At 44.4% G+C, this 57,671-nt stretch carries 47 protein-coding genes and 1 pseudogene (1 of these 48 running past the window's edge); 26 read left to right on the top strand and 22 right to left on the bottom strand.

Going from position 1 to position 57,671, the window contains the following annotated elements:
* Positions 1-860, bottom strand: the 5' portion of a protein-coding gene (locus tag G3570_RS04405) for a class I adenylate-forming enzyme family protein (RefSeq protein WP_165139671.1). It extends 808 nt beyond the left edge of the window; only the first 860 of its 1,668 coding nucleotides appear in the window; it begins with the start codon at positions 858-860; its stop codon lies beyond the left edge, outside the window.
* A 132-nt stretch (positions 861-992) separates the two neighbouring features.
* Between G3570_RS04405 and G3570_RS04400 the strand changes: the two genes are divergently transcribed.
* From G3570_RS04400 to G3570_RS16475, 3 genes are all read left to right on the top strand, one after another.
* Positions 993-1,802, top strand: a complete 810-nt coding sequence (locus G3570_RS04400) for a protein-L-isoaspartate(D-aspartate) O-methyltransferase (protein ID WP_249066705.1) — start codon at positions 993-995, stop codon at positions 1,800-1,802.
* A 219-nt stretch (positions 1,803-2,021) separates the two neighbouring features.
* Positions 2,022-2,846: a hypothetical protein gene (locus tag G3570_RS04395; protein WP_165139668.1), complete on the top strand. Its 825-nt coding sequence runs from the start codon at positions 2,022-2,024 to the stop codon at positions 2,844-2,846.
* A 285-nt stretch (positions 2,847-3,131) separates the two neighbouring features.
* A complete protein-coding gene (locus tag G3570_RS16475) occupies positions 3,132-4,556 on the top strand; it encodes a S8 family peptidase (protein ID WP_428841715.1) in 1,425 nt (474 codons plus the stop codon).
* Between the two features lie 59 nt (positions 4,557-4,615).
* Here G3570_RS16475 and G3570_RS04385 read toward each other — a convergent pair whose 3' ends face one another.
* The 4 genes from G3570_RS04385 to G3570_RS04370 all read right to left on the bottom strand — a co-directional run bounded on the left by G3570_RS04385 (position 4,616) and on the right by G3570_RS04370 (position 7,697).
* Positions 4,616-5,437, bottom strand: coding sequence for a class I SAM-dependent methyltransferase (locus tag G3570_RS04385; RefSeq protein ID WP_165139662.1), 822 nt, complete (start codon positions 5,435-5,437; stop codon positions 4,616-4,618).
* Positions 5,434-5,961 (bottom strand): OsmC family protein, encoded by a 528-nt coding sequence (locus G3570_RS04380; RefSeq protein ID WP_165139659.1) that lies wholly within the window; start codon positions 5,959-5,961, stop codon positions 5,434-5,436. Before G3570_RS04380 ends, G3570_RS04385 begins: the two co-directional genes overlap by 4 nt.
* Before the next feature lie 293 nt (positions 5,962-6,254).
* Positions 6,255-6,986, bottom strand: a complete 732-nt coding sequence (gene mddA / locus G3570_RS04375; protein WP_249066703.1) for a methanethiol S-methyltransferase — start codon at positions 6,984-6,986, stop codon at positions 6,255-6,257.
* Positions 6,987-7,025: 39 nt separating this feature from the next.
* On the bottom strand, positions 7,026-7,697 hold the full coding sequence (locus G3570_RS04370) for a class I SAM-dependent methyltransferase (protein ID WP_165139653.1): 672 nt from the start codon (positions 7,695-7,697) through the stop codon (positions 7,026-7,028).
* 295 nt (positions 7,698-7,992) lie between these two features.
* On the opposite strand from G3570_RS04370, the gene G3570_RS04365 reads away from it, so the two are divergent.
* Positions 7,993-8,562, top strand: a complete 570-nt coding sequence (locus G3570_RS04365) for a hypothetical protein (protein ID WP_165139650.1) — start codon at positions 7,993-7,995, stop codon at positions 8,560-8,562.
* Between the two features lie 443 nt (positions 8,563-9,005).
* Here G3570_RS04365 and G3570_RS04360 read toward each other — a convergent pair whose 3' ends face one another.
* Positions 9,006-10,745: a tetratricopeptide repeat protein gene (locus G3570_RS04360; RefSeq protein ID WP_165139647.1), complete on the bottom strand. Its 1,740-nt coding sequence runs from the start codon at positions 10,743-10,745 to the stop codon at positions 9,006-9,008.
* Positions 10,746-10,929: 184 nt separating this feature from the next.
* The gene (ppgK, locus tag G3570_RS04355) at positions 10,930-11,679 is read right to left on the bottom strand and encodes a polyphosphate--glucose phosphotransferase (RefSeq protein ID WP_165139644.1); all 750 of its coding nucleotides are present in this window, start codon (positions 11,677-11,679) and stop codon (positions 10,930-10,932) included.
* 317 nt (positions 11,680-11,996) lie between these two features.
* On the opposite strand from ppgK, the gene G3570_RS04350 reads away from it, so the two are divergent.
* The 8 genes from G3570_RS04350 to G3570_RS04315 all read left to right on the top strand — a co-directional run bounded on the left by G3570_RS04350 (position 11,997) and on the right by G3570_RS04315 (position 24,755).
* Positions 11,997-13,100: a nickel-binding protein gene (locus tag G3570_RS04350; RefSeq protein WP_165139641.1), complete on the top strand. Its 1,104-nt coding sequence runs from the start codon at positions 11,997-11,999 to the stop codon at positions 13,098-13,100.
* Positions 13,101-13,207: 107 nt separating this feature from the next.
* Positions 13,208-14,320, top strand: a complete 1,113-nt coding sequence (locus tag G3570_RS04345) for a nickel-binding protein (protein WP_165139638.1) — start codon at positions 13,208-13,210, stop codon at positions 14,318-14,320.
* Between the two features lie 169 nt (positions 14,321-14,489).
* Positions 14,490-14,990 (top strand): YybH family protein, encoded by a 501-nt coding sequence (locus G3570_RS04340; RefSeq protein WP_165139635.1) that lies wholly within the window; start codon positions 14,490-14,492, stop codon positions 14,988-14,990.
* A gap of 106 nt (positions 14,991-15,096) precedes the next feature.
* Complete coding sequence (locus tag G3570_RS04335) at positions 15,097-16,482, top strand: FAD-binding oxidoreductase (RefSeq protein ID WP_165139632.1); 1,386 nt, start codon at positions 15,097-15,099, stop codon at positions 16,480-16,482.
* A gap of 433 nt (positions 16,483-16,915) precedes the next feature.
* A complete protein-coding gene (locus G3570_RS04330) occupies positions 16,916-17,533 on the top strand; it encodes a hypothetical protein (protein ID WP_165139629.1) in 618 nt (205 codons plus the stop codon).
* 394 nt (positions 17,534-17,927) lie between these two features.
* A complete protein-coding gene (locus G3570_RS04325) occupies positions 17,928-19,070 on the top strand; it encodes a fasciclin domain-containing protein (RefSeq protein ID WP_165139626.1) in 1,143 nt (380 codons plus the stop codon).
* A gap of 409 nt (positions 19,071-19,479) precedes the next feature.
* The gene (locus tag G3570_RS04320) at positions 19,480-23,184 is read left to right on the top strand and encodes a sensor histidine kinase (RefSeq protein WP_165139623.1); all 3,705 of its coding nucleotides are present in this window, start codon (positions 19,480-19,482) and stop codon (positions 23,182-23,184) included.
* A 347-nt stretch (positions 23,185-23,531) separates the two neighbouring features.
* A complete protein-coding gene (locus G3570_RS04315; RefSeq protein WP_165139620.1) occupies positions 23,532-24,755 on the top strand; it encodes an acetate/propionate family kinase in 1,224 nt (407 codons plus the stop codon).
* A gap of 204 nt (positions 24,756-24,959) precedes the next feature.
* On the opposite strand, the gene G3570_RS04310 is transcribed toward G3570_RS04315, so the two are convergent.
* From G3570_RS04310 to G3570_RS04280, 8 genes and pseudogenes are all read right to left on the bottom strand, one after another.
* Positions 24,960-26,141 (bottom strand): homogentisate 1,2-dioxygenase, encoded by a 1,182-nt coding sequence (locus G3570_RS04310; protein ID WP_249066701.1) that lies wholly within the window; start codon positions 26,139-26,141, stop codon positions 24,960-24,962.
* A gap of 81 nt (positions 26,142-26,222) precedes the next feature.
* Positions 26,223-27,371, bottom strand: a complete 1,149-nt coding sequence (hppD, locus tag G3570_RS04305) for a 4-hydroxyphenylpyruvate dioxygenase (protein WP_165139617.1) — start codon at positions 27,369-27,371, stop codon at positions 26,223-26,225.
* 159 nt (positions 27,372-27,530) lie between these two features.
* Entirely contained in the window at positions 27,531-29,786 is a 2,256-nt protein-coding gene (locus G3570_RS04300) for a hypothetical protein (protein WP_249066700.1), read from the bottom strand.
* Between the two features lie 93 nt (positions 29,787-29,879).
* Positions 29,880-30,158, bottom strand: a pseudogene (locus tag G3570_RS16580) (carboxypeptidase-like regulatory domain-containing protein); the annotation flags it as partial.
* Between the two features lie 80 nt (positions 30,159-30,238).
* Positions 30,239-31,024 carry a GLPGLI family protein gene (locus G3570_RS04295; protein ID WP_165139611.1) on the bottom strand — a complete coding sequence of 262 codons (786 nt, stop codon included), beginning with the start codon at positions 31,022-31,024 and terminating at the stop codon, positions 30,239-30,241.
* A gap of 92 nt (positions 31,025-31,116) precedes the next feature.
* Positions 31,117-31,398, bottom strand: coding sequence for a hypothetical protein (locus G3570_RS04290; RefSeq protein WP_165139608.1), 282 nt, complete (start codon positions 31,396-31,398; stop codon positions 31,117-31,119).
* Positions 31,399-31,411: 13 nt separating this feature from the next.
* Positions 31,412-31,732, bottom strand: coding sequence for a hypothetical protein (locus G3570_RS04285; RefSeq protein WP_165139605.1), 321 nt, complete (start codon positions 31,730-31,732; stop codon positions 31,412-31,414).
* Positions 31,733-31,848: 116 nt separating this feature from the next.
* Positions 31,849-32,283 (bottom strand): helix-turn-helix domain-containing protein, encoded by a 435-nt coding sequence (locus G3570_RS04280; protein WP_165139602.1) that lies wholly within the window; start codon positions 32,281-32,283, stop codon positions 31,849-31,851.
* Positions 32,284-32,758: 475 nt separating this feature from the next.
* On the opposite strand from G3570_RS04280, the gene paaA reads away from it, so the two are divergent.
* The 12 genes from paaA (at position 32,759) to G3570_RS04220 (ending at position 43,916) form a co-directional block, all read left to right on the top strand.
* A complete protein-coding gene (gene paaA / locus G3570_RS04275) occupies positions 32,759-33,715 on the top strand; it encodes a 1,2-phenylacetyl-CoA epoxidase subunit PaaA (protein WP_165139599.1) in 957 nt (318 codons plus the stop codon).
* A gap of 82 nt (positions 33,716-33,797) precedes the next feature.
* The gene (gene paaB, locus G3570_RS04270) at positions 33,798-34,106 is read left to right on the top strand and encodes a 1,2-phenylacetyl-CoA epoxidase subunit PaaB (protein ID WP_165139597.1); all 309 of its coding nucleotides are present in this window, start codon (positions 33,798-33,800) and stop codon (positions 34,104-34,106) included.
* A 143-nt stretch (positions 34,107-34,249) separates the two neighbouring features.
* Positions 34,250-35,071, top strand: coding sequence for a 1,2-phenylacetyl-CoA epoxidase subunit PaaC (gene paaC / locus G3570_RS04265; protein WP_165139595.1), 822 nt, complete (start codon positions 34,250-34,252; stop codon positions 35,069-35,071).
* Between the two features lie 133 nt (positions 35,072-35,204).
* Positions 35,205-35,711, top strand: coding sequence for a 1,2-phenylacetyl-CoA epoxidase subunit PaaD (gene paaD, locus G3570_RS04260; RefSeq protein ID WP_165139592.1), 507 nt, complete (start codon positions 35,205-35,207; stop codon positions 35,709-35,711).
* A gap of 122 nt (positions 35,712-35,833) precedes the next feature.
* Positions 35,834-36,616, top strand: a complete 783-nt coding sequence (locus G3570_RS04255; protein ID WP_165139589.1) for an enoyl-CoA hydratase-related protein — start codon at positions 35,834-35,836, stop codon at positions 36,614-36,616.
* Between the two features lie 165 nt (positions 36,617-36,781).
* On the top strand, positions 36,782-37,948 hold the full coding sequence (locus G3570_RS04250; RefSeq protein WP_165139586.1) for a 3-hydroxyacyl-CoA dehydrogenase NAD-binding domain-containing protein: 1,167 nt from the start codon (positions 36,782-36,784) through the stop codon (positions 37,946-37,948).
* Between the two features lie 83 nt (positions 37,949-38,031).
* Positions 38,032-38,451, top strand: a complete 420-nt coding sequence (gene paaI / locus G3570_RS04245) for a hydroxyphenylacetyl-CoA thioesterase PaaI (RefSeq protein ID WP_165139583.1) — start codon at positions 38,032-38,034, stop codon at positions 38,449-38,451.
* 97 nt (positions 38,452-38,548) lie between these two features.
* On the top strand, positions 38,549-39,757 hold the full coding sequence (gene pcaF / locus G3570_RS04240; protein ID WP_165139581.1) for a 3-oxoadipyl-CoA thiolase: 1,209 nt from the start codon (positions 38,549-38,551) through the stop codon (positions 39,755-39,757).
* An 84-nt stretch (positions 39,758-39,841) separates the two neighbouring features.
* A complete protein-coding gene (locus tag G3570_RS04235; RefSeq protein ID WP_165139579.1) occupies positions 39,842-40,465 on the top strand; it encodes an acyltransferase in 624 nt (207 codons plus the stop codon).
* A gap of 73 nt (positions 40,466-40,538) precedes the next feature.
* Positions 40,539-42,593, top strand: coding sequence for a phenylacetic acid degradation bifunctional protein PaaZ (gene paaZ / locus G3570_RS04230; RefSeq protein ID WP_165141223.1), 2,055 nt, complete (start codon positions 40,539-40,541; stop codon positions 42,591-42,593).
* Between the two features lie 105 nt (positions 42,594-42,698).
* Positions 42,699-43,064, top strand: coding sequence for a four helix bundle protein (locus G3570_RS04225; RefSeq protein ID WP_165139577.1), 366 nt, complete (start codon positions 42,699-42,701; stop codon positions 43,062-43,064).
* 90 nt (positions 43,065-43,154) lie between these two features.
* On the top strand, positions 43,155-43,916 hold the full coding sequence (locus tag G3570_RS04220; RefSeq protein WP_165139575.1) for an enoyl-CoA hydratase/isomerase family protein: 762 nt from the start codon (positions 43,155-43,157) through the stop codon (positions 43,914-43,916).
* Positions 43,917-43,958: 42 nt separating this feature from the next.
* Here G3570_RS04220 and G3570_RS04215 read toward each other — a convergent pair whose 3' ends face one another.
* From G3570_RS04215 to hisC, 4 genes are all read right to left on the bottom strand, one after another.
* The gene (locus tag G3570_RS04215) at positions 43,959-46,991 is read right to left on the bottom strand and encodes a ligand-binding sensor domain-containing protein (protein ID WP_165139573.1); all 3,033 of its coding nucleotides are present in this window, start codon (positions 46,989-46,991) and stop codon (positions 43,959-43,961) included.
* Positions 46,992-47,161: 170 nt separating this feature from the next.
* Complete coding sequence (locus G3570_RS04210; protein ID WP_165139571.1) at positions 47,162-48,991, bottom strand: histidine kinase dimerization/phosphoacceptor domain -containing protein; 1,830 nt, start codon at positions 48,989-48,991, stop codon at positions 47,162-47,164.
* A gap of 323 nt (positions 48,992-49,314) precedes the next feature.
* Entirely contained in the window at positions 49,315-51,417 is a 2,103-nt protein-coding gene (locus G3570_RS04205) for an alpha-ketoacid dehydrogenase subunit alpha/beta (protein ID WP_165139568.1), read from the bottom strand.
* A 26-nt stretch (positions 51,418-51,443) separates the two neighbouring features.
* Entirely contained in the window at positions 51,444-52,556 is a 1,113-nt protein-coding gene (gene hisC / locus G3570_RS04200) for a histidinol-phosphate transaminase (RefSeq protein ID WP_165139566.1), read from the bottom strand.
* A gap of 197 nt (positions 52,557-52,753) precedes the next feature.
* Between hisC and G3570_RS04195 the strand changes: the two genes are divergently transcribed.
* Together G3570_RS04195 and G3570_RS04190 are read left to right on the top strand one after the other, a co-directional pair.
* A complete protein-coding gene (locus tag G3570_RS04195) occupies positions 52,754-53,449 on the top strand; it encodes an SDR family NAD(P)-dependent oxidoreductase (RefSeq protein ID WP_165139563.1) in 696 nt (231 codons plus the stop codon).
* 66 nt (positions 53,450-53,515) lie between these two features.
* Entirely contained in the window at positions 53,516-54,196 is a 681-nt protein-coding gene (locus G3570_RS04190) for a hypothetical protein (RefSeq protein ID WP_249066698.1), read from the top strand.
* Here the strand turns inward: G3570_RS04190 and G3570_RS04185 are convergent.
* From G3570_RS04185 to G3570_RS04175, 3 genes are read right to left on the bottom strand one after another with little or no spacing between them, the layout of a single operon-like run.
* A complete protein-coding gene (locus G3570_RS04185; RefSeq protein WP_165139561.1) occupies positions 54,193-55,110 on the bottom strand; it encodes an SGNH/GDSL hydrolase family protein in 918 nt (305 codons plus the stop codon). The two genes, G3570_RS04190 and G3570_RS04185, sit on opposite strands and share 4 nt — an antisense overlap.
* A gap of 38 nt (positions 55,111-55,148) precedes the next feature.
* Positions 55,149-55,847, bottom strand: a complete 699-nt coding sequence (locus tag G3570_RS04180; RefSeq protein WP_165139559.1) for an SIR2 family NAD-dependent protein deacylase — start codon at positions 55,845-55,847, stop codon at positions 55,149-55,151.
* A 39-nt stretch (positions 55,848-55,886) separates the two neighbouring features.
* The gene (locus tag G3570_RS04175) at positions 55,887-57,386 is read right to left on the bottom strand and encodes an acyl-CoA dehydrogenase family protein (protein ID WP_165139557.1); all 1,500 of its coding nucleotides are present in this window, start codon (positions 57,384-57,386) and stop codon (positions 55,887-55,889) included.
* Between the last annotated feature and the right edge of the window lie 285 nt (positions 57,387-57,671).

The following is a 57,671-nucleotide window of genomic DNA, read 5'->3' as shown; positions in this document are numbered from 1 at the left end:
CTGTTTAAATATTGCAGCAGAGTTGGTACCATACTTACAATATGCACCTCCTCTTGCCTGATGGTTGGGAAAAAAGCTTTTACCCGAAATCGCTGGTTGAGAACCGCAGATCCACCGGCCAGAAAAGGAGTCAGCAAGGTTACCACCGTCCCGTTCACATGGTGAATTGGCAGCACGCACATCATTCTTGTATCAGCATCAATATCATGCCATTCGGCAATAGAACGAGCATCTTCCAGGAGATTGCGTTGACTCAGCACCACTCCTTTCGGCGGACCGGTAGTTCCGGAAGTATATACGATGAGCGCTTCAGATTCGGCAAGGCTGCCGTCTTCCAGTTTAAGCTCACCCTCTTTATCCCAATAATTGTACACAGTCTCTTCGCACAAAATGGTCTCGACATTCTTCAGCGCATCGTTATCCCGGAATATATTGCTGATACGCCCGCGGTATTCCTTTCGTATAAACGCCAGTTCCACCTTGGCATTTTCCAGGATGTAGGCAATTCTTTCGTCATCCTCCCCCAGATTAACCGGAACAACCACCAGCCCCAATAGCCAGGATGCAAAATATTGTACAACCGTTTGCCAGTGATTATGGGAAATCGTAGCTACCCGGTCGCCCCGTCTCAGACCGTGTTTTTGAAGATGCCTGGCAACACCATACACTTTGTCACAAAATTGCCTGTAGGTAAATTCTCTGCGGTTGTCATTCTCATCGATATATACCAGGTACGATTCAGACTCCGTCATTCTCTTTTCCAACAGCTCCCTGAAATCAACATAGGGTAGCTCGGGTAGAGAATCGTGACTTAAACTACGGGCGTGATCAATTTTCTGCTGAAGTTCATTATAATCCATAAAAAAGCCTATTTCTTGAAACTGTTTTATGTTACTTCTTGCGCATCGAAAAGGCAAGCAAACCAATGAAACGTTGAACTAATAGATCCACCACTTTGTTTTTATGAGTACAAGATAAATCGGCTAATGGCTATGAATATTTATACCGGTATAATTACTATCGTTTCCGCAGTACTTGCTGTTTTTCTAAGTGCTATTCCCAACTTTCGACCTATAGAAGCAGCAAAACGATATAAACTGAATAACAAGGTGACTGCTGCAATGCAAGATACCATAGAATGGGAAAAACCACGATTTTCCGAGCGGCGTGAAGAACGTTACCAAATGGTAAAAAGAGCCATAAAAGGGCGAGGAGTAACCGATAAAGCCACTCTTGAAGCCATGAGGCAGGTCCCTCGACACTTGTTTGTCCCTGAAGACAGAAGGAGTAATGCCTACGAAAACAGGCCACTTCCCATTGGATATCAACAGACCATTTCCCAGCCCTATATTGTGGGCTATATGACCCAGCTGCTTGAGCTTGATGAAGGGGAAAAGGTGCTTGAAATCGGTACAGGCAGCGGTTACCAGGCAGCCATACTTTCGGAACTAACTCCCTATGTATTTACTATAGAAATCGTAGAAGAACTCGGCAAGCAGGCAAGAGAACGCTTTGAGTCCCTCGGATATCATACCATTGAAACTAAAATTGGAGACGGTTACAAAGGATGGCCCGAGCATGCTCCCTTTGATGCCATTATTCTGACAGCAGCGGCAGATGATATTCCCGAACCGCTGATTGAACAGCTTAAACCGGGCGGAGTCATGGTGCTCCCTGTTGGTGACTCAGGACTTACCCAGAGACTGCTGAGAGTTCGCAAAACAGAAGACGGGAAGATCGAAACAGAACGTAAATTACCGGTACGTTTTGTACCCATGACCGGTATAGATCAGAAAAACTAGCAATAACGGTTTCTCGTCAAACCTACAAGTTCAGAAGCCTGCAGGATTAGCTTAAATCAATACAATATACCTGACCTAATAGTACTTTATTTCTATGATAGTAAAATGATTCACTCATTAATCGCGTTACTTTAATCAATGTTAATTTTTTGTGTTTGTAGATAATGGTTAGATTTTGTGCCATAATAGAGAGATACACATAACCAAATAACGAATTAAATGAAGCTGCCTCATCGCACTGTTCTTTCAGTATGCCTATTATTTTTGATCCCCTTTTTATCCAGCGCCCAGTCATCAACGGATACAGCAAATTCAGCGCTACTGGATACACTTCTAAAGAAGATCCCATTTGAAAGCAGGCTACAACGTGCTCCTAAGGATATTGAAATGCAGTTTGCTCAAAATCCCTTAGGATTACCGGCTGAAAAAAACGAAAAAATGATAGCGCTTTTTGCGGAAGGCTTCGTAATCGATTCACTTATGTATGATGTGAAAAAGGTGTTTGAGGAGCGTTACCAAAATCCGTATTCCGATGAGTTCCAACAATGGCTGAGTCGTCCCTCCACTCAAAAAGTGCATGAGGCTGAAGAGGCTACCAATACTCTGCAGGGAGCACGTCGAAGGGTGGTGCGAATGTATGAGTTGGAACAGGAACCGCCATCTGAAGAACGGGAAGAGGTCATCCTATCCCTCATGAATTCCACCTCTACGGTTGACAATGCCATTCAGTCCCAAACTATTTTATTCCGTTCTATTGTATCTGCTTTCAGTATTCTCAGTGACCAGCGCACCTTCAGCGATTCACAGATAGATGGTATTGTAAGCAATTATCGCATGGAGATAGAAAATCAAATTCAGGATGACCTGAAGCAGCAATACCTGATTATGTATTTTGATTTGGATAGTGAGGCCTTAAGAGAATATACCTCCTTCTATGAAAGTGACGCCGGTTCGTGGCTCGATTCAACCGCAACGGAAGCAGTGACCACAGCCTATCAAAATGCTACAGATCGGTTCATTGAAGCTATTGAGAATATTCAATAAGACATTCCTACACCCTTACTCTGAAACCCTGAGTTTTAACTTATGATCAAGCGAATATTATTATCACTCATTCTTGCCGTTACAATTTACGGCTGTTCCACTACCGAACAGGCAATGCCAACCGAACAGAAGCCGCAGCCTAAAGAGGTAGATTTTTCTACACTGCTGGAACCGCCCAAAGACTGGCATCACCTTGATGAAGAGCAAACACAGTTCAGGGGAATCAGCAGCCGGCTCGCTTATGAAACCATCCTGCAAAATCGATCAAGTGAAAAAGAGATAATCGTGGCAGTGATCGACGGTGGGATTGATGCCGATCATGAGGACCTCATAGACAATATGTGGATAAATGAAGATGAAATTGCCGGTAATGGCCTTGATGATGATCAGAACGGTTATATCGATGATATCCACGGCTGGAATTTTATAGGCGGACCGGATGGAGAGAATGTCGATCATGACACTTTTGAGCTGACACGTATCTACCGGAAACTAGAACCGAAATATGCTGATATTGATACCACGCAATTAAGCCAAAAAGAACGGGAAGAATATGCCTACTTCAGGGAAATCCATTCGGATTATGAAGACCGGGTAATGGAACAAGTCACCCAGTATGAAAATATTCGATCGCTGGAAGAAAGTATGGCCCAGGCTAAGCAAATTTTAAGTGACTATTACAGTGACAGTACCTATACCTATGAGGATCTACAGGAATTGCAGCCCCAAAACCAGCAGCAACAGTTTGCACAGAATGTCATGCTGTATGTGATGGAAAATGACATCGACTCTACACTCATTGCCGAGCAAAAAAAGCAAGTCTATGAGTTTGCCAAATACGGTTACAATCCGGATTTCCATACAAGACAGATTGTTGGTGATAACTATGAGGATACATCCGAACGATTCTATGGCAACAATGATGTAGCAGGTCCTGATCCAACTCACGGAACGCATGTAGCAGGCATTATCGCAGCAGTCAGAAATAATGACATCGGAATAAACGGGGTCTCCAACAACACCAAAATTATGGGCATACGCGCCGTACCCAATGGTGATGAGCGAGACAAAGATGTTGCCAATGCCATTCGCTATGCTGTGGATAACGGGGCCCATGTTATTAATATGAGTTTTGGAAAGGGATATTCCCCGTATAAAGAAACCGTAGATGCTGCGGTAAAATACGCTGAAGAAAACGGGGTGTTGTTGGTCCACGGTGCCGGTAATGATGGAGCTGATACCGACACTAAACCGAGTTTCCCGACTGATAAATATGGAGACGGCTTTTCGGATGAAGGTGCTTCCGAGCTGTGGATCAGTGTCGGGGCCAGTTCATGGAAACCGAACGAAGATTTTGTAGCAAGTTTCAGCAATTACGGCGATGAATCCGTTGATATTTTTGCCCCGGGTGTTGACATCTATTCTACCATGCCGGATGATTCCTATGAATTTCAGGATGGAACCAGCATGGCCTCCCCGGTGGTTGCCGGTGTGGCTGCCCTGATTATGGCCTATTACCCCAACCTCAGTGCCCGGCAAGTGAAAGATGTGATTTTACAAAGCGCCGTGAAGTATACCGATCAACAGGTAGTACTGCCTAATCAGCAGAGTCCTGATGAGTCCATGGTACCTTTCGGGACCCTCTCAGTAAGCGGTGGCGTCGTAAATGTTGAGCGGGCACTGCAAGAGGCCCAAAGAATAAGCCAGTAATTAAAAACAGAAAGACATGCCAGGTTTTAGAAACTTGGCATGTCTTTTAGGATACGTTTCTAAATTTTTCTACCCGTAACGATGACAAACTCACCGGGGATATCAAAATGACCTTCCCCATCATGATAGGGTTCAATGGATTCCAGGTACTCTTCATGGGCTTCTCTCTTGGTAGACTCGTCGAACTTCCGGTAGGCCAAAGCAACAGCACCTCCCAGAAAAGCACCAATAATAGCTTCTTCGTCCGAATCGTAGTGAAGTGTTACATCAAAACGATCCGTCGTCACTTCACTGAATCCTGCTTTTTCAAATGACCTTTGCAGGTTTCCACCTGTACCTAACTGGAAAAACAAGGGGCATACATCTGTCTTAACGCGCCGGTCAACAATAGGAAATATCTCTGCCCAACCGCAGGCTTTTCTTCGGCCCCATACCAACGCTGCTGCTCTACCCCCGGCCCTCAGAACCCGAAACATTTCCAAATTCGCTGTGTCTGGATCGGGGTAATACATCAATCCCAGTGAATTGATAGCCAGATCAAAAGACTCATCCGCAAAGTCGAGCTCCTCAGCATCCATAGCTTGGAAATTAACACCGGTGATATTTCTCTCTTTGGCAATTTTTCCGGCTTTTTCAATCATGCCTTCCGAAAGATCTATAGCAGTGACAGAACCTTCAACACCTACCGTTTCGGCAATAGGAAAAGTCACCAGCCCCGTGCCACAGGAGATGTCCAGCACCTCTTCTCCTGAACATATATTAGCTGCCTCCAACAGACGTGCCTGTGCCGGCCAAAGCTGCCGCTGCCAGCCGGACTCATAATACGGCGAGGAATAATCCCAACCGTACTTTTGTACCCTTCGTTGTAATTCCGGTTTCATGTCCACTCCTTTATCGAAGATTTTATGGTAAGTTCTCTCTGTATGGGAATTGCTCTTTGAAAATCATCACGCACCGGACTGTACTTGTCAGCCTTTTCAACCAGCCTTTTGATTTCTTCTTCGGATGCCGGACTCTCAATCGTCACTGAATACCGGATCGATTTAAAGCCGGGGGGAATATCTGCAACTCCGAACTGTCCCCTTGCATCAAATTCGGTTTCTACATCCACCTTTATATCGTCGATTGGAATCTCCAGATACGCAGCCCAGGTAGCGTAGCCAATGGCAAGACAGCTTCCTAATGCTGCTCTCTCAAGTATACCCGGTCCGGGACCGGCATCATTTCCACCGGCATCCTTCCCCACATCAACGGTTAAGCGCTTTGATCCGCTTACGATTTCACAGGTAGTACCGTCGACAACATGAACATGGGTCAATGCAGTACTCTGACCTATAGAAGGCCGTAGTTTGAGCGCCTTTACATTTCTTTTGAATACATTCTTAATAGTATTTGGATCGGCCATAAGATAACCTCCATTCTCTTAGTTATTAATACCTGCAACTGGCTGAAGAGAATCGTTTCAATATTATCAGCACAGTGACGGAAGAGGCAGGTTCCATCAAAATAGTTCAGTCAGTTATTGAGTCATTTTCCCATCTAGAACCAGTAAGTTCAGTGAACAAAACTTTCTATCTCTGTTTGCTCTATCTTTCTAAATATTAGAGACTTAAATAAAATGTAGTAAGATTTATCTTTAAGAACTAGACGGATTTTTCAAACAGAGCATTTTTTAGCGTGAACCGGTGCTCAACCTTTTTATTTCAGACCCGGAAAAAATTTAGGCACGCGTTCCCTATAGTCCTCGTACTTCTCTCCGAACCGACGTAGCATTGCTTTCTCCTCAAAGTAGACACCTATAAATATATACGTCGTCATTCCTGCTGAGAAAATCAGTTGCCCTACAGTCATTCTCGGTACGGACCAGAAGGCTATCAAAAAGCCCAGCATTAGCGGATGGCGTACATACTTGTAAAAACCAGGTTCCATAAATTTCGGTGGCTGTAGCTCTTCCCCTTTCCAGTAGCTCCACGCTTGTCGAAGTCCAAAGAGTCTGAAGTGATCGATCATATACGTTGAGAGAAACAGCACCAACCAACCCAGCCAGAAACCCCAACTGAGTATCAGTGATACCCAGGTAGCATTCACTTCCCATACCGGTTCGTTTATCGGTTGCCACAACCAGAGAAGCAAAATAAGAGCAAAGGTTGAAAAGAGCACGTAGGTACTTCGCTCAACAGGCCATGCCACATATTGGGTCCACCACTTTTTGAATGACTTCCTTGCCATGATGGAGTGTTGCAAGCCGAAAAGAGCGATGAGCCCCAGATTAATCAGCACGGCAGGCATCAATGCTATCTCGTCCCCGCTGTTAACGGTTTTTGGTAGTAGTTCAGAGTAATTTCCCAGGAAAAGAATCATGTAAAGGAATGTGGCAAAAAATAACAGGTAAGCTATTACGGCATAAAGTAGAACTAAAAAACGTTTCATAGTGATCATTGTTTTTGGTATGACTTTATTTTTCAGGCTTCAACCATTCTTAGCAGCGACAATACAGTGCGATTCCAATTGCAGCGTATTGCCTTCAAAATCCAGTTCGGGATCTAAGGATACCTGTTCATTGGTAACGATGAATCCATTTTCGGATAGTATTTCTTTCCACTCTTCAGCTGCATAAAGGTTAAATCCAAACTCAACAAAAGGAAAAACCAGCATGCTCTCTCGGGAACGTATACCGGTATAGAATTTGCCGCCGGGTTTAAGCACCCGATGAACTTCTGATAGATGTTTTCCCGGTTGATCCCAGAAGTAAACGACCATATTGCAGTAGACTTTGTCGAATGTGGAATCAGAAAACGGCAAATCATCACTTTCTCCCCATTTCACATTTAGCAAGCCTTCATCAATAACCTTCTTATTATTTGATTGGGCTAATTTCACCATCTCCTCAGAGAAGTCAATTCCGCTCACCTTTAGATCATCGGCATACTTGAAAAGATCCTTGAAAAAGGCACCGGTGCCAAAACCAATCTCAAGCAGCCGTTCCGTACCCTGCAGCTGCATAGTTTCCACTGTCAGATCAAATAGCGGTTTGTTTACCCGGTTCATTTTCATACCAACTTCTTCGGCAAAATCGCCTGATGGTTTTTTAAGCTGGGCTGCGATGAATTCCGGATCAGTTTGATTGTTTTGCTCAGTCATAAGTATCTCAATTTTAAATTATACTTACTTCCATCTGATTTATAAGCTGAAACCAGCGGGCAAAAAGTATCCTTAAGTGACACACATGAACACCCAATGCGTCTGTTGAAAAGCTAATCTGCAATATAGGCAAAGGCAATGTGAATTAGGTCAACAATAGGTAAACAATAAAGCGGCATAGCTGTTTATGACCCCTGACACATTTAGTATTTCAATTTTAAAAGGTAATACCTACTATACTTGTGAGAACGGATCTTTCGGTAAGGCATACCCCCAATTCAATACGACATGACAGATGCTAAGAAGGCTACTCTTTCCCCTGGTGCTGATAGTATGTTTCGCTATTCCATTTCAAAGTTCTGCCCAAATCAGTTTTAAAGATTGGCTGGAACGACGCAAGGGAGGATATGTGCTAATTACGGGACTAGACATGCTTCCCGGCCAATCAACAGCTTCTCCCAGGCTTTGGGTGGTAAACGGTTTTCAATTTAACCGGAAGGTATCAGCCGGCCTGGGTGTGGGTTTCACCTATTATGATGACCCGTTGAGCCTGCTGCCCCTGTTTATCGATTTCAAGTATCAGTTTCAGGCGGATGATATCCGTCCCTTTTTCTTTCTCAAAAGCGGTTACAATATAAGCTTACTAACCGATAAAGAAGATACGGTGAATTCTCATTCGGGCGGACTTATGCTCAACCCGGGACTGGGTCTGCAGTTCGAAACTTCCGGGAAGTTGGCCTGGCATGTCAGCGTCGCGTTCAATCTCGATCGGGCTACCTATTTTGAGCCCGCTGATGCCTTCTCCTCCATCGAAAACAATCTAAGCTACGAGCGCTTTTCCCTGGGAGTTGGACTAAGCTTTTAAGTTGCATCCGGTTGGATTAATGTAGGATGAAGTTAATATTTAGTTACCCGTATTCTTATTATGTAGCAAAACAGCATCCTCATTCCACGACAGAGAAAACATTAGGCAACCTATTCATTCCGTAGCGAAGCGGCGGAATGAGAAAGAAATAACTTAGCATAGCTTAGGGGTTCTAAGTCATTTGCTTTCTCTTTTATAAAAGCAGTTCTTTTATTTCTTATTAAGACGGGGGTCCGGAGGTATTGCGGAAAAGTCATTATAAAATTTTGGGCGGCCAAAGAGCAAGGAATTTTGAATATCTATAGTTAGAACAACATCTCAATACACCCGGCGGCTTTTCCCATAGGGATGCCTTTGGCAAATATCCCATCAGATAATTACTCTACATAAAATGAATACTTACAGGGGAATAACCTTTTTGAGTATCAATGTATTAGAGAAATCTAGCCCACCTGCTCTTTCTCTACAGCCATCATAAAATCAGTCAGTTTCTCTTCGGTTTCCATCCCCAGCTTTTTGCGCAGGCGATAACGCGCCGTTTTAACACTATCGGGTCTGATGCCCAGTATGGTAGCGGTCTCTTTTATAGAGAGATTAAGTTTGGCCAGTGCTGAAAGGCGCAACTCGTTGGAAGTGAGGTCCGGATACTGTTCTTTCAGAGCCTCAAAAAAACCGGTGTGCACCTCTTCAAAATAGAGTTTGAACTCTTCCCAGTCTTCATCCAGGTTGAAACTATAGTCAACTTTATTTTGGAGTTTCTGTAGATCCCGACTGACTTCCCCGGCACTTTCTTCTTTCAGCAATTCGATCTCCTGTTTGAGTTCTCTCATGGCTTCATTCTTCTGAACCAGGTGCAGGGAGTGGGTAGTAAGTTGCCTATTCTTGAACTCCAGATCTTTTTCCAGCTGTTCTTCATGTAGACGTTTGTTTTCAAGCTCGGTTCTGTTCTTCTTGATTTTCAGACGCTGCCGGTTGTAGATCAGAAAACCAATTATTCCGATGAGAACAAGTCCTGCCAGAAATGCATTGCGCAACATGGCCTCCTGTTCCTTTTCTTGTTCCAATAGTGCTATCTCCTGCTCTTTTTGCCTGGTTTCGTATTTGGTCTGTAGCTCACTGATCTGCTTGCTTTTCTCTGCATTCAGAATACTGTCTTTTACGACCATAAGCTTGCGCTGGTTTTCAAAAGCACGCTTGTAATTACCCAACTTGAGATAAATATCCGTGAGCAATTCATAACCCACTTTTACTCCGAGTTTACTACCATATTCACGTGATAAGTCCAGCGTCTGCTCTCCATGCACTCGGGCTGAATCCAATTTACCCATCGAGATATAGGTCTTAGTCATATTTTCATGAATAATTGAGCTGAGATCTTTGTCTTTTCCGTCATTTACCTGAAGAGCTCGATTAAGATACTTCATGGCCTTGTCGTGTTCACCTTTCTGCATATAAACCCGACCGATATTGTTCAGACTGTTGGCTATACTCAGGGTGTACCCCAGTTCTTGCCTGATAACCAGAGCTTTGAAATGAAAATCCAATGCTTCCTCATACCTGCCCTGATCCCCATGCAATAGACCCAAATTATTATAATTTGTGGCGAGTGAGTTTTTATTCTCCAACCGCTGATTGATTTCAAGTGCCCGCTTGTAAAACTCCATCGCCTTTTCATCCCGGTCCAGCTCAAAGTAAGCAAGGCCGATATTTCCTAAATTTGAACTGATGCCCCGCTCGAGCCCGATAGCCTCACACAGCTCTAGTGATTCAAAATAGTGCTCCAGTGCCGTATTATATTCACTCATGCTGCTGTAGGTCGATCCAAGATCATTTAGCTGTGCTATTAGTCCCATCGTATCTCTCAAAGCACGCAACAGCCTAATCCCTTTATCAAAATGATCTATCGCCCGGTCAAACTCACCCTTTCTGTTGAAGGAATACCCCAGCTCTCCGTGTGCTTCTGCAATACCTTTTGAATAATTCAGGGATTCAGAAAGTCTTTTTGCCCTTTTTGCAAATTTTATGGCGGTATCGGGATCGGAAAAAGAATATTCAAAACTGGAATCGATCAGGGAATGAACCAGTGCGGTATCTGAAATATGGGGATCCTGTGGGATAGGCATCTGCGCATGGAGTTCATACGCAGCACAGAAAACAAAAAACAGTGCTGCCAGATACCTCATCGCTATCCCGTTTTTTACGAATGGCAGTTAATACTTCAAATAAGAGCGGAATTCAGAGCAAAATCAAGTGATTTTCCTTGATCAGAACAATAAATCCATTAAAGATTACTTTTATACTAAAATTTTATCAAAGATTTGATGTACCGGATATATCAGTTCTCTTTGGTCACGATCAATTGAAGTTTTATTCGAGACCTTTCTGCTTCGCTGAGGCAGCTATTGCTGCACCGATAATTCCTGCGTGATTACGATTTTCTGCAGGAACCACTTCTGTATCGAGGTCAAGGAAATCTTTGAACTCATTAAAATACTTACTTACCCCGCCACCGATGATAACTATATCTGGCCAAAAGAGAGCTTGTATGACCTGAAGGTATTCATTTACCCGGCCTCCCCACTCTTCCCAGCTCAGCTCCTGTTTTTCGCGGATCGAATTTGCGGCATAATCTTCAGCCGCCATACCATGCATGGGTATGTGTCCCAACTCTGTATTGGGTACCAACTGCTGGTTGTGAAAGACAGCGGTTCCGATTCCGGTACCGAAAGCAGCCATAAAGATGGTCCCATACCGATCTTTCCCGGCACCGAATCCCACCTCAGCATACCCTGCTGCATCAACATCATTGACGAGCCAGGTCGGGCACCCTGTTCCTTTTTCTATCTGGGCAGAAGCATTTACACCAATCCAGGAATCATCAATGTTTGAGGCTGTTTTTACAATTTCATGTTTAACAGCAGCCGGAAATCCGCACCCGACGACACCTTGCCAGTCGAAATGATCAATTATGGCCTCAATGGTATTAATCACTGAGGATGGCGTTGCCGGTTTGGGAGTTGGAATTCGGTATCGTTCCGTTTTGAGTTCCCCTACCCGGGTATCTACAATAGCCCCTTTTATTCCAGAACCGCCTACATCTATTCCTAGTATCTCCATATCCAATGATAATAAAGAAGTCGGTCAATGAGAAGTCAATGAGAAGTTCGGGAATTAGTGCATTACTGAATAGCAGCGTATACCCCTAAAAGTATTCAGACTTTTCCAGGTATGCAGGGTGTCAGCTAAAATGTCGACTGTATAGATAGCATTATTAAACTACTCAATGTAGCTACGGTCTTTAATCTACAATAAAGGAATTTATAGGGAAAAGGCTTCAAAATAGAACCCTACCTAAAGGTTTGAAAGAGCATAGAATTTGAATTCCCGCATTTTTTTCTAAATTGGTAATAAATTGATTAAAAACAACTATTAGCATGCCTCTATTCATGGATTATCATATCGTTTCTGATATAAGCATTGATGCGGTCAAGAAGGGGCATATGGCAGATAAATCTGTTCAGGACAAATACGGTGTCAGGTATGTTCAATTTTGGGTAAATGAAGATGCCGGAACCATTTTCTGCCTTATTGAAGCACCTGATAAGGAGTCTTGTGAAAGAGTGCACCAGGAAGCTCACGGTAATATCGCATGCAAAATTATTAAAGTTGAAAGTGGCTTTTATAAATTATTCATGGGGGAATCCCAACGACTGGATCATGGTATCGTTTTAGGTAAAGACGGAGAGTTAGATAAAGCCTACCGCTTTGTAATAGCAATTGATATTTGGGGAATCACTAAAGCGACGAACTCCGATGATTTAAGGCATTTAGTCATTCCTGACAAGCCCAAAAAACTGATCCGGCAAATTATTCCTTCGTATGATGGTAGAGAGATTAATAATGATGACTATGACGGCTTTATCTGCGTTTTTACAGAAGCCGACGAAGCGTTGGACTGTGCCATGGAAATCCAGAGGGAATTTTTAAAAAGGATGGAGAACCCCAAAGATGAATCCTGGAATATTACCTTCAAAATTGGAGTCGGCGGTGGGCAGCCGGTAACTATGAACGACCACTTATTTGAATCGACCATACGTTTGGCACAACGGCTCAGCTTGATTGCGGAAAGCGGCGAAATTGTAGCATCAAATATGGTCCGGAAATTGAGTGCTTTAGAGGAGAAACCAACCAGCAGTGCAGCATTGAAGTCGATTCAATTGGCAGAAGAAGAGTTTCTTGAACAACTGTTTGACATCACCGAGGAGAATATCTCAGACCAAGAGTTTAACGTCGAAAAACTTTGCCGCGATATTGGTATTAGCCGTACCCAGCTCTACAGAAAAGTTAAATCCACAACCGGGAATTCACCGGTTGCTTTTATTCGGGATATGCGTCTGAATAAAGCACTCACATTGATCAAAGAGAACAAATACAATATATCTGAGATCGCTATGGAAATCGGGTACAGTAATCCTTCCTATTTTTCGAAATGCTTCAAAGACAAATATGGAGTTAAAGCGTCAAAAGTAGCGGTATAGTTTTAACAGTTATCTGTAAAATTTCAGAGAGAATTTAAAAGCATTAATACATATTGCTGATTTTGAGAAATAGATTAAAAAAAACCACGTATTAAAATACATTTGCAATGCCTTTATACATGGATTGTCACGATGTCCCGGGAATAAAAATTCAGGAAGCAGAAAAAGCGCACCTCAAAGATTTGGCCGTTCAGGAAAAGTATGATGTTAAATACCTGGCCTATTGGGTAAACGAAGACAGCGGTAAAGTTTTCTGTTTGATGAAAGCCCCGAATAAAGATGCTATCCAAAAGACGCACCTTTTGGCAAATGGAGTAACCGCCTGTAACATCGTAGAAGTAGAAGGTGGACTGTACTCGGCCTTTATGGGAAATGACCTGAGAGACAAAGATGATTTAGTTGTCGATAAAAACGGAGATGTTGATAGAGGATACAGATTTATTCTAAATCTGGACATTATCGCTGTCACACGTTTGTCGCATTTTATTGATTTTGATCAGCTAAAATTGCCTCATAAGCCTATTAAATATGCCGAACAATTGATTCTCAAAAATAATGGCACAGTTGTTAACCAATTATCTTTTGATAGACTTATTGCTGTTTTTAATACCCCGGAAAGCTGTTTGCTTTGTGCCAAAGAGATACAGGAAGAATTTCTCTCCCATAAAGAGAAGTATGCTTCCAATGAATGGAATTTCAGGTTTACGATGGGTTTGTGTATTGGGGAACCGGTTACTAATACGGATGACCGGATTTTTCAAAAAGCACTGAATCAAAGTATGTGGTATGGTAAAATTGCTGAAAATGGGAAAATTGCACTGCCGGTTGAGTTCCAGGAGATAAGCGTTTTATGCCGAACAGAAATGGATGGAAAAGGCATCACGGTTATCGATAAATCCGACCAGGTATTTATTCAGCAGTTATTCGATCACATAAACATGAATATTTCAAAGGTTAACTTTACTATTGCCAAGCTAAGTAAAGAAATCGGATTGAGCCGGGCACAGTTGTATCGCAAACTAAATTCTATGTCAAACACCTCTCCGGTACAGTTTTTAAGGGATGTCAGACTCAGATACGCACTTAACCTCATTAAGGAAAGAGAGTTGACAATATCTGAAATCGCATATGAGCTGGGATTCTCGAACCCCTCCTATTTTGCCAAGTGTTTCAAAGAGAAATACGGTATCTCCCCTTCCAAAATAAAAGTAGAAGTGTAGTCAGCGCAGTAAACACCCGGCTAAAGTCACTTCTATCCCAACCCTGATCTTGTCTAGAACCCCATGCAACAAATGTTGCATTTTTTGGAACATATGAGGTGGAAGAGAAACGAAGTCGGCTGTATTTATAAACTGACACAAATATTTAACCACTCATAAAGAGATGATTATGAAAAAATTACTTAAAGTTTCTCTGGCATATATCCTCATTTTCGGTTGGGGATTTTCAACACTGTTAGCTCAAAACGGGAGTGGCCTTATGGCTGAATACCCGGAAGAAAAAGAAGAAATCAAGCAGACCATGAATGAAATTGTTGAGAGTGTCAAAGCCGGCAACATTGATAAATTGATCTCCTTCCACGCTTACGGGCCTAAGTTTACGGAGTTTAAGCAAGGTGCCCCCCGTAACGGTGGAGAGGAAAACGAAGCTTTTGAGAGAGAGGTGTTCGGAAGCGTCAAAGAAGCGGTTAAAATGGATGCCAAAGATATGAAAATTGCCGTCTACCACGGAAATGTAGCGGTGGTAACCTTCCATTCCGACTTTCACTTAAAGTTTGAAGAAAACGTGGCCGTTGTCAATGATCAGATCAGCCTGGTGTTTGCTAAGAATGGCAATGGGGAATGGAAAATCGTGCATGAACATCACTCACCCCTGAGCCTAGCTGAATAAACATATCTTTGCATTGAAATAGAACTGACAGAAGCTTTGAAGTCTCTCTGTCAGTTCTATTTCAATGAGCCGTATTAAACGTCAATATCTATCTTCCGGAGTCAATATGTATAGTATAAATTCAATAAAGAATCTGAGAGAAAATATACAGGGAGAAGTCATCCTTCCTAAAGATGAAAACTATGAAGAAGAGCGTACCATTTACAATGCCATGATCGATAAGCATCCTGCTTTAATTGTAAAATGCAGGGATGAACAAGATGTAAAAAAAGCTATTCAGTTTGCTAGAAAAGAAGAAATCGAAGTAGCCGTTCGCGGGGGCGGTCATAATGGTGCCGGACTCGCCTTGGTCGATGACGGTATGGTCGTCGATTTGTCTTTAATGAAGGACATCCAGATTGATCCGGCAAAGCAAACTGCCAGAGTACAGGCGGGTTGTCTGTTGAAAGAAGTGGATGAGGCTACCCATGAGCATGGCCTGGCACTGCCGAGTGGTATTGTCGGTACCACGGGGGTAAGCGGATTAACTCTGGGTGGCGGGATAGGTTATCTATCCCGAAAAGGGGGATTAACCATTGATCGCCTAAAGGAAGCTGAGGTAGTACTTGCGTCAGGTGACTTAGTCACGGTTAGTGAAACAAGTAATCCGGATCTGTTTTGGGCCATTCGCGGAGGGGGTGGTAATTTTGGTGTGGTTACTTCATTTACATTTAACCTTCTACCCATTAAGAATGTATATGCAGGACCGATGTTTTGGCCATTAGAACAGGCTCATGAAGCCATGAAGTTTTATGATGAAATAACTAAAAATGCTTCGAATGACCTGTATGGATTCTTTGCCTTCCTGATTGTACCGCCCGGGGACCCTTTTCCCGAACATTTACGTTCCAAGAATGTCTGTGGCATAGTTTGGTGTTATACCGGACCGATCGAAAAAGCCGAAGAGGTATTCAAACCAATCCGGGAGTTTGGCCCACCCATTCTCGATTTTGTGGATGAGATCCCGATGCCTGATTTGAATGGGATGTTCGATGACCTGTATCCTCCTGGAATGCATTGGTATTGGAGAGCCCATTTTGTTAATGAATTGACAGATGATGCCATTCGAGAGAATATAAAATATGGGTCTCAGATCCCGTCAGTGCATTCAACTACACACTTTTATCCAATAGACGGAGCCGTTCATGATACGGAAACAAACCAGACTGCCTGGGCTAAACGATCATCTCGTTGGTCTCAGGTAATCGTTGGCGTAGACCCGGATCCCGATAATGCAGAAGAGGTTACAGCCTGGTGCAAGAATTATTACGATGACATCGCCCCTTATGCCGACGGTGGTGCATACGTAAACTTTATGATGGAAGAAGGGGAAAGCAGGATTAAGGCTTCCTATGGAAATAACTATGAGCGACTGGCTGAAATAAAAGCTAAATACGATCCGGATAACTTTTTCCATATCAATCAGAATATTGAGCCTGCTGCTGTTACATAAAATGACACATGAGTAAGACTATCATCTAATAAGTCTTAAAAAAATAGTTATCCCCTTCGCCATCGTTCTGCGGTGACGTAGCCCTTCACTACTCTGCGGTAATGCTAAATTTGCCACTGAAAAAATCTTCTATGCCTATTGAACTGAACAAAATATTCAAGACGAAAAAAATGTTATAACCTCCTATTTTTTGTCAATTTTAAAAGTGATAATATTATAACCAGACGAAAATTCAATAGTGAACGCATGCTAGCCATTCCGGCTTCGTTCAAGATCAGATTTCCGATATAAAGACAACAAAAAGCAGAATTCAATTAACACCATCAATCTATTTAAGATTAGGGCTTTAACTAAGTCCTGTATCCGCAAGTCAATGGTTAGTTTATAATATCAATAAATCATCCGGTTGAACTTGAATACACCGATTATTTCAATGACCCGTAAGATTGTCCCGGTAGGTCCGGTTCTCTTGGGTATATGGTTTACTATTGCGCTTGTAATAAGTGCTTCAGGCTTACTTTATGAGGTTCCTGCTCCGGTCATGGGAGCAATAAACGGACTGCTAATTACAGTATCACTCCTAACCATCTATTTCGTGCAGCCCATTCGCAGCTGGGTCATGAATTTGGATCTTCGGTGGCTGATACTATATCATTTCGTTCGATTTGTAGGTATCGCCTTTCTTGTACTTCACGCCCAAGGAATAATCCCCTCGGAATTTGCCATTATTGCCGGCTGGGGTGACGTAGCCGTGGCCGTAACGGCAATTGCGACAGTAGGGTTTGCCTTACCAATTACCACGGTGCCACGTTGGTGGATGGTACTGCTATGGAACCTATTTGGATTAACGGATATCCTCTATGTTTTGAAAACGGGAATTGGTTTAGGATTAAATAATCCGGAACAGATGATATGGATTACAACATTTCCTTTTAGCCTGCTCCCTACCTTTATCGTACCTCTAATCATAGTTACACACATCCTGATATTTATACGCCTGTGGCAGCTGCGGTTACCACTAAGAACTCATGATTTGTTAGCATCGCAATAAGCCCATTTCATGCAATCTTTGTTAAACGTGGCATATCCTGCTCCTTTTTAAATCTTACCTAAACAGAGATCATAGTTTTAGTTTACATTTCAATTATATAAAACTCCCATCCTACAGCCCTAAACCTTCTTATTTGTCGATTCATTTAGACCCTTGGGGCAAATCCCATTTGATTCCGGTCACTAAACGGATTCTTTGCTAAAGTTTCTCTTGATAAAATGGAAACCCGGAACGGTTGGTAAGGTATATTTTTTATTGGATCAACTATTTAAAATCTGGATTGGGTAAATATTCGAGGTATAAAAATTTTTCGAAAGACTAGTCATTCCATGATTTTCTAGTGTACAAGACATGAGTTAGTTATTCCAAATACATAAATAAACCGAGGTATGCTATGAGAGTTATACATTCAATACTGCTATTTGCGGGCTTGTTATTTGCCATTTCAGCCTGTAACGACGTTACCAATACTGACGCTGTTGAAAACGACAGCTGGCTGCAGGAAACTAAAGCCAAGGGAAATGCCATGAGCGGTCCTAACAGTGAAGAGGATTCCATTCTGGAAATCGCTGCATCCAGTGAAGATTTTTCAACTCTGGCCGCTGCTGTAGAGTTTGCCGGTCTTCAGGACGCTTTGAACGGCAAGAGACAATTTACAGTTTTCGCACCGACCAACGAGGCATTTGATGCCTTATTAGCTGAACTGGACCTGACCGCTGAAGAGCTGCTGGTTGAAGAGAACAAGGAGCTGGTTACCAATATCCTGCTCTACCATGTGGCCCCCGGATCGAGGGATGCGGAAGATGTCACTGAGTCCGATCAGGTAAATACCCTGCTCAAGAAGTTTATCACCGTTCAGGAAGATGACGGTGCTTTCCTGGTTGGCAATGAAGAAAATGGTTTTGCCCAGATTATTGCTACGGACATCTTTGCTTCCAACGGCGTAGTCCATGCCATTGACAGCGTCATGCTTCCACCTACCGGAAAAAATGCCGGCGATGGAGAAGATGATGATGAGGGTGAAGATGAAGATCGTGAAGATCTGGATACCATCCTGGAAATCGCTTCCTCCAGTGAAGATTTTTCAACACTGGCGGCCGCTGTAGAATTTGCCGGTCTTAGTGAGGCTCTTGGCGGCAAGAGACAATATACAGTCTTTGCTCCCAACAACGAGGCTTTTGACGCCCTATTAGCTGAGCTGGGTCTGACGGCCGAAGAGCTGCTGGTTGAAGAAAATAAAGAGCTTGTGACCAATATCCTGCTCTATCACGTAGCTCCAGGTGCCAGAGATGCGGAAGACGTCACTGAGTCCGATCAGGTAAATACCTTACTTGAAAAATATATCTCCGTTCAGGAAGATGATGGTGCTTTCTTTGTCGGCAATGAGGAAAATGGTTTTGCACAAATCATTGCAACGGACATCTTTGCCTCCAATGGTGTAATCCATGCGATCGATAACGTAATGCTTCCTCCCTCAGATAAAAATGACGGTGACGAGGGGGATGACGACGATGAAGATGATGGAGACGACGATTAATTCAAGTTTATACCAAGCTCTCTGAGTTGGGTACACCCTGCATATAAAGGTTCCACTTTGTCTAAGTATAAGGTGGAACCTTTTTTGTTTCATTCTATAATTATTCCAAGCTCTTATATTTGTTACGAAGGCTTTCATCCCTCCTGTCAGCCAAGATGTGCAACACTATTCCAGGCAGGTATTAGTCCGGTATATATCTATCAACTTTACTTTTAAATCAAATATTTAAAATAAGATAGTTGTAAAATATCAATAAAAGGTATTATTTGTTTACAGAACCGGGATTCTTTACTGCCTATTTCAATCAACATCATTTATCTGAGCTGCAACTCTTTGGGGGAGTCAGAACGTACATATGGCAAGCCATGGAACCATACATCCGATTTTTTCCCTGACATTATCTGTCATAATGAGTTTATGGTTGATTGCTTCCTGTCAATCAGTAACAGATGAAAATTCAGAAGCAGTTCTAACCTCTGTCGACACAGTTTCAGCCCCTGAAATTATCACTGCAGGAAAATTTAAGGTCAATACTCTCGATACCCTTCCTTCACCTCACATTATAGCGCTCTCAGAACAAACGCCGCCTATAGAGACCACTGCCGATTTTTATGTAACCATGCAAAACTTTAATACGGATGAGGGTCTGGCTTTGAGCAGTATTAACGACAGTTATAAGGATAGAGCCGGTAATATCTGGTTTGGTACCTCAGGCAACGGGGTGAGCATGTATAATGGCAAGTCGTTCACCAATTACTCCTCCGCTCACGGATTGATTCATAATTTAATATCAACCATAGCAGAGGATTGCAATGGAAATATCTGGTTTGGCACATATGGAGGAGCTAGCAGATATAACGGAATTGTATTTGAAAACTTCACGACGGAACAGGGTCTGATAAATAATGATGTCCGTAAAATATTTATAGACAGCAAAGAAAATATTTGGCTGGCCACCGAAAGCGGGGTAAGCAGGTACAACCCTGCCGCGGAAGACAGCACAAATAGGTTGTTTATCAACTTCACAACCGAGGACGGCTTAATTGAAGGTTCCATATTTGATATTATCGAAGATAAAAATGGATTTCTCTGGTTTGGAGGGGCCGGCGGTGTAAGCATATATGATCCCAAAGCAGAGAATGAGGGCGAAAACCCGTTTGTGGACTTTTCGAAGCAAATAGGACTTCAGAACGAAGTTGTATATACCCTGTTGGAAGATAAAGAGGGAATTATTTGGTATGGCACCGATTATTTCCTGGGAAGGTATGATCCCACAATGGAAGAACTGCCTAAAAAAGCGTATACCCATTTTACTGTTTCAGACGGTCTTGCAGGTAATTTTGTCATCAGCAGTTTGGAAGACCGCGATGACAACCTGTGGTTTGGTACCAAAAGCGGTCTTTCTAAATATGATAAGTCTAATGGCTCCTTCCTGAACTTTACCACGGAGCAAGGCCTTGCAGATAATCAAATTGAAAGCATTACGGAAGATGATTCGGGAAGTCTCTGGTTTAGCACCTATGGAGGCGGGATCAATAAGTATGACGGAAGCAGTGTGGTTGAATATTCCAACGAGCAGGGCCTGCCGGGTAAAGCCATCTATGCAATCACCGAAGATAATAAGGGCACCCTCTGGTTTGCACCGCTGGATGGTGGATTAGTAGCTTACCGAAGAAACGACAAGGATAATTATAAAGGATCCTTCACAAACTATACTGCCGAACAAGGTTTCATCGAGAATACGGCATATACCTCTGTCACGGATCAAGACGGGAACCTGTGGTTTGGTACCGCTTCGGGTTTGTTTAAGTATGACGGAAACCGGTTTACCATCTACACCACAGAGCAGGGCTTACCGGACAATTATATCAATGCGTTACGTATTGACCGAAATGGTAATCTATGGATCGGTACGTTTGACGGAGGAGTTAGCAAATTTGACGGGAAATCATTCACAAACTTCTCGACAGACCAAGGCCTGGTTCATAAAACAGTATGGAATTTTCTTGAGGATAACAACGGGATTATCTGGATAGCAACCCGGGGCGGATTAAGCAGGTTTGACGGCCAGCAGTTCATGAATTTTACCACAGCCCAGGGCCTGCCGGATAATAAGCTCTCTACCATAATGCAAGACTCAAAGGGGAACATAATTACAGCCGGCTGGGGCGGTGGCGTATCTATTATAAAAAAACATAATGTTGAAAGACTGGCGCAGTCTGATGTCGATCAAATCACAACTAATATTTTCGAACACTTTTCTACGGCCGAAGGATTGGCAAACGATATAGTATATAATGTACTGGAAGATCCCGAAAAGAACCTCATAATCGGCACCAGTTACGGCTTTACCATCCTTAGGGAAGGTATAAGTAGTGATAGTGGAAAAATTGCTAAAAACAGTATTGAAATTTATAACGAGAAAACCGGCTACCCCATAAAAGATGTAAGTCATATATATAGTCTGTTTGAAGACAGCCGTGGAATTGTTTGGGCCGGTACCGGGAATAAACTGGTACGGTTCGATTATAGCGAGGTAAAAAGAAGTGATAAAGCGCCGCAGATGTTCATCCAGCGTGTAAAAATAAATAATGAATCTGTCAGCTGGCGCACTCTCGATCATTTAAGGATAAAAGATGAGGAGACCGGACTAACTGATAATGTAGTTCAGCCTTATGTCATTGACGAGCTGCTGACATTTGGACGCCAGCTAAATGTGAGTGAGCGCGACACCATGGTGAACCGGTTCAGTGCAGTTCAATTTGACGGTGTAAGCCCTTTTACCGGAATACCTCAAAACCTCGCGCTTCCTTACAGTAAAAACAATATCAGTTTCGATTTTATCGGTGTGGAAACGGCGAGACCTCACCTGGTGCGTTACCGCTATAGACTGGATAATGACGCAAAAGAATGGTCGCCGGTTACCGATAAGGCAACAGCGAGCTTTGGAAATATATTTGAAGGAAGCTATACCTTCCTAGTACAAGCAAGAAGTCCTGCCGGTGTCTGGAGCGAGCCCCTGCGTTACAGCTTTACCGTATTACCTCCATGGTACCGTTCCTTGTATGCCTATTTATTTTATGTCCTGGTCTTCATGGGGGGAGTTTACTCGGTGCACCGCGTGCAGAAGGCACGTACCATTCGCAATGAAAGAGAAAAAACACAACAACGTGAACTGCAGCAGGCCCGAAAAATTGAAAAAGCCTACCAAAAATTAAAAGCAGCTCGCAAAAAGGAGATGGCCCAGAGCAAGGAAATAGAAGTAGCATATCACAAAATGGAGGTCGCCCATAAAAATCTTCAATCCGCCCAGGAGCAATTGGTGCAACAGGAAAAACTGGCCTCACTCGGACAGCTTACAGCGGGGATTGCTCATGAAATAAAAAATCCGCTGAATTTTGTGAATAATTTTTCAGAAGTAAGTGTAGAGTTAATTGAAGAGGCAAAAGAAGAAATCAAGAATCGAAACTCAAATGGCAAAACAGAGAGTTTAGAGATCCTGAACCTGCTGGATACTATTAAATTGAATGTGAGTAAGATTTATGAACACGGTAGGCGCGCCGATTCCATCGTGAAATCCATGCTGGAACACAGCCGCGGGGGAAGCGGGAAAATGGAACCGACACCGTTAAACAGCCTGGTGAAGGAGTTTGTAAACCTGGCCTTCCATGGCATGCGAGCTCGCAAGAATTCCATTAAAGTTGATATCGAGCTCAATCTGGATGAATCTGTTGGAGAAGTACCGCTAATTGGTGAAGACTTTTCACGGGTGATTATCAATCTGTGTAATAACGCCTTCGATGCGATGAGAGAAAAAACAGGTGTCAGCAATAATGGAACCTGCAAGAAGGCAGAAGCATATTCGCCCAAACTCACGGTCCGTACCAAAAGAGATCCTCAGAATGTGATCATTGAGATCGAAGATAACGGGCCCGGAATTTCCGATGAGCTGAGAGATAAGATAATGCAGCCGTTTTTCACTACGAAGAAAGGTACCGAAGGAACAGGACTCGGATTGTCTATAACCTGTGATATCATAAAAGCGCATGGCGGCAGCATGAGCCTGGATTCTAAGCCCGGGAAAACCGTATTCAAAATCAATATCGCGAGATAATATTCTGCTGAAATGCTTTCGCTTCATCCAGAAAAGCACATCTAGCGGGATCATATTTGATTACAACAAAGTTAGCTGTCTTAGTGAAGCCTATTATCTAGAAGGATCGAGTTTACTGAATTCTTGGACGCAGTGACTTAAAACTTGTGTCCTTGCTACCCACCCCGTACACCAACTTGCGGACACCCCTCCCGGGGGGGGACTTTTTTGTCTTAGGTGTAGTCCATCCAACATCCAAATTCCAACCTCTAACTTCCAGCATCCTATCTCCCTTTATCAAAAATTCACTCACCTTCCCTATATTGGGGCTCATTCACATAACTATTAAGCCTGTAGATATAAAATTAATGCTTGTACTGGTCATCAACTGCGGCAGTTCATCTGTAAAATACAATCTTATTGAAACCTCTGATCAAAAAGAGATTTGCTCCGGTATGGTGGAGCGTATCGGTGCGGTCACCTCTATTGTTAAACATGAGCCCGCCGGATTCAAACCACATAAAGATACCCGCAAAATTGACGATCACGTTCAGGCATTAAAGGAAATTATGAATTTCCTGATGGATTCCGACAACACGGCCATCTCATCGACGGATGATATTGAGGCTGTCGGCCACCGGGTGGTTCACGGCGGTGAAATGTTCAAGGATTCGGTGCTTATTGACGAGGATGTGAAGGATGCCATCCGACAAGCCTTTGACCTGGCCCCTCTACACAATCCTCCAAATCTGAAAGGTATAGAAGCCGCTATGAAATACCTGCCCGATATACCACATGTGGCGGTATTTGATACGGCTTTCCACCACTCGCTCCCACCGGAAGCCTATCTCTACGGCATCCCGAACCGGCTGTATCGCCGGTACAAAATTCGTAAATACGGTTTCCACGGAACCTCACACTACTATGTGAGCCGTCAATATTACAAGCTTACCGACAAGCCCGTGGAAGAAACCAGGGTGATTACCTGTCACCTGGGAAATGGAGCTTCTGTTACGGCCATTGAAGGAGGCAAGTCGATCGATACCTCAATGGGCTTTACTCCCCTTTCGGGTATGGTCATGGGTACCCGTTCGGGTGACATTGACCCGTCGATTCTCTTTTACCTTGTTGAAAAAGAAGAATTGTCACTCAATAACCTGCACGCGCTGCTGAACAAGCACAGCGGCTTACTGGGCCTAAGCGGCTACGCCGCGGATATGAGAGAACTCATTGCCGAAGCCAAAAAGGGCGACCGTCGTTGCCAGCAGGCAATTGATGTATTCTGCTACGACTTGAAGAAATATATCGGTTCGTACATTGCCTCTTTAAACGGATGTGATGCTATTATCTTTACAGCAGGTATCGGGGAAAACTCAGCACTGGTGCGGCAACAATCTCTTGAGAACATGGAATCACTGGGCATCGAAGTGGATCCGGAGAAAAATGAAAATGCCGAAGCAGGAAAGAATCAGAAAATTAGCAGTGAGTCGTCGAAAACCGAGGTCTGGGTGATCCCTACCAACGAAGAACTTGTCATTGCTATCGACACGGCAAAAATTGCACAGGCCTCTGATCAGTCGCCATGGGTGTAGTTTCTTTTTTTCACCACCGATTGTTCCAAGCGTGGACGCTTGGAACAGCATTCTTTAATTGATGTGATGGACGCGGAGCGTCCAAAGCAACGTCAACCGCAGAGCGATAGAGGAATAAGCAACACTCCGAGGAGGGGACTTTACTCTAGAAATCTAGACCATCTAACTTCTAACTTCTAGCTTCTAACTTCCAATACCCCTGCCCTATTCCTCGGCCTCTACTTTCTTCTGCACATCTTCATTCCATGAGTAGGGATAGCTGTCGTCATCCAGCTTCTTGGCTTCGGTGGTAAGGTGCAGCGGGTAGAAGGTGTCGATCATTACCGCGTATTCGTCGGTGCCTTCCTTGCCGATGCTCTCCTCGTACTTGCCGGGATGCGGACCGTGCGGGATACCGCCCGGATGCTGGGTGATACTTCCCTCATCCACGCCCTTGCGGCTCATAAAGTCGCCTTCTACATAGTAGAGTACCTCGTCGGAGTCTACATTGCTATGCGCGTAGGGCGCCGGGATGGACTGCGGGTGGTAATCGTACTTTCGCGGGCAGAATGAGCAGACCACGTAATTGGGCGCCTTAAAAGTCTGGTGCACGGGCGGCGGCTGGTGAACGCGTCCGGTGATAGGCTCGAAGTCCTTGATGTTGAAGATCCACGGGTAGAGGTAGCCGTCCCAGCCGACCACATCAAAGGGATGGTGCTCGTACCAGTAGGAGGTGATCTGTCCCTGCTTCTTGATCTTCACTTCAAATTCGCCTTCCTCATCGTAGAAAAGCTGTCCTTCAGGACGGCGGATGTCACGCTCGCAGAAGGGACTATTCTCCAGGAATTGCCCTTTATCTGAGAGGTAGCGGTCCGGGATATCTATGGGTCCGGTAGAGTCGACGGTCAGAATTTTGTTCTTTTCGGTTTCGAACACCATTTGGTAGATGGTGCCGCGCGGGATGAACACATAATCCCCGTAATGAAAATCGAGGCGGCCGAACATGGTCTGCACGTAGCCCTCCCCTTCGTGGATAAAGATCAGCTCGTCGTGCTCGCCGTTTTTGTAAAAATAATCCATGGACTCGGTAGGCCGCGCCGCACCGATCTGCACGTCTTTATTGAACAGCAGGACCTTGCGTCCCATGACCGGGTCGCCTCCCTCCTCCATATTGGCGGTTCGCAGGTGGTGATGACGCAGCACGCCCTCCTCCCACTTTTCGATCTCAACCTTCGGTCCCTGCGCTACCTTGAAGGTACGCGTCGGCGGGTTATTGTGATAGAGCAGCGAAGATACCCCGTGAAACCCTTCGGCTCCGAACAGGTGCTCCTGGTAGAGCTCTCCATCAGGACGGCGAAATTGCGTGTGTCGCTTGTGAGGGACTTTCCCGAGTTGGTGATAAATCATAATGACCTCTTTGTTAGTCTTGAGTCGTGAGTCATGAGTCATGAGCGCTCAATACTCACAACTCAAGACTCATGACTGCTTTTATAAATTGCCTCTTAATTCCTGCTCGCGTTCAATAGCCTCGAACAGGGCTTTGAAATTGCCTTTCCCGAATCCGCGGGCGCCTTTGCGCTGGATGATCTCAAAAAAGAGCGTCGGACGGTCGACTACCGGCTTGGTGAATACCTGCAACAGGTAGCCTTCGTCATCGCGATCAACGAGAATACCCAGCTCTTCCAGCTTCTCTACCGGCTCATCGATGGTACCTACGCGCCCTTCCAGTTCCTCGTAATAGGTAGTGGGCACGTGCAGGAATTCCAATCCACGATCCTTCAGCTTGCTCACCGTTTTGATGATATCGCCGGTCAGCAGCGCCACGTGCTGCACGCCGGGACCTTCATAAAAATCGAGGTACTCTTCAATCTGCGACTTCCGCTTGCCCTGCGCCGGTTCGTTGATGGGAAACTTGATCATGCCCCGTCCCCCGGCCATCACCTTGCTCATCAGCGCCGAGTACTCTGTGGAAATATCTTTGTCGTCGAAGTGGATATACTGCGTGAAGCCCATCACGTCGCGGTAGAAGTCTACCCACTCGTTCATTTTGCCTTCTTCCACGTTGCCCACGCAGTGATCCACAAACTCGATGCCTACCGGGTCAATATCTTCCAGGGTGGATTCCTTCTCGATGAAACCCGGCATAAACACCCCGTCGTAATTCACGCGGCTCACCAGCGAGTGGATGGTGTCGCCGTAGGTGGCGATGGCCGCCTTGCGCAGGGTGCCGTGCTCGTCGCTCAGGTCATGCGGCTCCTCCACCGGTTTCGCCCCGCGCTTTACGGTCTCCTTGAAGGCCCGGTCCACATCCTCTACATGCATGGCGATGTCGCGGATGCCGTCGCCGTGTTTAGACACGTGCCGGGCCACGGCCGAATCGCTCTTCAGGCAGGAGGTCAGCACAAAGCGGATATTGTTCTGCTCCAGGTAGTAAGAGACCGTCTCCCGGTTGCCGGTTTCCAGTCCGCTGTAGGCCTTAAGCTCAAAGCCGAACACCGTCTGGTAAAAGTGGCAGGCCTGGCGGGCATTGCCCACGTAATGCTCAACGTAATCGACATCCTGCAGGCCCAGGTGATCGTCGAATTGCTCTTCTACGGGTCGATTCAGGGTGGCGGAATCTTTGGCGGCGGTACTCATAGTCTCAATCCTCGCTAATTTCTTGATTGGCTTCTTTTTAAAGGCAGTACGGTAATATAGTATTCCGCGCATAGGTACTCAAATAGTAAATGGTATAATGGAACGCTGATACACGCGGAGGTTACGGATTAAGGCGAAGATTATTGGTTAGTAATTGGTTTAGAGGCGATAATTTACGCTTAGTAGAAATGATCTGGGTATGAGATTGTATCGAGTGGAAGTAAACATAAGCCCGTTCAGAGAGTTTGATACGAAATACTTGTTATTCAGAAGGTTTCTGGCTTCGGCAGTAAGCTTCAGTTTGTTTGGTTTTACCTGCAAATGCATATAGGCATCCATGAGGTATGTAGTACTCTTAATGCCTTGTTGATTTGCTGCTTCTCTTTCAGCTACAAACTGAAATTTTAGAGTCCGACTAGGTTCAAAGTAGAGATCAGAATAAAGAGAGCCTTTTGTTCGAACTTCAGATGAGCTAATATTCAGGTTTTGGTGCAGCCAAGATGCTCCAAGAGTGTAATTGAAAAGTCCATCAAAGACAGACCGAAAACTGAGTCCATAAGCTTTAATTGAGGTACGAATAGTGTAGAACTCATTATTATATAGTGACTCAAAATTGGTCGATGTTATACTGCCAGATAGCTTAAGGTTATTTTTGAGACTTGGTAGTAATATATCAGCGGAAATGTTGGCCAGATAAAGCTCACGATCTGTATCTAATGTATTTTGTAATAAACTGTAGGTAGGGGTAACGGTCACATCATTGGTTATTACCCGGTTGTTCCTGTTATACAATAGGGTGGTGTGTACCATATTCCTGCGTAACCAGCCACCATATGTATAGTTAAACAGGGCATTATGTCCTCTAAAAAAGTGAAAATCCCCCAATCCCCTTTTAACAGTTCTACGATCATCAATATAAAAACCATCCAGTATCTCCCTGATTTCTGATAGTGAAGCATCGTATATATAGGAAAGTTGAAACTTGCTTTGTCCTATTGACCAATCCGAACCGATCTTTGGCTTAATTAAAAAAAACTCCGGGGTTGGCTTGGATTCAGGATTAACCTTATATGTAGGAATTAAATAAGATCCTTGAATCCCTGAAAATAAATTAAATATACCAAGCCGATATCGACCCAAAACCCCAAAACTATTATTTAAGATTGTCAGTCGATTGTTGTAGGAAAATATAAAATGTTCATTATTTAAAGCAGGTGATTCAAAGTCCAAATTACTCTTTATAACTGCATAGGATACACCAGTATCTATTTCTAAAAAACTTAGATTACCGGTTCTTATAAGCCACAAAGCCTTTAAAGACGAGGAGGTCATCTCAAATTCTTCTTCTTGCTGCCCTTCTAAAGTTCCTGTTGAAGAATCAAAAAAGTCGCCCAAAAACAGAGGGTCTGAAACATAGTTATCATTATGATGTTGACGACTGTACTTCGCATGGATTACCAAGGCCTGATTCTCGTCAATCCGGTTCGTGTAATTCAAATTATGAGTAGTCTCCCAAATTCCAGTGCTATAATTATCAAATAAATTCTCATTGTTTATTATCACTGTAGATGTAGCACTGCTTTTGGCTCGCTGCAGCAATCCTTGATATTCAAACCTACTTGATATATTCGGTTTTAGAACAGATTCAACTTTAATTAACCCTGCATCAATGCGATCGGTCAGATTTAGGGTTTCAAGATCCCTGGAAATTACCTCTTCCGTGAGGAACTTAGTTTCAATCTGACGTTTCAGCTCATCCTCATCATATCTTGCTAAACTAATTATCTTAAACTCAAAATCACTATTGGGTTTAAAAATAGAATTGTAAGATGCCAAGCCTGAGTTATTGAAACGCATTCGCCTTGGGCTCAAAGGCAGTAGTGATCTCGAAAAATAGTTACGCGGAGCCAATTCCAGATCAACCATATTTCCTTGTGAGAAAACTGAATTATCAGAGTCAGCTAATTCATTAAGTTCTCCGACCAGGTCTTTTCCCAAAGAATTACTATTAAGAAATATATACTGCTTGATTTTTTTATTGAGAGAGGTAAGTACCATTCGTGCTTCATGCCTCTCAAGAGTATTCATGCCCAGAGATACGTTACCAAATAGCTCAAAGCTGATTTCTTCTTTTAGACTTAAATTCAAGGCAATATCATCGCTCTTCTCCAACCCTCTCAGTTCTGCCAGTTCGGTATAATTTTGAAGCACTTCAACATCTTCAAGCACATTGGCATCCAAATTTTTTGTCACCATTCGATACCCTTTTCCAAAGAGATCAGATCCTTCTATCATAACTTTGGTAATCTGTTTACCTGCGAAACGAATAGTACCATCACCATCAACATCAAATCCCGGTAGCACTTTCAAGACGTCTTCAACAACCTCCTCATCCCCCCTTCGGAAATCATCCACCTTCATAGATATAGTATCCCCGCTTACCCGAATAGATCGTTCTGATTGCACTACTATTTCATCCAGAACCAAGGACAAAGGTTCAAGAGTAACATCCAAAACTTTTACACTGTCTTCGGACAGTATTTGAATCGGAATGCTTATCGGTTTGTGTGATAGAATATTAAAAGCCAAATTGTAAAAACCCGGCTCTATAGCAATTATGCTGTATTCCCCTACAGAGTCAGCCTGCGTGAAGTCAATAATTTTGGTGTTTGTGCTATCGTATAAAATGATCTGGACATGAGGGATAGCATTGCCGGCAGAATCTGTAACTGTTCCTGTAAGAAGTATACTCTGACCCTGAACATTCTTTATTTGAAATAAAGTCATTATGAGTAAAATCCACAGGACCACTTTACACATAGGTTTGCTCTCCCTGAGAAGACTGGAATCAATTATCTACATACTTTTTAATACTCTCTCTCGATTGATTTGACTAATTTTTTAACACTTATTTCAGGTTGGATACCTCTTGGTAATTTAGCTTTTAATGTTTTTACAAATTCTTCTGAAAAATTACTTTGATAGCTAGCATATTCTTCGATTTGTATATGCTTACCTTCATTTGGAGGCAAGATTTTTTCTTTTACATCGTATGGAATCTCAATTGAACTAAATAAAAATTGCACTCCCATTTCTTCATCTTTTACTTCCAAAATCAAGCCAGGCAAACCATGAAATTTCCATGGACCTATTGAAATTGGAATATCTGGTGTGAACCATACCTCATAATTTCTACCTCTAAACGAGGTAGTTGCTTTTTTAACATTAAATTTACCAATCTGTTTGAATTCATTTATGATGTTCCAATTAATTGTGCCAGAATTTTCAATGACAACGCAGGGATATGTTTTCCAGTTTTCAAAAATACTTGTTTGACTAATAATAGATTTATCTAGTTGATTATAATACACTTGGTATTTGAATGGGCTCTTAGGTGTAAAATCAAGTTGATAATCTATGCTTGATTCATCGACGAGTTGGATCTCATCTCCTGTATATTTATTCTCTAATCTACTTTTCATATCAACGAAGAAAAACGACTCAGCATCCTTAAAATAAAGAGTTGATTCTAACCCAATAAAATCTTCGTTTTCCAATATTGTAATGTAGCCAACTCTCCCACCAACTTGACCAAAAGAAAGAAATGGTGCTACTGATATTAATATTGTCAGTAATATTTTATTTTTTTTCATTTTTTCCCTCTTCAATTTTTGATCAGTCAAAATTGGTGAGACACAATTAGAAATAAAACTTCAAATCGTGACTCACCATTTTTCCGTTTATTTTAAAAAGTGTCTTGGAACCACTTTCCTATCTTTATTAAAGCACAGCGAAATCTTGTTACATCGTGAAATGTAACTTCCAATTCAACACCATCTGCAATTACTTTGATAGTACAATCAACTAGTCTACTATCTGTAGAGAATTGATTGTTATTATTTATGCTTGCCTTTTGTTGAATCTCAAAATTTTTAAGCGAATTATGTTCATTGAAATTCAATGGTCCGCTTACATTCAGAAAAAACAATAAGTAAATAGGTATAGTCATCCTTTTAATTCTGTTCATAGCATTCACCCTATTATTCTTTTTTCATTAACTCCTTAATTAATTCTGTACATGTCATACCCTCAATTACAATGATTAATTCAACTTCTTTACCATCATAGATTCCCTTTACGGTCAAAGTACATTTTTTTACCTCTGGATCTTTGTAGGTTTCAATTGCCTCAACTTTAAACCCCAAATCCTCCAAGGCATTGATTATCGCCTCTAAATCATATTGGCTTGTAGTTATAGAGTTAGAGACTGTAAGATCCAGGACATCTGCAATTGGTCTCGCTTCCACCGAATAAACAGAAATGAAACATGTGAAGAACAGGAATAAATATATCTTTTTCATAGCATTTACCTCTCTTTAAATTACTGTTTTTATTTTATTTATACTCATAAAAGAGCACAAATAAACATACTACTGAAAACCCTCTTTACAACTACCTGTTTATATCCTTTAGGTGTTTATCCTAGCCATTTTTTTATTGAATTATCCACTTCCTTTTGACTATTGAGTGATTGAAAGTGCTTAAGTAAAACATCATAACGGATTTCGGAATAGGTGGTATTGAAATGCCTTTTTAAAAATTTGAAGAGACCTTGTTCGTCATGCAGACCGGTAGAACGGGCAACCGAATAGCTGGTTGCATTCGGATCGCTTTCTATGATCTCACAAATTTTGATAAAACGAATCTCTTTAAGCAATTGCTTGGCATTCAATCCAAAATGGATTTTAATTAAGTCATTCAGAATAGGCTGACTACACCCTATTTTGTCAGCCCAATCTTTTACATAGCGTATACTTGCGATATCTTCCGCCAATACCTGCAAAGCCCGTTCCGCCTTCAATTTTTTAACCTCCTCTCTATTCTGTACCCAGTTGCCATTCGCTTTGTTCATGTTACCCCCCCCATAAGTGTTGTTTTTACTATATCTTATAAGACCCGTTCGGAGGCCATTCTTTACAAATTATTTTTACTTTTTTTCTCTTTACTTCTTTTCCACTTTATCAAGGAGAGAGGCATTTTAAATCACTACTGATATAATGTGTCTGATTCTTAGCGGATGAGATCCCTCGACAGGCTCGGGATGACATCACAGGAGGACATAGTTTGGAAATGTGGACGTTTAAAATGACACAACCTAAATATTTGTGCCTAGTATGAATCGGTTGGCAAATGCTCTCATCACAGTATGTAGTTACTGATTTCTATTACTATCTGCAGACAGGCTCCCGTCATGGAATGCACACCTTGTAAATTCGGTTGATTAATGCGATTTTGAAGGGCAGGCAGCCCAAACCCTGAATGCTGAAACAGCCCGGGGTGTTATGATAACAGCCTTGCAACAAACCTTTTAACAGACTTTACCTATTATGGCCGAGCAACAAGACGACCCCAAGAAACTGGAGGAATTTCAGGAGCGCATCGACAACGGCGAGACCATCGAGCCCAAAGACTGGATGCCCTCCCGCTACCGCAGCCAGCTGATCCGCATGATGAGCCAGCACGCCCACTCGGAGGTGGTCGGCATGCTGCCCGAAGGCAACTGGATCACCCGCGCCCCTTCCCTGCGCCGCAAATTGATCTTGCTGTCGAAGGTGCAGGACGAAGCCGGACACGGGCTCTACCTCTACAGTGCCACCGAAACCCTGGGCGCCAGCCGGGAGGAAGTGCTTCAGCAGCTGCTTGAGGGCAAGGCCAAGTATTCAAGTATTTTCAATTACCCTACCCTCTCCTGGGCCGACGTGATGGTGATCGGCTGGCTGGTCGACGGCGCCGCCATTATCAACCAGACCATGCTGGCGCGCAGCAGCTACGGTCCCTATTCACGTGCCATGGTGCGCATCTGCAAGGAAGAGAGTTTCCACAAGAAGCAGGGTTACGAAATGGTGGCAACCATGGCGCAGGGCACGCCCGAACAGCAGGAGATGGTGCAGGACGCCGTAAACCGCTGGTGGTGGCCTACAATGATGATGTTCGGTCCCCACGACGACGACTCTCCCAACAGCGCCGAGCTGATCAAATGGGGCGTGAAGTCGAAGACCAACGATGAGCTGCGGCAGAGCTTTGTAGACCGCCACGTGGAAGAGGCCAAAGCCGTGGGCATCGAAATTCCCGATCCCGAGCTGGAGTTCAACGAAGAGACCGGCCATTACGAGTTCGGAGAGATCGACTGGGACGAGTTCTGGAACGTGGTGAAAGGCAACGGACCGATGAACCGCGAGCGCATGAAAGCCAAGCAAGAAGCCCATGAGAATGGAAAGTGGGTCCGCGAAGCCGCCGAAGAGTATGCCCGGAAGAAAAGATTGCAAAAGGAAAAAGCATCATAATTAGTCGTGAGTAGTGAGTCTTGAGACGTGAGATAAATTCACTGCTCATGACTCATGACTCATGACTCAAGACTATAAACAAATGAGCAACAACGAAGACTCAAACGACACCCAATGGCCCCTGTGGGAGGTATTTACCCAGCCGCGGGACGGGAAGCCTCATGAGCATGCCGGCAGCCTGCACGCGCCGGACGCCGAGATGGCCCTCCAGAATGCACGGGACGTCTATGCGCGCCGCAATGAAGGGGTAAGCATCTGGGTAGTGCCCAGTAATCAAATCACCGCATCCACCCCGGAGGATATGGGTCCCTTTTTCGACCCGGCCAATGACAAGCCGTACCGGCACCCGAAATTTTACAGCGTACCCAGGGCGGTGAAGAAAAGATCTTAGGTATAGGTGATGAAGTGATTGGGTAATTAGGTGATTGGGTTAAATATGAACCCAAATTGAATCAACCATCACCTCATCACTTAATCACCTAATTACCTAATCACCCTTATTCTGATATTGACATTCAATTTGAAGCCAAAACCATGAGTCCCAAAAGCAAAACCGACATACCCGGCGCCGAACACAGTGCCACGCAGACCCTGACAGAGAAGGAGGCCTTTTTTGAATACCTGATTCGCCTCGCCGACGACCGGCTGATATTGGGACACCGCCTAAGTGAGTGGTGTGGACACGGGCCCATCCTCGAAGAAGACATTGCTCTGGCCAATGTGGCCCTTGATGATATCGGGCACTCCGCGGCCCTATATGAATATGCCGCCGAGGTGGAAGGCGAAGGGCGCCATCGCGACGACATTGTCTATTTTCGCGACGATGTGGACTACCGCAACGTGAAGATGGTGGAGCTGCCCAAAGGTGATTTCGGGTTTACTATTGCCCGGCAGCTGCTATTCAGTGCCTTCAGCTACTTTCTGTACGAGCGGCTGAAAGATGCCGAGGATGAGCAGTTTAGCGGGATGATCGACAAACACCTCAAAGAGATTAAGTACCACCTGCGCCACAGCCGCGAATGGACCCTGCGCCTTGGCGACGGCACCGAGGAGAGCCACGATCGCATTCAGGCTGCTTTTAACGAGCTATGGACCTACACTGATGCCCTGTTCTACATGGATGAAGTCGATGAACTACTCATAGAAAAAGGTATTGCCGTAGATTTAAATGATTTTAAAGATGAGTGGAAACAGCTGGTTACCGATGTGCTGGAAGAGGCTACTCTGGAGGTCCCCGACTTCGACCAGTTCATGCAGAGCGGGGGACGCAAAGGCCTGCATACCGAGCACCTGGGTCACCTGCTGGCCGAGATGCAGCACTTGCGAAGATCGTACCCGGACGCAACTTGGGAGTAGAAGGGATTGATTTACTGATTTATTGAGTTTTAGATTAAAGAGTAACGAGTGATGAGTGAGGAGTAATAGAATATGGGATTTACTCGTTACTCATTACTCTATACTCGTTGCTTGAAAACAGCGTGACAAAATATTGACTACAGCAACAACACATACCGAAGATGAAATCTGGTCCTGGCTGAAAGAAGTCACGGATCCGGAGATCCCTGTGCTCAACATCGTGGAGATGGGTATTGCGCGGAAGGTGGAGATCGATGGCGATAAGGTGCTGGTCAAGATTACCCCTACCTATTCCGGCTGTCCGGCGATGTCGGCCATTGAAAAGGAAGTGAAGCTTAAGCTGGCGGAGAAGGGAATCGAAAAATTTGAAGTGAAAAAAGACTTTTCCGAGACCTGGACTACCGACTGGATGACCGAGGATGCCAAGGCACGATTAAAAGACTACGGAATCGCCCCACCCGAAAAGACCACCGGCGACGATGATTTCCTAAAGAGCTTGAAAAGCACCAAGGTAGTCCCCTGCCCCTATTGCGACTCCTTGGATACCGAGCTACAAAGCGAGTTCGGCTCCACCGCCTGCAAGGCCCAATACTACTGCAAAGAGTGCGACGAGCCCTTCGAGCATTTTAAGTGTATATAGTTTGGGCCACGAATGTGCGCTGTTTTCTACTGTAATGTTTAGCCACAGGTCTCCACAGATTTTATATATTTATCCTCTCTTATAATTATATCCTTAACAGTGAAAATCAGTGGCTTTACAATATGGGATCTTTGATAACGAGCAAGCTGGAAGAGAACGTGCTAACCCTTACCCTCAACCGTCCTGAGAAGTACAACAGCTTTACCGAGCCGATGGCTGAAGAGCTGCAGGAGGCTTTGGATGATGCGGCCCAGAATGACAAGGTGCGCTGCGTAATGCTGACCGGAGAAGGCAAGGCTTTTTGCGCAGGACAGGATCTTCCCGAGGTTGTCGACAAGGGGGAGGATTATGAACTGGGCGTGACGGTCCGGGGAAGCTATAATCCTATCATCAAAGCCATCCGCAAACTTGAGAAACCGGTGGTATGTGCTGTCAACGGGACAGCCGCAGGCGCCGGAGCGAATATCGCTTTTGCCTGCGATATTGTATTGGCTTCTGTTCAGGCCGTATTTGTGCAGTCCTTCAGTAAAATTGGACTCATTCCGGACAGCGGCGGCACCTTTATGCTGCCTCGACTAGTGGGCCTTCAGCGAGCCAATATGATGTATATGCTGGACGAAAAAATCTCCCCGGAACAAGCGGTGGAAATGGGATTGATATATAAGGCTATTGAACACAATGATCTTATGAAAGAGGCCCGTGAAGTTTGCACTAAGCTCGCATCCATGCCCACCAAAGGTTTCGGACTCTACAAACGAGCCATCAACAAATCGCTCAACAACAGTTTGGATGAACAGCTTGAATTGGAAGCCGACCTGCAGACCGAGGCAGGTAATACCCACGATTATCATGAAGGTGTGCAATCATTCCTTGAAAAACGAAAACCCAACTTCAAAGGGAAATGATAGAACGCGGAATACACAGATACGGCGGGTTTACAAAAAATATTATTTATCTGTGCAAATCAGCTAAACCAGCGTCATCCGTGTTCCATGCCCGGTTGGTTTTGGCCTATTATTCATTATTTTCAGACACACGCTAAACGACAGAATATAAACAGTTTTTTGGTTATGGATCAGTCAGCCACGGTAGGAGTAATCGGAGCGGGAACCATGGGCACGGGCATTGCGCAGGTAGCCTCTACATACGGGCATGAAGTACTCGTCTATGATGCCTATGCCGAGCAGCTGGAATCTGCTGAAGAAGGATTGCGCAGCATCCTGCAGCGGCAGGTGGAGAAAGAGCGCATGACACAGGAGGAAGTGGACGGCATCCTCGATCGTATCTCTTTTGTGGAAGATATTACCGGCTTCGGGGAGTGCGGACTGGTCATTGAGGCCGTCGTGGAAGACCTGGAAATTAAGAAAGATGTCTTCCAGCGTCTTGAGGGGATCGTATCTAGAGACTGCATTATTGCCACCAACACCTCCTCCCTTTCTATTGCTTCCATATCATCAGCTTTCAAGCGACCAGGACGTTTCCTGGGCATCCACTTTTTCAATCCCGCGCCACTGATGCCATTGGTTGAAATTGTCCCCGGTATTCCAACCAAAGAGGATACGGTCAAAACAGCCCGAAAGCTTATTGATGACTGGGGAAAAACCACCGTATTGGCAAAAGACACCCCCGGCTTTATTGTAAACCGGGTAGCCCGCCCCTTTTACAGCGAAGCCATCCGTTTGTATGAAGAAGGTTATGCTGATGTACCGACCATTGACTGGGCGATGAAAGAGATCGGGGGATTCCGGATGGGTCCATTTGAGCTGATGGATTTTATCGGCCATGATGTCAACTATAAAGTGACGGAAACCGTTTTTGAGGAGTTTTTCTACGACCCGCGTTTCAAGCCCTCTTTCACCCAGAAACGAATGGTGGAAGCCGGTTACCTGGGAAAGAAATCAGGCAAAGGTTTTTATGAATACGGAGATCATGCCGATAACGCGGAACCGACTAAAGACGAGGAACTGGGCCAAAAGATTGTGAATCGTATTTTGACCATGCTTATCAACGAGGCCTGTGATGCCGTCTTTATGAATGTGGCAACGATTGAAGATGTAGACCTCGCCATGACCGAGGGGGTAAACTATCCCAAAGGTCTGCTAAAATGGGCAGACGAAATCGGCCTGCAGGAAGTGCTGGATCGAATCTCCAGGCTCCAGACGGAATACCGTGAGGATAGGTATCGGCCGAATCCTTTACTGAAAAAGATGGTTAGGGAGAATAAGACGTTTTATTAAAAGCAAGGAACTCAGAATTCAGGAGTCAGAATTCAGAATAAACCCTTCTGGCTTCTGAGTTCTGACTCCTGAATTCTCTAAAAATGGATAAACAAGAACTAGCTAAAAAAGTCGTCCAAAAAATGCTGGAGGAAGATGCCTTCAGCCGATGGCTGGGTATTGAAGTTCTGGAGGTGAAACCCGGCTTTGCAAAGATACAAATGACCGTACGACCCGAAATGAATAACGGTTTTAGCATCACTCATGGCGGGATCACCTACTCGCTGGCCGACAGCGCTTTTGCCTTTGCATCCAACAGTCACGGACGGGTTGCAGTGGCTATGGAAACGAATATATCATATTTGAAAAAAGTAACCACCGGCAATGTGCTCACAGCCACAGCTGAAGAGCTGAGCCTGGGCAATACCGTCGGCGTGTATAATGTTGATATATTGAACCAAAATGACGAAAAAGTGGCCCGGTTTAGAGGCACCGTTTTTCGTACTAAGGAATCACATTTTTAATTTAGTCATGAGTCTTGAGTTTTGAGTAGTGAGAGATTTAATTCATTCACTATGTACTAAACTCAAGACTCATGACTCAAAACTCAAGACTAAACACATGTCAGAAGCTTATATCATTGACGCCATTCGAACGCCCATCGGTAAGCTGCGGGGAGCACTCTCGCCAATTCGGGCCGATGACCTGGCAGCCCTACCTATTAAAGAGCTCTTAAAACGTAACGAACAGATAGATCCCGAACGCATTGAGGATGTCATCTTGGGCTGTGCCAACCAGGCCGGTGAGGACAACCGGAATGTGGCTCGCATGGCTTCTTTGCTGGCAGGTCTACCGATTTCGGTACCTGGCGAAACCATCAACCGCTTATGCGCATCAGGTATGAGTAGCGCTGTCAATGCCTACCGGGCTATTAAAGTGGGTGAAGGCGACTTATTTATTACCGGCGGTATCGAACACATGACCCGCGGACCCATGGTTCTTGGCAAAGGATCCCGACCCTATTCCGGAACCAACGAAATGTATGATACCACCTTCGGATGGCGGTTTGTAAATCCGAAAATGGACAAGCAGTTCGGATCAGAAGCTATGGGAGAAACGGCAGAGAATATTGTGGAACAGTATAAGGTAAGCCGAGAGGACCAGGATCGCTTCGCTGCACAATCCCAACAGAAGGCTGCCAAGGCAACCGAAAACGGACGTTTTGCAAAAGAGATCATGCCGGTGGAAATCCCGCAGCGAAAGAGTGATCCCATCATTTTTAAGAAGGATGAATTTATTCGTCCCGATACAACGGTAGAGGTTTTAAGCAAACTGCCGGCAGTATTCCGGGAAAACGGAACGGTTACCCCGGGTAACGCCAGCGGACTCAATGACGGGGCCGCGGCGATGCTCATTGCCGGCGACTCGGCTATTCAGGATTTTGACCTAAAGCCCAAGGCACGCATCGTTGCCTCCGCCGTGGTTGGTGTGGAACCGCGCATTATGGGGATGGGTCCGGTAGATGCTACAAAAAAAGTTTTCGAACGAACCCCGCTTTCCCTGGATGATATGGATATCATTGAACTGAACGAGGCCTTCGCTGCTCAAAGCCTCGCCGTTCTTCGCGAGTTAGGCATTGATGACGATGACGAGAGAGTCAATCCAAATGGTGGAGCCATTGCCCTCGGACACCCGCTGGGCATGACCGGTGCTCGTTTGCTGCAAACCGCTACCGTAGAACTGCATGAACGGGAAAACGCCAATTATGCCCTCTGTACCCTCTGCGTAGGTGTCGGGCAAGGCATGGCAGTAATTTTAGAAAAAATCTAATAGAACACGGATTACACAGATTGAACAAATAAATGTAATTTGTTCCGTGAAGATCTGTTTAAACCGTGTCATCAGCGTTCTATTATGGCAATTTACGAGTTTGACGGATACAAACCGGTAGTCGACGAAAGCGCCTATGTGCACCCGCAGGCAGCCGTGACCGGTAATGTCGTTATCGGCAAGGATGTGTACATCGCACCAGGCGCTGCCATCCGTGGAGACTGGGGCAAGATTGTCATCAAAGACGGTTGCAATGTGCAAGAGAACTGTACCATTCATATGTTCCCGGGTGTCACCGTAGTGCTCGAAGAGAGTGCACATATCGGTCACGGGGCCATCATTCACGGCGCCCACATAGGTAGGAATTGCCTGGTTGGGATGAATGCCGTTATCATGGACCGCGTAGAACTCGGAGAAGAGTGTATAGTTGGTGCCCTGGCTTTTGTGCCGGAAGGAATGGAAATTGGCCGAAGAAAGCTGGTAGTAGGTGACCCGGCTAAAATCGTTAAGGATGTCAGCGACGAAATGATTGATTGGAAGACCAAAGGTACCAAGCTTTATCAGCAGTTACCCGGTCAGCTGCACAACACCCTGAAAGAGTGTGAACCACTCAGAGAAGAACCGGAAGGAAGGCAGAGTCAGTCAATTAACTATGAAACTTGGGGTAAAACTAAGAATACAGAATCCAGAACTCAGGACTCAGAATGATTCTCTTCTTAATTTTGACTCCTGAGTTCTGAATTCCTCTCAAACCATGGCAAAACATTTTAATTCGAAAATCATGAAAGTACTCAGTTATACCGAAGGCCAATGGCATAAAGAAGGTAAAGAGACCGACCTCGTCAGCGCTGTGACCGGTGACCCGGTTGCTCAAATGGTGGAAGCCGATCTTGATTACAAAGCCGCTTGCGAATATGCCCGTCAGACTGGAGGCCCGGTTCTCCGTGAGATGTCCATCCACGAACGGGCTTTCAAGATCAAGTTTATGGGGCAGTACTTGATGGAGCGCAAAAAGAAATATTATGAGCTTTCCACCCACACCGGTGCCACCAAAAAGGATTCCTGGATTGATATTGACGGCGGTATCATTACCGCTTTTCTGATCTCCAGTAAATCCCGGAGAAACCTAACCGATCGCCCCTACCATGTAGAAGGAGATCACGAACGCATGTCACGTAAGGGTACTTTTGTAGGTCAGCATGTTTGTGTTCCGCGACATGGAGTAGCCGTACATATCAATGCTTTCAATTTCCCGGTCTGGGGTATGCTCGAGAAGATGGCCCCGGCAATCATCGCCGGAATGCCGGTCATCGTGAAGCCTTCGCCGACAGGATCTTTCCTGGCTTATGAGGTATTCAAAGATATTATAGAATCGGGTTTACTACCGGAAGGCTCCGTTCAATTTATTGCAGCCGATAAACCGGGAGACCTGCTCGATCACCTGATTAGCCAGGATGTGGTAGCCTTTACGGGTTCAGCAACTACCGGAAAAAAACTGAAAGCCCATCCCAATATCATTGCCAATAATGTTCGCTTCAACCTGGAAGCCGATTCTCTTAACGCCTCTATACTCGGATCTGATGTCACTCCCGTTATGCCCGAATTCGACCTGTTTATCGATGAAGTAGCCGAAGAAATGACGGTAAAAACAGGTCAGAAATGTACGGCTATCCGGCGAACCATCGTCCCTAAGGAACTCACGGAGGAAGTAATTGAAGCATTAAAACAAAGGCTGGAAAAGACTTCGGTAGGTGATCCTTCTAAGAAAGAGACTCAAATGGGTCCGCTGGCCAGCTCTCTTCAGGCTGAGCGCTTTAACGAACAGCTACAGCAGCTTACCGAAGTAACCGATACCGCCTATGCACCGACCAACGGACACGGCGATGCCTTTTCAGCACCTCGCCTCTTGGTCTGCCATAAACCGATGCAAGTAGATGAAGTTCATAAACTGGAAGCATTCGGACCCATGACCACGGTCATGCCTTATGAGTCAACGAAAGAGGCCATTGCACTGGCTAATAAGGCTGACGGTTCCCTTGTCGGATCCCTATTTACTGCCGACGATAGTCTGGCGAGAGAAATCACCATGGGATGCGCGCCCTATCACGGCCGCTTCATGGTGATCAATCGTAATAGTGCTGAAGAATCAACAGGCCACGGGTCTCCTATCGGCTCGCTGGTTCACGGCGGTCCGGGTCATGCAGGCGGAGGCGAAGAGCTGGGAGGTGCCCGGGCCGTGCTTCACAATATGCAACGTGTGGCACTACAAGGATCCCCTACCACCCTGACCAATATTACAAAACAGTATATTAAAGGAGCCGAAACCAGAGAATCGGAAAAACACCCCTTCCAAAAATATTTTGAAGACCTGGAACCGGGGGAATCGCTAACAACTGATAAGCGTACAGTTAACGAACAGGATATTGAAGACTTCGCAGAGCTGAGCGGTGACCATTTCTACGCCCATACCGATCCGAAAGCTGCGGCACGTTCGCTCTTCGGTAAGATAGTAGCACATGGTTATTTTGTGCTTTCGGCAACGGCCGGACTTTTTGTTCATCCGGATGAAGGACCGGTTATGCTAAATTACGGATTAGAGAATTTGCGTTTTCTTGCACCCGTAGCTCCCGGTGATACCATCCAGGCCAAGCTGATTGTGAAGAGGAAGAATGTCCGCCAGAAAAAGGCCGACGATAAGTTTCCTTTTGGAGTGGTTTACTGGGATGTAGAAGTCACTAATCAAAACGAAGAGATGGTAGCTGAGTATACCATTCTAACTCTGGTAAAAAGACGAAACAGACTCGATATCGATATATTTGAGGAGGAAGAGAACTAAGCTATAACAAGTTTGTAAGTTTTATGCTTTCTAGTGGTCTTACTGATAATGGGCTTTTGAATACAGAATTCAGGAGTCAGAATTCAGAATAAAACCACCAGGATAATGAGGAAACCGGCAACAACTTTTCAAGATCTTATAGTATGGCAAAGAGCACATGAATTTGTTCTTGATGTATATTTATTTACAAATTCTTTTCCAAAATCAGAATTATATGGATTGACCTCACAATTTAGAAGAGCAGCAATTTCAATTGCGGCAAATATTGCTGAAGGGTTTAAAAAAACAGGCAAGAAAGACAAAGTAAGATTTCTAAATATTTCACAAGGTTCATTAGAGGAATGCCGGTATTATATAATACTATCAAAGGATCTTAGCTACGGAGTAGAAAAAGAACTAGATAAAAAACTGCAGGAAGTCAGCAAGCTATTAGATGCTTATTCAAAGGCTATTCTGAGTTCTGAATTCTGACTCCTGAATTCTTAATTCCTATTTGTAAAAGCTGAGCACTAGAATTAATCAAAGATCATATAAAACTTAAATCACGGATACCAAATAACAATGTCAGAAAACGGAGCTATTACGGTTGAAATAAAGAACAACATCGGAACCATTGAATTTCATCATCCCAAAGGCAATTCGCTGCCGAGTGACCTGCTAAGAGAACTGGCGAATAAAATTACCGAGGTAGGAAACAATGCCAACGCTCATGTTATCGTATTGAGAAGCAAGGGCGACGGGGCTTTCTGCGGGGGGGCTTCCTTCGATGAGCTGGTGGCCATTGATAATGCCGATGAAGGAAAGCGATTCTTCATGGGCTTTGCCCTCGTCCTCAACGCCATGCGAAACTGCCCCAAGCTTATCATCGTACGAGTGCAAGGCAAAGCAGTTGGCGGCGCTGTTGGCGTAGCGGCTGCCGGGGATTATACCATTGCCCATGAGTCCTCTTCAGTAAAACTCAGCGAACTGGCACTGGGCATCGGTCCTTTTGTTGTAGGTCCTGCCGTACAGAGAAAAATCGGATCTTCAGCCTTCAGTACACTCTCCATAGATGCCAGCAACTGGTATAGTGCGGAGTGGGCACGTGAAAAAGGTCTCTATGCTAAAGTGTTGAATACGCAAGAAGAACTGGATCGTTCGGTAGATGAACTGGCCCATAATCTGGCCAACAGCAGTCCCACAGCCATGAAAGAGTTGAAAACTGTTTTATGGAAAAGCACCGACCACTGGGACTCACAGCTGGAACAGCGAGCTGAAATAAGCGGTAAGCTGGTACTATCCGATTACACCAAAAACTTTATAGCAGAGTTCAAAAACAAATAAATCTATACAGGTAGCCGATAACCGGTTTGGCAAAGTGTAGGATCAGACCGGTAATTTCTCATAGGGTTTCTCTTGCTCGAAGATGATGGTAAAAATTGTACCCTCTCCATTACTTTGAATGTCAAGATCTCCATGCAGCTGTAGAGTCAGTGTTTCCACAAGGGTGATTCCCAGTGAATCCTTTTTCTTTTCATCAATATCATCCGGTAAACCGCATCCATCATCAGCTACGCTGAAGAATATCTTTGGTCCCGCTTTCTTAAACTCTACAAGTATATCTCCCTCTTTGCGCCCGTTAAATGCGTGCTCAAAAGCATTGGATACCAGTTCATTAAGAATGAGTCCGCATGGAATAGATTGATCGATCGTCAGATTGATATCATCAATATTCTTGCTGATATCAATTTTTTTATTTTGGATGTTGAATGAGTAGCTCAGAATTTCCAGCAATTCTTCCACATATTTCCGGAAGTCAATTTCCGAAAGGCGATCGTTCTGATAGAGTTTTTCATGAATCATGGCGATCGACTGTACCCTTCGCTGACTCTCTTTCAAAGTACGCGTGGAATACTCATCCTCGCTGTACTCCATCTGCAATTCCAACAATCCGGTGATGACAGCCAGATTATTCTTTACACGATGGTGAATCTCAGAAAGCAATGTTTCTTTTTCCTTTAAAGCAATCTGCAAATCTTCCGTCTGTTCATCTACCAGCTGCTTTAGTTTGCTCTTTTCGAGAGACTGAAGTCGGAACCTGGTATAGAAGTATCCTGCTCCCAATACCGTCGCGGTCACCAGCAGGTAAAACCAGTAGCTTTGCCAATAGGGATAATCTATGGAAAAGCTATAACCGGCTTCACGAGTGCTCCACTGTCCGTTACCGGTCCCGGCTTCCACTTTGAATGTATAATCACCGGGTGGAATATTAGTGTAGGTAGCGGTTCGTGCTTCAGTAGCCGGCATCCACTCCTCTTCAAATCCTTCCAGTTTATAGCGATATTCCAAATCTTTGGTGTGTCCAAAACTGAGACCGCTATACGCGAAGGTAAGAGACTGATTGCTATAGGGAAAAGTAACTTTAGGAAATTTTGGCACTCCAAGTTCAAAGGATAAAGTGTCTGCGTGATCGCCCCAATCAACCAGTTTTGAGTTCTCCAAAATGTTAGTCAAGTATACATCAGGAGCTTTTTCATTTTTGACCAGTGCCCTTGGATCAAAATCAAGAAGCCCGTTCATAGTACCCATATACGCTTTTCCATCTTCACCGGGCAATATCGCCTTGTGGTTAGTCTCTACGCCAATTCCTTCATTGACCAAAGCATAATGTGTTATGGCCATTTCACCGCCTTGGAGGTAGGCTGACACATTAAGCAGCTGGAGACCTGCATTGGTACCCTGCCAGAGATCTCCGCTCTCATCAAACCAGAGAAATTGGGTATCAAACAGTTTCATACCATCCTCACGGCCGAAATTGACAATGTGTGCCTCCTCACCGATCTCTCCGTCCTGTAAGAGCGTTACACCTCCCCCCGTTCCCAGCCAGACGTTTCCTGCATTATCTTCCGTGATATAGTTAATTTCGCTATGAGATAGTCCGTCGCCAAGTCTTAAGTTCCGGAATTCATTCCCATCATAAACACTCAGGCCGTTATAGGTAGCTATCCAAAGATTACCGTCAGAACCCTTATGCATGCTTCGAATTACATTCGATACCAATCCATCTGCAGGTTTGTAATGCCTGTAACCGCTATCCAATACTTCAATAAGTCCCTCATCGGTACCGATCCACAAATGGTTATTATATACGAATAGATCAAAAGTGTACCACGTTTCAAGCCGCATTCTTTTTGTGTAGCTGCTGAAGGTGGTACCGTCAAATTCGTAAATGGCGTTATCGGGCATCAAAAAAAGCAGATGTCCATTAGGTAGCTCTGCAATATCCCAAATCTCTGGTGATTCACTATATTCATCAAATGACCCGTGCCTCCTGAATCTTTTCCCATCGTAGGAAAATATTCCCTCGTAGGTACCCAGCCAGAGTGTATTATCGGATGCCCTGTGCAAGCTTAACACCTCTTCTGATTCGAGCCCACTCTCTTTGCCATAAAACCGGTATGAGTCACCCTGAAATATATTCACCCCATTTTCGTCGGTTGCCACCCATATATTCCCATCCCTGTCTTCAAATATGGAATAAATGTGGTCGCTGCTCAGTCCGTATTGTTTGGTGATGTGCCGGTAATTCCCGTTATCGTGAATAAAGACCCCTTCATGCTCCGTGCCTATCCACATCCTACCGTCAGATGATTTTTTAATGTAGTATACAAAGTTCAGGTCCACATCCTGAATAGTATGTACGGTATCAAAAGAACTGCCATCCCAAATGGTTATACCGTCGCTGGTTGCCAGCCAGAACTTACCCTCATCATCCTCTTCAATTCTAAAAACTCTTTCACCGCTCAATCCATCAGATTGCCGGTAATTTGTAAACCGTTCACCGTCGTAAACTGATAGCCCATCGTGTGTGGCAATCAGAATAGTACCGTCTTCTCTTTCCCACATATCCCAAACGGTCTGATGAGGCAAGCCGTCATCGACACTAAGCCTTCGTAGCTTATCTCCATCGTAAATCCATATTCCCGATCGGTAGGTGGCAAACCATAGATCTCCATTCGACAATTCTTTGATATTCAGTACTACGGTATTTTGAAGGGAATCGCCCGGAAAGGCCTCCACAAAGCGGTTGCCTTCGAATCTGAACAGACCGCCCGCTTCGGTTGAAGCCCACAATCGCTGCCTTGAATCCTGGTGTACTACTTCAACTAGATCACTGTTGAGCCCGTCTTTAACGGAGTAGGTTACAAAATTGGTCCCGTCAAACCTGGATAAGCCGCCTCCCAGTGTAGCCAGCCATATAAAGCCGTCATGCGTCTGTTCGATATCATGAACCTGCCCGTGAGGAAGGCCGTTATTGACCGAATAGACCTTAAAGTTAAATTTTTGTGCTATGATTGTGCCTGCAAAACAGGGTGCCAGGCTAAGCAATACAATAGCGAAAGCCGTTTTTAATCTCATATGGATAGATGATACCTGTTCATCTTACATCATAGATACTTAGTATCTTATGCCTGGAAAATTAATCCCTAAATAACCACTGTTATTTATTGAATTCAATTAGAATTTAGAAACCCGACAACCAATTTTTATGTAGCAGTAGATTACTTCATTACCCACTTCAAACGGGGTTACACCACTTCCTCGACTTCAAAATTGACCTCAAAAATTGCCCCATTCTCATTCTTCATATTTATCTCACCGTTTAGCTGCTGGGTCAATGTATTGATCAGAGTCATACCGAGGGAATTAGCCTCCTCCAGATCAAAATCCTCAGGCAACCCAATACCGTTATCTTTAACATAGAGATGAATGGTATCATCGTTTTTGCGTGTCTTCACATAAATATTCCCGCCGACTCCTGTATCAAAAGCGTGTTTATAGGCGTTGACAATAAGTTCATTCAAGAGCAGGGAGCAGGGTATCGCCTGGTTGATATTCAGTATAATATCTTCCAGTTCTGTTTCAATATTAACTGATAAGTGGGTATCCACGTAGGTACTGCTGATGGCCTGAAGCAGGTCTCTTATGTAGTAATCAAACTGAATGTAGGACAGGTTTTCAGATTGATATAGTTTTTCATGCACCAGGGCGATGGACTGTACCCGCAGCTGACTGTCTTTTAGAGCGGTTTCTGCTGCATGGTCATCTGTTTCCCAGATCTGCATCTGTAAAAGTCCCGAGATAACGGCCAGGTTATTCTTTACCCTGTGATGAATCTCTGAAAGCAGTATCTCTTTCTCTTTCAGTGATTTTGTGATCTGCTCTTCTGCCTCTTTTCGCTTTGTAATATCACTGGCCACACTTACAATGCCCTGTTTATTCCCTTCAGCATCGTGAATAGTACCCAGTGAGAGGCTGATAGGAATTATGCCCCCATCCTTTTTAATATATTTCGTCTCGCTATTTTCAACCTGGTTAGAAGAATCCAAATAACGAGATATCAGGTTGTTATCTGAAAACAGATTGGAAAGCGGCTGACCTTTCAGTTCTTCTTCCTCATAGCCCAGCATCTCAAGTGTTGACGAGTTGACCCGCTGAATGGTACCTGATTCATTGGTCACGACCAGTGAATCAGCCATGGATTCAATAATATCATCCATGAAGTTGCGTGATACCGTAGTTTTACTCAGATTTTCAGCCATTCGGTTAAACTCTTCGGCAAGTTTTCCGAGCTCATCTCTGCTTTTTACTTCGATGCGTTCATCCAGGTTACCGGAGCCGATATTTTTAGCAGCCAATGCTAAGTCCTTAAGAGGATAGGCAACGGAAGAGTATAGAAAGTATGCCAAAAAGATAGATCCCAGAAAGGCAACTGCGGTGGCCAAAAATAGAAAGGTACTGGAATTGCTAAGTTGAGCATTCAGCTTGTCGATCTCCTGATCGAGGTTGTTCTGGGTCTGAACCCTCAAATTATCGACAAGCGGTAACAAAGTGCCTCTGAAATAGGGCTCGATAGTTACGGTGAAGAATTCCTTGCCGTCATCATAGTCCTTTCTAGTTAGCACCAGCAATTCCTTGACAAGGGAGCTATAGATCGAAAATTTCTGCTTCAAATTGTTAACAGCATCAACAGTAGCCTGCCTGGTCTTCGCATCACCTTGCGAGGGCTTATCATTAGAATGCAGAACCTGCTCAAATCGATCTATATCATCCTGAAAATTTCCAAGAGCACCTTCCACCCTCTTCTGCGCTCTCTGGGTATTCAGATCGACTTCTTCCGTATTTTCGTTAATGCTTTTTCTATATCGATCTTCGAGGAAATATTGGGTATTGATAAGGCTCTTATACAAGTCGAAGCCCATGTTTCCGGATAGCTGCAGCTCTTGAATGGCTTCCTGACTCTCCTGTACAACCTGATTGCGAACCTGGTTATTCAGGTATTGCGACGTAAAACCAATGGCCAGCAGCAAAAGGGTAGCCCCAGTGAAACTTACTATTATTTTAGTGCTAAATTTCATTTAGGTCTTCGGTAAAGCCGGTGATGTCTGTAGATGTCTCTTAAAATACTACTTAATAGTATGTTATGTCGAAGCTTAGGGAAAATCTAAAATTCATTACCAAAAATTAATATTGTACCCGAATATTAAAATGTGGACATCCCTAAACCCTAAAAAAATCTGTAGATGTATTTCTGATAAAGGCTTGATCAAATATCGAAAAGTACCTTTAAAGCCTCTTAGACTAATTATCTTACATTAGGCTATACGCTATTATACAAGCTATCCTGCATATTACAAATAAATTGTGGCTCTAACCTATAATATTTGAATTAATTCGAAATTTAGAATCTAACCAGCTTTTGCATCGCATCTGCAATATCATCTGTGCCCGGTAGGACGGAATTCATCAATCCTACATTATATGGGACAGGTATATCCGGCATGGTAAGTCTCTCAATGGGAGCGTCTAGATATCGAAAGGCTTCTTCGGAAAGTACGGCACTAATTTCAGCGCCGAAACCGGCAGTCCGTGAATCTTCATGAACAATCAGGCAACGGTTGGTTTTCTTGATAGATTCCAAAACAGCACCTTTGTCCCAGGGCATCAGTGTTCGAAGATCAATGATATCTGCAGAGATACCTGTTTGCTCTGCTGCTTCTTCGGATCGTTCACACATGGCACCCCAGGTGACAAGGGATATCTGATCTCCTTCCTGCAATTTCTTTGCTTTTCCAAAGGGTACCACAAACTCATCTCCCGGGTAAGGCTTCCTGGCATATTTGGCATCAAGCAGGTTGCGATGCTCAAAGAAAATGGTGGGATTGTTGCTTCGCATGGCAGATCTTAGGAGACCGACCGCGTCCTCAGCATTGCTGGGAAATGCCAGCTGCCAGCCAATGGCATGGGTGAAGAACACTTCATTGCACATGCTGTGCCATGGATCACCGCATTTCGCAAACCCGCCCGGCATGCGAACTACTATAGGCGCTGCAAACTTGTTGGCGGTTCGCCAGCGTATGGTACCGCAATTATTTAGCTGTTCAGTCGCCGGATCGGCATATTTTCTGAATTGTATTTCGGCTACAGGTACCAGGCCGGTGTAGGCCAGGCCTACAGATCTTCCGATGATGCCTTCTTCCGAAAGGCTCGTATCAAAAACCCGTTGATCTCCGAATGAGGTCTGAAGCCCCATGGTGGCAGCATGAACCCCACCCTTGGCACCTACATCTTCGCCGAAGACCATCAATTTTTTATTTGTCTCCAGCTCATATTCCAGTGTTCTTCTCACCGCTTCTACAATATTGATGCGGTGCTTTTCAGGCTTGGGATCCATAGAAGATTCAGGAAATTCATGACCTTCAGGTGCAACACCACCAATCATCTGGAGATCGGGCGATCCATCTTCCTTCATCTCTTCGAAGGCATATCGTTCTGTTTTTGAGACATCAGGCTCAGGTCGGTCTAAGGCGGCCTGTGCAACTTCTTCAATCTCTTCCCGGGCATCCTTTTCCATATCATCCCAGGATGCATCGTCCATGTAATCCGGAACCAGAAATGATTTGAGATGCTTTAAGGGATCTTTCTTCTTCTCTTTTTCAAGCAGCTCCTGTTCTTTATACGACTGATTGTCCTGGTATGAGTGCCCGTTAAGACGCGGCACTGTTAAATGAATCAGCGCTGGCCCTTTTCTATCTCTCACATAATTAACTGAATCATGCAGAAGTTCAGCGGCTTCCAGCGGTTGGGTACCGTCACCGTCAAATATGCGGAGATTCTTAAATGAGTAAAGATTCTTGGCGATATTTCCGCCGGGCGTCTGGAATTCGGACGGGACCGATATTCCGTATTCGTTATCCTCGATATAGAACAACACGGGCAGGTTTTGAGTGGTGGCTATGGTCAATGCCGACCAGAAGCCGTTGGTGGCAACTGAGCCGTCTCCTCCCAGTATGACTGAAATAGCCTTTTCATATTCTTCTTCACCGAGCACATTTTTCCGATACTCAATCCCCTGCGCCCATCCTATGGCAGGTGTATACTGAGAACCGACATCTCCTGCCATGGGTAACACGGTTGGTCCGTCCACTCCGGGACGGTTGCAAACTACCCCGATGTCTCGACCGTCACTGTATCCACCCGACTTGCCCATCGGTCCGGCCATAGCATCCTCAAGACTCAAGCCCAGTGATAGCAACAGCGGTCTGGATCGGTAATAGGCACTGGCGGCATCATGCTTGTGGTTAAGCAGTGATCCAAGAATAACCTGTCCCAATTCATGACCTCTTGCTGAAAACTGGTAAAGCACCTCTTTAGCGGGAACAAGATCATTCTCTTCCTTATCATCCATTGCCCGCGATTGCAGTATGATACTTGCCAGTTTTTTCCAGTCAAAGAGTTCTGCTACGGTATCTGCTTCTTGTTCCTTCTGTTTCGTGGATGGCATATCTGATTGAATGACTTTAACTACGTTTAAAGGTTTAAAACTTCCCCGGCGCTGGTTGTGAAATGATCCATTTCCTGTTCAGTACCTATGGTAATGCGAATACAGTGAGGCAATCCAAATGCATGGATCCGTCGCAAGATAACCCCACGCTCCAGCATGGATTGGGTGAAATCAATGGCCTCATCTTCGGTATCCATAATCATCATGACTGAGTTAGAAATGGATGGCGCATACCGGATATCATGATCTTCAAAAAATTCATACAGCCGCTCTTTCTGCTTGTTTACCATAGTAACACTGCGTTTGAGAAAATCCTCATCCTGAAGAGCTGTTTCTGCTGCAACCTGGGCCAGTGTGGTAGGCTCGAAAGTAAGCTTAGTCTTCATCATGTTGCTGATCAGGTCTTTGTGGGCTATACCATATCCTATACGGAATCCCGCCAATCCATATGCTTTTGAAAAGGTCCTTAGGGTGATGACGTTGTCAAACTTATAGTCCAGCGAATCCGGATAGTCATCAACTTCACTGGCATATTCATAATAGGCTTCATCCATAATTACCAGCACATCATCCGGTACCCTGCTCATGAACTCTTCGAATTCCGTCTTAGTGATATAGGTACCGGTAGGATTATTCGGATTGGCGATGTAGATCATCTTGGTGTTCTCATCAATAACATCAGCCATAGCATCCAGGTCAAAACGGTATGCTTCAGACGGATCTATTTTCTTAAGAGAAATTCCCCGCACGTTGGCCTGAACAAAAAATCCCACAAATGTTGCCGAACAAGTGATAGCTTCTTCGTGATCCAGAAAAAAGGTTCTGCAAAGGTTTGCAATGACGCTTTCAGAGCCGGCGGCAACTATGATATTCTCTGTGGATACCCCATACTTATCCGCCAGCATAGTTCTGAGCTTTAGGGAGGCAGGATCAGGATAATCCTGAATTTCGTCCATAGCCTCTTTAACAGCATTCAATACATGAGGGCTGCAACCCAACCTGTTTTCATTGGAAGCTAATTTTGAAATTCGGTCGGGATGATAGGCTTCCTCAACTTCAGCGATTGTTTTGCCCGCAACATAGGGACTCATTTCTCTGATATTTTCGGGAACGAGTATCCGTTCTGAACGTTTAAACATAGCGCAGCACGTATTTAGAAAATGATGATTTCACAAAAAATAAACCGTGAATTTGAATACCGATATGTGATCCGATTAGCGGTTTAATATGGGTAAATTAAGACTTTTAAACAAAGCAAAGACCGTAAAACTTTAAGCCTCAAGTACCTGTTGGGAAAGGGCAATCATGTTGTTACCTTCAATCAAAAATCAGTTATATGAACAAAACGGCAATAGTAACAGGTGCAAGTCGAGGGATAGGCTACCAAACTTCTTTGGCACTTGCTGAAAAGGGTCATAATGTAATCGCCTCAGCAAGATCCAAAGAAGACCTGGTGCAACTTGCGGAACATTACCCTGACCTTATCAGGGCTTTTCCTGCCGACCTCACTTCAGAAGAGGATATTGAGCAGCTTACCGAAGCGGTTACCAACACTTATGGTAGTGTTGACATCCTTGTTAATAACGCCGGTGCCCTCATTAATAAATCCTTTGAAAAACTCACGAAGGATGATTGGTTGAAAATGATCAATGTAAATCTTCTTACGGCGGTAGATCTTACCCGTAGCTTGCTCTCCTGTTTCAATGAACATGCCCATATCGTAAATATTAGCAGTATGGGCGGCTATCAAGGAAGTGACAAGTTTCCCGGTCTTTCTGCTTATAGTGCTGCCAAGGGTGCCTTAAGTATTTTAAGTGAATGCCTGAGTGTTGAGTTAAATGATAGGAATATCAGATCTAACACCTTGTGCCTTGGAGCAGTACAAACAGAAATGCTGGAAGACGCTTTTCCCGGTTTTAATGCCCCTGTGTCTGCAGAAGAGATGGGGACCTATATTGCCGATTTCGCTCTTGCCGGTTCCAAATTTTATAATGGACAAGTACTGCCTGTAACACTTGGCAACCCTGAGTGAAACAATGGAAATCCATATAGCTATTCCCTACATTATCATCGAATTCAGAACAAAATATTCAGTGTCTTGACAAAATTATTGAAGGCATCTGCCATTATCTGCTGCCTGTTATTTTTAACCATCCCGCAAGAAGCTTCATCACAAACCATCAAATTGCTTGCCGGCAATACGTTGAATGGAGCCGTCACAGGCGTCAGCTTAGGTGGGGCGGTTATGGGTTTACAGAACTCCGATGATTTTGCTCCGGCAAGGGTCGGTGTCGGTGCAGGAACGCTATTCGGAATAGGGGTCGGTTTCTATGATGTATCGCAAGTGGCTAAAGGAGAGCAGTTTTATATTAGCGGAACCTTCAATGATGGAACAAACACCTCCATCATTGTACTACTGGATACGTTTTACGGAGCTGCAGCAGGAGCAATTGTTGCCAGTTCTATCACCCTGATAGCTAATAAGCCTATTGTCGATGCCTTACAGTACGGTTCCTCTGCAGGAGCGTGGGTAGGATTTGGATTCGGCCTGGTTGATGCTTTTGCCTTGTCAAAAGGACCAGGCGATTACACGGTCTCCGCTACAGGTAATTCCGGCAATCAAGCCGATGGTTTACTCAGCTACTCGAATAAGAGTAACAACCTTGGGATAGGCCTGGTCAATCCATCGCTGACTTCGGTTACAAATCTGAATCAAACAGACTTTTCCAAGAGAACCGCATTCAACCTGGAGCTGGTAAATCTTAGCCTGAATTTTTAATCCAGTTCCGCTTCCTCGTCAAAATCTTCCGGCTTTTCCAGGCTTGATCCCTCAACCTCCTTGGTTTGGGTCAGGTGCCTGATGAGTTCTCTAACCGTATTTACATGACCGGATAATGAGGGATGCAATCCGTCGCTCAGGTAATTCCAGGCTTCCACATCATCATCTTCACTCATCCGCGTACCCATCGGATCAACGATATACCCCTGCTTTCCTGTTAGGATCTCACGGATATTCTGCAGGTCTTCCTCAAAAATATCGAAATCAAAGAGGCGTATTTTCTGCAGCATTTCTGTGATAACCGGAGGAGGCGTAATCCAAACTATCGGGTTATCCGTTTCCTGCTTGACCACTTCTTCAATGGTCTTCGTATTCTCCCAGTAATCCGCAAGAGATACCAGCGGACGGTTGGGTTCGACGTGCAGTTTCTGGGCATCAAATGTACCGAGAGCTACGATCACCCAATCAGGCTCATGCGCCACCAGATCACGATTCAGTCTCTTCAAGGCATCTGTTGAGGTGTCATAGGAGACCCCGGAATTGACAAAGGTAAAATCGGCTTCCGGCACCGTAATATTGAGTAGATGCTCAAATATGCTGAACCATCCCTGAAGGTCATCGGTGATAGAGTCACCCAGAGCTACAATGGTGTCATCATTTTCAAAGGGGAGATCATCCAGCCAATCGCTCACTTCGTCTTCTTTGAGCAGCTCTAGGGCAGCTTCTTTGGCATTCGTTTTGAAACGATCACGCAATTTCAGAAACTCATCTTTCTCCAGACCCATCAGATGAGCCATAGCTTCCTTGTTTTCAATACCGGGAAGCAGAGGAAAACGCTTTTCAAGATTCAGGAATTGCAATAAATACTTTTCGAGAACTTCTTTTTCGTCTTTGCTAGCTTTGTAATCTGTCATAAATATTGTCTGTCTGCTCGCTTATACTGTAACTAAAATTAACTATTAGCGTGATTCTGTATCAATTGATCTACAAGTTTCGGAGTGCCTACAGCAGCCCGCTCTTCGAAATGTTCCCAGTCCGAATCATCATACAGCTCCGGTTTATTAGGATCTATAATAAATTTGGGAATTGAGGATCGTGCATAATCTGTGAGACTTGCGGCGGGATATACCACCAAAGAGGTTCCGATTACTATAAGTATTTCTGCCAGAGGAACTATCTGTACCGCCTTCTCCATATTGGGCACACCCTCGCCAAACCAAACTACATGTGGCCGAAGTTGAGCTCCGTCATCTGCTGTGTCTCCCAGTTCAATCGGGTCACCGCCAATATCGTAAATTAGTGATGCATCCTCGCTGCTTCTAGCTTTCGATAATTGACCATGCAGGTGTAATACATCAGAGGAACCTGCGCGTTCGTGCAGGCTGTCTACATTTTGTGTAATAATGGTCACATCGAATTTTTCTTCCAACCGGGCAAGCGCCTTATGACCTTCGTTGGGCTCGGCTTTATGAGCTTGTTGTCTCCTTGCATTATAGAATTTGAGAACCTTCTCAGGATCCTTCCGCCATGCTTGAGGAGTAGCTACCTTGCCGACATCATGTCCTTCCCATAATCCGCCGGATTCACGAAATGTTTTCAGCCCACTGTCGGCACTCATCCCGGCACCTGTAAGGACCACAACTTTTTTCATATTTAAGAAGGAATTAAAAAATTCCGCAGGAAATTGGATTTAAGCCTTAACGTAAGAGGGACTGAAGGCCTGATGCCAATCACTGCTCTCCTCATAGTTCTCAACAACGACAGCGTCATTGGCATAACTGAAGGAAGACATCATCCTTTGAACATCCCCTTTAAGCGTTTCAATGGTATTGGCAACCAGTTCCCGGTTGAATCCTTTTTCCCCGAGACGAATGGTAAATTCAAGAGAAATGAGCCTACTTAATACACGTCCAAGCTCAACCAGCTTATCCTGGGTCATCTTTAAATCAATCTCCATATTAAGTGTCTCTTTCAAATGATCGGAAGCATGCTTCGTGTATTTGTAGTCACTTAGAAAATCATACAGGTTATTGAGCTTCAGCTTCTTCATCAGCTTAATTACAGATTCGGAAATCTGCTGATATAGTATATCGTTAGATCCCTCAAAAATCTGAAACGGTCGGCTGTCGATAATAGATCTACCGGCGATATGATCAAGTCGATAACCTTTGGCCCCAGTCAGCTGCAACAACGATTGTGAGGCATTCTGCATCAAGTCGGTAGTCATCGTCTTGATAGTATTCGCTGCTACATCAAAAGAAGACGTATCCTTACTGAGCGGTACGTTCTCGCTGGTAAAACTGCACATTGCCGAACAGATAGTAAACGAAGACTGCAGGCGTCCGATTCGCTTTTTCACCTGGTCATAGTTAAAGAGGCTTTGTCCGCCAACAAAACGTTCCTTGCAGTGCTTGTGTGCTTCATCCAGCATTCGTTTCAGGAAGCCCATGCCCATACCCGGGAATTGAAGTCGGCTTCTGTGAAGGATATCAAGCATCATCTTGATTCCTATGGACTTCGGCTTCAATTTGTAGTCTTCAGGAATGGTAATATCTATTTTATTACGACCGTAGGGAAGCATGTAGAGTCCCAAGTTTTTGAAAAACTCTTCGACCTCTATACCGCCATTCCGACTATCATGAACAAAGAAGGCAATGTCGCGGCTCAGGGATCCATCCTTATTCTCTTTTCGTGCCGTTATGAGCCAGTAGTCAGCCATACCGGTAAGCCCGGCCCAGTGCTTGGTACCCTGAACGTGGTATTCACCGTCAGTTTTAGTAAAGGATGTCTCCATACGCAATGCATCCGAGCCAAAATCGGGTTCGGTTATCATGAGTCCGCCCATGGCATTATCATTAAGAAATCGTTTAAAAATGTCTTTTTTGATCTGATCTTCACCATAGTTGGCAACCGGCTGCAAGAATAATGCACCGTTGATGCCCATCATTAACGAAAGCGGCAGTGACTCATAGGATGAAGCTTCAAGCATAGCCAGCGCTTCGTGGGTTTTCGCTCCTCTTCCCCCATATTCTTCCGGGATGAATACAGAGAGCGGCTTGCAACTCATAATCTCATCAAAAAGATGTCCGGATATACCTCTATCCAGGCTCAGTTCATCAATATCCTCTTCAATGTTGAAGAGACTATTGAGTTTTTTCTTGTACTGATCAATAAATTGATTGAATTCCATAGTCCGTGCTAGTTTACTTTTAAGAACCATCCTCAGATGGATGTGCCGCTCAGATGACTGTATTGTGCTTTTAGGGCACTTTTTAATGTTCGCTTCAATTACTAAATATAAGGAAATATAGTTCCAGCAGAAAGGAGCTTATTAATATTTAACGCTGATTCTCTGGCTTTTCAGTCATTTGGTTGATGGTTTAATAGACTAAAATTCCTCTATAAACAACAGAGCCTGTACGGTAATCACCGTACAGGCTCTGTTAATAACTTTCAATAAAAAAAGTGAGGAAGC

The organism is Halalkalibaculum roseum, from assembly GCF_011059145.1.
Lineage (GTDB): Bacteria > Bacteroidota > Rhodothermia > Balneolales > Balneolaceae > Halalkalibaculum > Halalkalibaculum roseum.
Note: the sequence above shows the minus strand (reverse complement) of the source record. Positions and strands in the feature narration are given on the sequence as shown.

Excerpts from the sequence above, each read along its gene's own strand:
- G3570_RS04400 (WP_249066705.1), top strand. The coding sequence starts at position 993 with ATGAATATTTATACCGGTATAATTACTATCGTTTCCGCAGTACTTGCT.
- G3570_RS04395 (WP_165139668.1), top strand. The coding sequence starts at position 2,022 with ATGAAGCTGCCTCATCGCACTGTTCTTTCAGTATGCCTATTATTTTTG.
- G3570_RS04385 (WP_165139662.1), bottom strand. The coding sequence starts at position 5,437 with ATGAAACCGGAATTACAACGAAGGGTACAAAAGTACGGTTGGGATTAT.
- G3570_RS04380 (WP_165139659.1), bottom strand. The coding sequence starts at position 5,961 with ATGGCCGATCCAAATACTATTAAGAATGTATTCAAAAGAAATGTAAAG.
- mddA (WP_249066703.1), bottom strand. The coding sequence starts at position 6,986 with ATGAAACGTTTTTTAGTTCTACTTTATGCCGTAATAGCTTACCTGTTA.
- G3570_RS04370 (WP_165139653.1), bottom strand. The coding sequence starts at position 7,697 with ATGACTGAGCAAAACAATCAAACTGATCCGGAATTCATCGCAGCCCAG.
- G3570_RS04365 (WP_165139650.1), top strand. The coding sequence starts at position 7,993 with ATGCTAAGAAGGCTACTCTTTCCCCTGGTGCTGATAGTATGTTTCGCT.
- G3570_RS04360 (WP_165139647.1), bottom strand. The coding sequence starts at position 10,745 with ATGAGGTATCTGGCAGCACTGTTTTTTGTTTTCTGTGCTGCGTATGAA.
- ppgK (WP_165139644.1), bottom strand. The coding sequence starts at position 11,679 with ATGGAGATACTAGGAATAGATGTAGGCGGTTCTGGAATAAAAGGGGCT.
- G3570_RS04350 (WP_165139641.1), top strand. The coding sequence starts at position 11,997 with ATGCCTCTATTCATGGATTATCATATCGTTTCTGATATAAGCATTGAT.
- G3570_RS04345 (WP_165139638.1), top strand. The coding sequence starts at position 13,208 with ATGCCTTTATACATGGATTGTCACGATGTCCCGGGAATAAAAATTCAG.
- G3570_RS04340 (WP_165139635.1), top strand. The coding sequence starts at position 14,490 with ATGAAAAAATTACTTAAAGTTTCTCTGGCATATATCCTCATTTTCGGT.
- G3570_RS04335 (WP_165139632.1), top strand. The coding sequence starts at position 15,097 with ATGTATAGTATAAATTCAATAAAGAATCTGAGAGAAAATATACAGGGA.
- G3570_RS04330 (WP_165139629.1), top strand. The coding sequence starts at position 16,916 with ATGACCCGTAAGATTGTCCCGGTAGGTCCGGTTCTCTTGGGTATATGG.
- G3570_RS04325 (WP_165139626.1), top strand. The coding sequence starts at position 17,928 with ATGAGAGTTATACATTCAATACTGCTATTTGCGGGCTTGTTATTTGCC.
- G3570_RS04320 (WP_165139623.1), top strand. The coding sequence starts at position 19,480 with ATGAGTTTATGGTTGATTGCTTCCTGTCAATCAGTAACAGATGAAAAT.
- G3570_RS04315 (WP_165139620.1), top strand. The coding sequence starts at position 23,532 with ATGCTTGTACTGGTCATCAACTGCGGCAGTTCATCTGTAAAATACAAT.
- G3570_RS04310 (WP_249066701.1), bottom strand. The coding sequence starts at position 26,141 with ATGATTTATCACCAACTCGGGAAAGTCCCTCACAAGCGACACACGCAA.
- hppD (WP_165139617.1), bottom strand. The coding sequence starts at position 27,371 with ATGAGTACCGCCGCCAAAGATTCCGCCACCCTGAATCGACCCGTAGAA.
- G3570_RS04295 (WP_165139611.1), bottom strand. The coding sequence starts at position 31,024 with ATGAAAAAAAATAAAATATTACTGACAATATTAATATCAGTAGCACCA.
- G3570_RS04290 (WP_165139608.1), bottom strand. The coding sequence starts at position 31,398 with ATGAACAGAATTAAAAGGATGACTATACCTATTTACTTATTGTTTTTT.
- G3570_RS04285 (WP_165139605.1), bottom strand. The coding sequence starts at position 31,732 with ATGAAAAAGATATATTTATTCCTGTTCTTCACATGTTTCATTTCTGTT.
- G3570_RS04280 (WP_165139602.1), bottom strand. The coding sequence starts at position 32,283 with ATGAACAAAGCGAATGGCAACTGGGTACAGAATAGAGAGGAGGTTAAA.
- paaA (WP_165139599.1), top strand. The coding sequence starts at position 32,759 with ATGGCCGAGCAACAAGACGACCCCAAGAAACTGGAGGAATTTCAGGAG.
- paaB (WP_165139597.1), top strand. The coding sequence starts at position 33,798 with ATGAGCAACAACGAAGACTCAAACGACACCCAATGGCCCCTGTGGGAG.
- paaC (WP_165139595.1), top strand. The coding sequence starts at position 34,250 with ATGAGTCCCAAAAGCAAAACCGACATACCCGGCGCCGAACACAGTGCC.
- G3570_RS04255 (WP_165139589.1), top strand. The coding sequence starts at position 35,834 with ATGGGATCTTTGATAACGAGCAAGCTGGAAGAGAACGTGCTAACCCTT.
- G3570_RS04250 (WP_165139586.1), top strand. The coding sequence starts at position 36,782 with ATGGATCAGTCAGCCACGGTAGGAGTAATCGGAGCGGGAACCATGGGC.
- paaI (WP_165139583.1), top strand. The coding sequence starts at position 38,032 with ATGGATAAACAAGAACTAGCTAAAAAAGTCGTCCAAAAAATGCTGGAG.
- pcaF (WP_165139581.1), top strand. The coding sequence starts at position 38,549 with ATGTCAGAAGCTTATATCATTGACGCCATTCGAACGCCCATCGGTAAG.
- G3570_RS04235 (WP_165139579.1), top strand. The coding sequence starts at position 39,842 with ATGGCAATTTACGAGTTTGACGGATACAAACCGGTAGTCGACGAAAGC.
- paaZ (WP_165141223.1), top strand. The coding sequence starts at position 40,539 with ATGAAAGTACTCAGTTATACCGAAGGCCAATGGCATAAAGAAGGTAAA.
- G3570_RS04225 (WP_165139577.1), top strand. The coding sequence starts at position 42,699 with ATGAGGAAACCGGCAACAACTTTTCAAGATCTTATAGTATGGCAAAGA.
- G3570_RS04220 (WP_165139575.1), top strand. The coding sequence starts at position 43,155 with ATGTCAGAAAACGGAGCTATTACGGTTGAAATAAAGAACAACATCGGA.
- G3570_RS04215 (WP_165139573.1), bottom strand. The coding sequence starts at position 46,991 with ATGAGATTAAAAACGGCTTTCGCTATTGTATTGCTTAGCCTGGCACCC.
- G3570_RS04210 (WP_165139571.1), bottom strand. The coding sequence starts at position 48,991 with ATGAAATTTAGCACTAAAATAATAGTAAGTTTCACTGGGGCTACCCTT.
- G3570_RS04205 (WP_165139568.1), bottom strand. The coding sequence starts at position 51,417 with ATGCCATCCACGAAACAGAAGGAACAAGAAGCAGATACCGTAGCAGAA.
- hisC (WP_165139566.1), bottom strand. The coding sequence starts at position 52,556 with ATGTTTAAACGTTCAGAACGGATACTCGTTCCCGAAAATATCAGAGAA.
- G3570_RS04195 (WP_165139563.1), top strand. The coding sequence starts at position 52,754 with ATGAACAAAACGGCAATAGTAACAGGTGCAAGTCGAGGGATAGGCTAC.
- G3570_RS04185 (WP_165139561.1), bottom strand. The coding sequence starts at position 55,110 with ATGACAGATTACAAAGCTAGCAAAGACGAAAAAGAAGTTCTCGAAAAG.
- G3570_RS04180 (WP_165139559.1), bottom strand. The coding sequence starts at position 55,847 with ATGAAAAAAGTTGTGGTCCTTACAGGTGCCGGGATGAGTGCCGACAGT.
- G3570_RS04175 (WP_165139557.1), bottom strand. The coding sequence starts at position 57,386 with ATGGAATTCAATCAATTTATTGATCAGTACAAGAAAAAACTCAATAGT.